Source organism: Ruegeria hyattellae (assembly GCF_041537925.1).
Taxonomy (GTDB): domain Bacteria; phylum Pseudomonadota; class Alphaproteobacteria; order Rhodobacterales; family Rhodobacteraceae; genus Ruegeria_C.
This window is the reverse complement of the sequence record NZ_JBGOSH010000003.1, coordinates 553588-611258: the sequence shown is the minus strand read 5'-3', so window position 1 is coordinate 611258 and position 57671 is coordinate 553588. Positions and strand designations below refer to the sequence as shown.

The 57671-nt window shown below is 61.0% G+C and carries 54 protein-coding genes and 1 pseudogene (2 of these 55 only partly in view); 43 read left to right on the top strand and 12 right to left on the bottom strand.

Going from position 1 to position 57671, the window contains the following annotated elements; all coding sequences use genetic code 11:
• The 17 genes and pseudogenes from AB1E33_RS10485 to AB1E33_RS10405 all read left to right on the top strand — a co-directional run.
• On the top strand, positions 1–1398 hold the 3' portion of the coding sequence (locus AB1E33_RS10485; protein WP_372577204.1) for a sugar ABC transporter ATP-binding protein. The gene continues 129 nt to the left of window position 1, outside the view; the window shows 1398 of its 1527 coding nt (coding positions 130–1527); the start codon falls outside the window, past its left edge; it ends in the stop codon at positions 1396–1398.
• A complete protein-coding gene (locus tag AB1E33_RS10480; RefSeq protein WP_372577203.1) occupies positions 1385–2407 on the top strand; it encodes an ABC transporter permease in 1023 nt (340 codons plus the stop codon). The genes AB1E33_RS10485 and AB1E33_RS10480 overlap by 14 nt, the downstream gene beginning before the upstream one ends.
• 26 nt (positions 2408–2433) lie before the next feature.
• The gene (locus tag AB1E33_RS10475; RefSeq protein WP_372577202.1) at positions 2434–3483 is read left to right on the top strand and encodes a substrate-binding domain-containing protein; all 1050 of its coding nucleotides are present in this window, start codon (positions 2434–2436) and stop codon (positions 3481–3483) included.
• A 144-nt stretch (positions 3484–3627) separates the two neighbouring features.
• Entirely contained in the window at positions 3628–4386 is a 759-nt protein-coding gene (locus tag AB1E33_RS10470; protein ID WP_372577201.1) for an ATP-binding cassette domain-containing protein, read from the top strand.
• Positions 4386–5504, top strand: a complete 1119-nt coding sequence (locus tag AB1E33_RS10465; RefSeq protein ID WP_372577200.1) for an ABC transporter permease — start codon at positions 4386–4388, stop codon at positions 5502–5504. Before AB1E33_RS10470 ends, AB1E33_RS10465 begins: the two co-directional genes overlap by 1 nt.
• A gap of 85 nt (positions 5505–5589) precedes the next feature.
• Positions 5590–6729, top strand: a complete 1140-nt coding sequence (locus tag AB1E33_RS10460) for a substrate-binding domain-containing protein (protein ID WP_372577199.1) — start codon at positions 5590–5592, stop codon at positions 6727–6729.
• 94 nt (positions 6730–6823) lie between these two features.
• Positions 6824–7864: a LacI family DNA-binding transcriptional regulator gene (locus AB1E33_RS10455; RefSeq protein ID WP_372577198.1), complete on the top strand. Its 1041-nt coding sequence runs from the start codon at positions 6824–6826 to the stop codon at positions 7862–7864.
• 101 nt (positions 7865–7965) lie between these two features.
• Positions 7966–9054: an ABC transporter ATP-binding protein gene (locus AB1E33_RS10450; protein WP_372577197.1), complete on the top strand. Its 1089-nt coding sequence runs from the start codon at positions 7966–7968 to the stop codon at positions 9052–9054.
• Positions 9055–9084: 30 nt separating this feature from the next.
• Positions 9085–10413: an extracellular solute-binding protein gene (locus AB1E33_RS10445; protein WP_372577196.1), complete on the top strand. Its 1329-nt coding sequence runs from the start codon at positions 9085–9087 to the stop codon at positions 10411–10413.
• 72 nt (positions 10414–10485) lie between these two features.
• Entirely contained in the window at positions 10486–11397 is a 912-nt protein-coding gene (locus AB1E33_RS10440; RefSeq protein WP_372577195.1) for a carbohydrate ABC transporter permease, read from the top strand.
• Entirely contained in the window at positions 11397–12332 is a 936-nt protein-coding gene (locus tag AB1E33_RS10435) for a carbohydrate ABC transporter permease (protein WP_372577194.1), read from the top strand. Before AB1E33_RS10440 ends, AB1E33_RS10435 begins: the two co-directional genes overlap by 1 nt.
• A complete protein-coding gene (locus tag AB1E33_RS10430) occupies positions 12332–13066 on the top strand; it encodes a cytochrome b561 domain-containing protein (protein WP_372577193.1) in 735 nt (244 codons plus the stop codon). Before AB1E33_RS10435 ends, AB1E33_RS10430 begins: the two co-directional genes overlap by 1 nt.
• Positions 13054–13980, top strand: coding sequence for an SMP-30/gluconolactonase/LRE family protein (locus AB1E33_RS10425; protein WP_372577192.1), 927 nt, complete (start codon positions 13054–13056; stop codon positions 13978–13980). Before AB1E33_RS10430 ends, AB1E33_RS10425 begins: the two co-directional genes overlap by 13 nt.
• A gap of 59 nt (positions 13981–14039) precedes the next feature.
• On the top strand, positions 14040–14450 hold the full coding sequence (locus tag AB1E33_RS10420; protein ID WP_372577191.1) for a GlcG/HbpS family heme-binding protein: 411 nt from the start codon (positions 14040–14042) through the stop codon (positions 14448–14450).
• Between the two features lie 104 nt (positions 14451–14554).
• A pseudogene (locus AB1E33_RS10415) lies at positions 14555–16108 on the top strand (trimethylamine methyltransferase family protein).
• Between the two features lie 28 nt (positions 16109–16136).
• The gene (locus AB1E33_RS10410) at positions 16137–16868 is read left to right on the top strand and encodes an SDR family NAD(P)-dependent oxidoreductase (RefSeq protein WP_372577190.1); all 732 of its coding nucleotides are present in this window, start codon (positions 16137–16139) and stop codon (positions 16866–16868) included.
• The gene (locus AB1E33_RS10405) at positions 16865–17599 is read left to right on the top strand and encodes an SDR family NAD(P)-dependent oxidoreductase (protein ID WP_372577189.1); all 735 of its coding nucleotides are present in this window, start codon (positions 16865–16867) and stop codon (positions 17597–17599) included. The genes AB1E33_RS10410 and AB1E33_RS10405 overlap by 4 nt, the downstream gene beginning before the upstream one ends.
• 7 nt (positions 17600–17606) lie before the next feature.
• Here AB1E33_RS10405 and AB1E33_RS10400 read toward each other — a convergent pair whose 3' ends face one another.
• From AB1E33_RS10400 to AB1E33_RS10385, 4 genes are read right to left on the bottom strand one after another with little or no spacing between them, the layout of a single operon-like run.
• On the bottom strand, positions 17607–18947 hold the full coding sequence (locus AB1E33_RS10400) for an NAD(P)/FAD-dependent oxidoreductase (protein ID WP_372577188.1): 1341 nt from the start codon (positions 18945–18947) through the stop codon (positions 17607–17609).
• Entirely contained in the window at positions 18944–20440 is a 1497-nt protein-coding gene (locus AB1E33_RS10395; RefSeq protein ID WP_372577187.1) for an aldehyde dehydrogenase, read from the bottom strand. The genes AB1E33_RS10400 and AB1E33_RS10395 overlap by 4 nt, the downstream gene beginning before the upstream one ends.
• A 3-nt stretch (positions 20441–20443) precedes the next feature.
• On the bottom strand, positions 20444–21361 hold the full coding sequence (locus tag AB1E33_RS10390; RefSeq protein ID WP_372577186.1) for a dihydrodipicolinate synthase family protein: 918 nt from the start codon (positions 21359–21361) through the stop codon (positions 20444–20446).
• A gap of 7 nt (positions 21362–21368) precedes the next feature.
• A complete protein-coding gene (locus AB1E33_RS10385; RefSeq protein ID WP_372577185.1) occupies positions 21369–22079 on the bottom strand; it encodes a GntR family transcriptional regulator in 711 nt (236 codons plus the stop codon).
• A gap of 92 nt (positions 22080–22171) precedes the next feature.
• On the opposite strand from AB1E33_RS10385, the gene AB1E33_RS10380 reads away from it, so the two are divergent.
• From AB1E33_RS10380 to rpmD, 13 genes are all read left to right on the top strand, one after another.
• On the top strand, positions 22172–23122 hold the full coding sequence (locus AB1E33_RS10380; RefSeq protein ID WP_372577184.1) for a GlxA family transcriptional regulator: 951 nt from the start codon (positions 22172–22174) through the stop codon (positions 23120–23122).
• 103 nt (positions 23123–23225) lie between these two features.
• A complete protein-coding gene (locus AB1E33_RS10375; RefSeq protein WP_372577183.1) occupies positions 23226–24002 on the top strand; it encodes an SDR family NAD(P)-dependent oxidoreductase in 777 nt (258 codons plus the stop codon).
• A gap of 553 nt (positions 24003–24555) precedes the next feature.
• A complete protein-coding gene (gene rpmC / locus AB1E33_RS10370) occupies positions 24556–24762 on the top strand; it encodes a 50S ribosomal protein L29 (RefSeq protein ID WP_372577182.1) in 207 nt (68 codons plus the stop codon).
• Between the two features lie 4 nt (positions 24763–24766).
• On the top strand, positions 24767–24997 hold the full coding sequence (gene rpsQ / locus AB1E33_RS10365) for a 30S ribosomal protein S17 (RefSeq protein ID WP_249706690.1): 231 nt from the start codon (positions 24767–24769) through the stop codon (positions 24995–24997).
• 77 nt (positions 24998–25074) lie between these two features.
• Positions 25075–25443 (top strand): 50S ribosomal protein L14, encoded by a 369-nt coding sequence (gene rplN / locus AB1E33_RS10360; protein WP_372577181.1) that lies wholly within the window; start codon positions 25075–25077, stop codon positions 25441–25443.
• Positions 25443–25754, top strand: coding sequence for a 50S ribosomal protein L24 (gene rplX, locus AB1E33_RS10355; protein ID WP_249706691.1), 312 nt, complete (start codon positions 25443–25445; stop codon positions 25752–25754). The genes rplN and rplX overlap by 1 nt, the downstream gene beginning before the upstream one ends.
• A complete protein-coding gene (gene rplE / locus AB1E33_RS10350; RefSeq protein WP_372577180.1) occupies positions 25747–26310 on the top strand; it encodes a 50S ribosomal protein L5 in 564 nt (187 codons plus the stop codon). The genes rplX and rplE overlap by 8 nt, the downstream gene beginning before the upstream one ends.
• A gap of 19 nt (positions 26311–26329) precedes the next feature.
• Positions 26330–26635: a 30S ribosomal protein S14 gene (gene rpsN / locus AB1E33_RS10345; RefSeq protein WP_306200998.1), complete on the top strand. Its 306-nt coding sequence runs from the start codon at positions 26330–26332 to the stop codon at positions 26633–26635.
• A 13-nt stretch (positions 26636–26648) separates the two neighbouring features.
• The gene (gene rpsH / locus AB1E33_RS10340) at positions 26649–27041 is read left to right on the top strand and encodes a 30S ribosomal protein S8 (protein WP_372577179.1); all 393 of its coding nucleotides are present in this window, start codon (positions 26649–26651) and stop codon (positions 27039–27041) included.
• 12 nt (positions 27042–27053) lie between these two features.
• Positions 27054–27587 carry a 50S ribosomal protein L6 gene (gene rplF, locus AB1E33_RS10335; protein ID WP_372577178.1) on the top strand — a complete coding sequence of 178 codons (534 nt, stop codon included), beginning with the start codon at positions 27054–27056 and terminating at the stop codon, positions 27585–27587.
• Between the two features lie 11 nt (positions 27588–27598).
• Positions 27599–27958 (top strand): 50S ribosomal protein L18, encoded by a 360-nt coding sequence (gene rplR / locus AB1E33_RS10330; RefSeq protein WP_372577177.1) that lies wholly within the window; start codon positions 27599–27601, stop codon positions 27956–27958.
• Positions 27959–28072: 114 nt separating this feature from the next.
• Positions 28073–28648: a 30S ribosomal protein S5 gene (rpsE, locus tag AB1E33_RS10325; protein ID WP_372577176.1), complete on the top strand. Its 576-nt coding sequence runs from the start codon at positions 28073–28075 to the stop codon at positions 28646–28648.
• A gap of 12 nt (positions 28649–28660) precedes the next feature.
• Positions 28661–28849 (top strand): 50S ribosomal protein L30, encoded by a 189-nt coding sequence (gene rpmD, locus AB1E33_RS10320; RefSeq protein ID WP_372577175.1) that lies wholly within the window; start codon positions 28661–28663, stop codon positions 28847–28849.
• A 63-nt stretch (positions 28850–28912) separates the two neighbouring features.
• Here the strand turns inward: rpmD and AB1E33_RS10315 are convergent, their stop codons facing one another.
• Entirely contained in the window at positions 28913–30058 is a 1146-nt protein-coding gene (locus AB1E33_RS10315) for an adenylate/guanylate cyclase domain-containing protein (RefSeq protein ID WP_372577174.1), read from the bottom strand.
• 172 nt (positions 30059–30230) lie between these two features.
• Here AB1E33_RS10315 and AB1E33_RS10310 point away from each other — a divergent pair, with 172 nt between their 5' ends.
• Positions 30231–30446: a DUF1127 domain-containing protein gene (locus AB1E33_RS10310; protein WP_372577173.1), complete on the top strand. Its 216-nt coding sequence runs from the start codon at positions 30231–30233 to the stop codon at positions 30444–30446.
• A 77-nt stretch (positions 30447–30523) separates the two neighbouring features.
• Here the strand turns inward: AB1E33_RS10310 and AB1E33_RS10305 are convergent, their stop codons facing one another.
• On the bottom strand, positions 30524–31309 hold the full coding sequence (locus tag AB1E33_RS10305; protein ID WP_372577172.1) for a FadR/GntR family transcriptional regulator: 786 nt from the start codon (positions 31307–31309) through the stop codon (positions 30524–30526).
• A 320-nt stretch (positions 31310–31629) separates the two neighbouring features.
• On the opposite strand from AB1E33_RS10305, the gene AB1E33_RS10300 reads away from it, so the two are divergent.
• The 3 genes from AB1E33_RS10300 to dld all read left to right on the top strand — a co-directional run bounded on the left by AB1E33_RS10300 (position 31630) and on the right by dld (position 36574).
• Positions 31630–32679 carry a TRAP transporter substrate-binding protein gene (locus AB1E33_RS10300; RefSeq protein WP_372577171.1) on the top strand — a complete coding sequence of 350 codons (1050 nt, stop codon included), beginning with the start codon at positions 31630–31632 and terminating at the stop codon, positions 32677–32679.
• Between the two features lie 123 nt (positions 32680–32802).
• Positions 32803–34869, top strand: a complete 2067-nt coding sequence (locus AB1E33_RS10295; RefSeq protein ID WP_372577170.1) for a TRAP transporter large permease subunit — start codon at positions 32803–32805, stop codon at positions 34867–34869.
• Between the two features lie 13 nt (positions 34870–34882).
• Positions 34883–36574 carry a D-lactate dehydrogenase gene (gene dld, locus AB1E33_RS10290; RefSeq protein WP_372577169.1) on the top strand — a complete coding sequence of 564 codons (1692 nt, stop codon included), beginning with the start codon at positions 34883–34885 and terminating at the stop codon, positions 36572–36574.
• A gap of 18 nt (positions 36575–36592) precedes the next feature.
• Here the strand turns inward: dld and AB1E33_RS10285 are convergent, their stop codons facing one another.
• From AB1E33_RS10285 to AB1E33_RS10270, 4 genes are read right to left on the bottom strand one after another with little or no spacing between them, the layout of a single operon-like run.
• Complete coding sequence (locus AB1E33_RS10285; protein ID WP_372577168.1) at positions 36593–37747, bottom strand: ABC transporter permease; 1155 nt, start codon at positions 37745–37747, stop codon at positions 36593–36595.
• Positions 37744–38772, bottom strand: a complete 1029-nt coding sequence (locus tag AB1E33_RS10280) for an ABC transporter permease (protein ID WP_372577167.1) — start codon at positions 38770–38772, stop codon at positions 37744–37746. Before AB1E33_RS10280 ends, AB1E33_RS10285 begins: the two co-directional genes overlap by 4 nt.
• Positions 38773–38785: 13 nt before the next feature.
• A complete protein-coding gene (locus AB1E33_RS10275; RefSeq protein WP_372577166.1) occupies positions 38786–40702 on the bottom strand; it encodes an ABC transporter substrate-binding protein in 1917 nt (638 codons plus the stop codon).
• Positions 40695–42467 carry an ABC transporter ATP-binding protein gene (locus AB1E33_RS10270; protein WP_372577165.1) on the bottom strand — a complete coding sequence of 591 codons (1773 nt, stop codon included), beginning with the start codon at positions 42465–42467 and terminating at the stop codon, positions 40695–40697. The genes AB1E33_RS10275 and AB1E33_RS10270 overlap by 8 nt, the downstream gene beginning before the upstream one ends.
• A gap of 231 nt (positions 42468–42698) precedes the next feature.
• Here AB1E33_RS10270 and AB1E33_RS10265 point away from each other — a divergent pair, with 231 nt between their 5' ends.
• The 7 genes from AB1E33_RS10265 (at position 42699) to AB1E33_RS10235 (ending at position 50721) form a co-directional block, all read left to right on the top strand.
• On the top strand, positions 42699–43199 hold the full coding sequence (locus AB1E33_RS10265) for a class I SAM-dependent methyltransferase (RefSeq protein ID WP_372577164.1): 501 nt from the start codon (positions 42699–42701) through the stop codon (positions 43197–43199).
• 24 nt (positions 43200–43223) lie between these two features.
• The gene (locus AB1E33_RS10260; protein WP_372577163.1) at positions 43224–43853 is read left to right on the top strand and encodes a glutathione S-transferase family protein; all 630 of its coding nucleotides are present in this window, start codon (positions 43224–43226) and stop codon (positions 43851–43853) included.
• Between the two features lie 111 nt (positions 43854–43964).
• Positions 43965–46367 (top strand): GcvT family protein, encoded by a 2403-nt coding sequence (locus tag AB1E33_RS10255; RefSeq protein ID WP_372577162.1) that lies wholly within the window; start codon positions 43965–43967, stop codon positions 46365–46367.
• Positions 46364–47878: a trimethylamine methyltransferase family protein gene (locus tag AB1E33_RS10250; RefSeq protein ID WP_372577161.1), complete on the top strand. Its 1515-nt coding sequence runs from the start codon at positions 46364–46366 to the stop codon at positions 47876–47878. The genes AB1E33_RS10255 and AB1E33_RS10250 overlap by 4 nt, the downstream gene beginning before the upstream one ends.
• Positions 47879–48553: a TetR/AcrR family transcriptional regulator gene (locus tag AB1E33_RS10245; protein ID WP_372577160.1), complete on the top strand. Its 675-nt coding sequence runs from the start codon at positions 47879–47881 to the stop codon at positions 48551–48553.
• Positions 48550–49854 carry an NAD(P)/FAD-dependent oxidoreductase gene (locus tag AB1E33_RS10240; RefSeq protein ID WP_372577159.1) on the top strand — a complete coding sequence of 435 codons (1305 nt, stop codon included), beginning with the start codon at positions 48550–48552 and terminating at the stop codon, positions 49852–49854. The genes AB1E33_RS10245 and AB1E33_RS10240 overlap by 4 nt, the downstream gene beginning before the upstream one ends.
• A 105-nt stretch (positions 49855–49959) precedes the next feature.
• Entirely contained in the window at positions 49960–50721 is a 762-nt protein-coding gene (locus tag AB1E33_RS10235; protein WP_372577158.1) for a hypothetical protein, read from the top strand.
• Here the strand turns inward: AB1E33_RS10235 and AB1E33_RS10230 are convergent.
• Positions 50658–54092, bottom strand: a complete 3435-nt coding sequence (locus tag AB1E33_RS10230; RefSeq protein WP_372577157.1) for an indolepyruvate ferredoxin oxidoreductase family protein — start codon at positions 54090–54092, stop codon at positions 50658–50660. The genes AB1E33_RS10235 and AB1E33_RS10230 overlap by 64 nt on opposite strands.
• Positions 54093–54238: 146 nt before the next feature.
• Here AB1E33_RS10230 and AB1E33_RS10225 point away from each other — a divergent pair, with 146 nt between their 5' ends.
• Entirely contained in the window at positions 54239–54694 is a 456-nt protein-coding gene (locus tag AB1E33_RS10225; protein WP_372577156.1) for an Lrp/AsnC family transcriptional regulator, read from the top strand.
• Positions 54695–54697: 3 nt separating this feature from the next.
• On the opposite strand, the gene AB1E33_RS10220 is transcribed toward AB1E33_RS10225, so the two are convergent.
• The gene (locus AB1E33_RS10220) at positions 54698–55087 is read right to left on the bottom strand and encodes a DUF3307 domain-containing protein (protein WP_372577155.1); all 390 of its coding nucleotides are present in this window, start codon (positions 55085–55087) and stop codon (positions 54698–54700) included.
• A gap of 226 nt (positions 55088–55313) precedes the next feature.
• On the opposite strand from AB1E33_RS10220, the gene AB1E33_RS10215 reads away from it, so the two are divergent.
• Positions 55314–57671, top strand: the 5' portion of a protein-coding gene (locus tag AB1E33_RS10215) for an ABC transporter transmembrane domain-containing protein (RefSeq protein ID WP_372577275.1). 627 nt of this gene lie beyond the right edge of the window; 2358 of the gene's 2985 nt are visible here — the first part of the coding sequence; its start codon is at positions 55314–55316; its stop codon lies beyond the right edge, outside the window.

Sequence of the window (57671 nt, the reverse complement as noted above, 5' to 3'; positions counted from 1 at the left end):
GCCGGTAAATCGACGCTGATCAAGGTGCTTGGCGGCATTCATCAGCCCGATGCAGGGCGCGTGTTGATCGACGGCGCGCCGTATGCGCACCGGCCTGCCGGTTTCGGTGAGCGGCAGAAAGTGGCTTTCATCCACCAGGATCTGGGCTTGATCGAGTGGATGACGGTGGCCGAGAATATCGCGCTCGCGCTGGGATTTTCTCGCAAGCATGGCCTGATCCGCTGGGGCGATGTCGAAACTTTTGCCGCCGATGCGCTGCGCAAGGTCGATTGCGACTTCGATCCGACCGCGCGGGTCGAGGACCTGAGCCGCACCGAGAAATCGCTGGTCGCGATTGCCCGTGCGCTGGCAGTGGACAGTGAGTTTCTGGTGCTGGACGAACCGACCGCTTCGCTGCCCGCAGACGAAGTGGAACGCCTGTTCGAGGCGTTGCGGCCCCTGCGCGAGGCTGGTGTGGGGATGATCTACGTCAGCCACCGGCTGGACGAGATATTCCAGATCGCCGATCGCGTGGCGGTTCTGCGCGACGGCGCCATGGTTGGGGTGCGCAGCATCGACCACACCACGCCCGAGGAACTGGTACAGAAGATCGTTGGCCGCAAGACCCGCGAGACTGTCAAGAGCAGCGATGCGCCCGGAGACCCGGTGCTGACGCTCGACCGGTTCCGCGTGGCGGGCGTCGGGCCGCTGAATTTCGAACTCCGCAAGAATGAAATCGTCGGGCTGGTCGGGCTGCGCGGGGCGGGCCATGAGGCGATCTCGCGCGCACTGTTTGGTCTTGAACCCTACGACGGGCAGGTTACGCTGACGGGTCGCGCACCGGATCTGTCGACCCCGCAGCGTGCGCTTGCGGCAGGTGTCGGGCTGGTTGCCAAAGACCGGACCGAGGAATCGGTCGCAATGAGCCTCACGATCCGGGAAAACACCTTCCTGAATCCCGAGGGTATCGGTCGCAAGCTGCTTAATCTTCTGTCACCCAAGGTCGAGGCCGGACAGGCCGCGATCATCGGCGCCGAGCTTGGCCTGTCCCCGAATGACCCGAGCCTGGCGATCGAGGCGCTTTCGGGTGGCAACCAGCAGAAGGTCGTGATCGGGCGCTGGCTGGCCACCAAGCGCAGCCTGCTGATTTGCGAGGACCCGACGGCGGGTGTGGATGTGGGGGCAAAATCCGAGATTTACGCGCTGCTCAACCGGGCTTTGGCGGACGGGCTGGGCATCCTCGTCGTGTCCACCGATTTCGAAGAGATTTCGACGATCTGCCATCGCGCCATTGTCTTCAGTCAGGGCGCCCTTGTGGATGAGTTGCAAGGAACCCGCCTGACCACCGAAAACCTGATCCAGTCAGCCTCGGCCGGCAATATCGAGAAACGAGAGGGCAACCAGAATGCAATCGCTTGAATCGGGCGCATTGGAACCGACAAAGGCCGAGTTGAAGGGCCTGAACTTTGGCCAGCGTCTGGTCCGGCTTCTGCCGGTTTATGGCTTGGTGATCCTGACAGTGTTCCTGATCGGGCTGTTCTCCGTCCTGCTGCCGAACACTTTTCCGACGATGCTGAACCTGCGCGCGATCGTCTCGGACAAGGCAATCATCGCGCTTCTGTCGCTGGGGGCGATGATCCCGATGGCGGCGGGGCGGATTGACCTGACCGTGGGCTATGGGATCGTGTTGTGGCACATTCTTGCGATCAGCTTTCAAACCCTACTGGGTATGCCCTGGCCGGTGGCTGTGGCGCTGGTGTTGATGCTGGGTGCAGTCACCGGGTTCCTGAACGGCCTGCTTGTCGAGGTTGCCAAGATCGATAGTTTCATCGCGACGCTGGGGACCGGAACGGTGCTCTACGCGCTGGCGCTGTGGCATACTGGCGGGCGGCAGATGGTCGGCGTGCTGCCAGACGGGTTCTATGCGCTCAACAGCACCTTTGTCTTCGGGCTGCCGATCACCGGATACTACCTGCTCGCGATCACGGTGGTTATGTGGATCGTGCTCGAGTACACGCCCGTGGGTCGCTACCTGTATGCCATCGGTGCCAACCAGCGCGCGGCGCAGTTGAATGGCATTCCCACCCGCAAATACGTGATCGGGGCATTTGTTGCCTCGGGCACCATGACGGCGCTGGCCGGCGTGCTGTTGGCCTCGAAACTGAGGATCGGTCAGGCCTCGGTCGGGCTGGAGTTTCTACTGCCTGCGCTTGTGGGGGCCTTTCTGGGATCAACCACCATCAAACCCGGCCGGGTCAATGTCTGGGGCACTGTTGTCGGTGTCGCCATTCTGGCGGTCGGCATTTCGGGCATTCAACAATTTGGCGGCTCTTTCTGGGTTGAGCCGCTGTTCAACGGGGTGACCCTGCTGATTGCCATTGGCATCGCGGGATATGCGCAGCGCAGAAAAGGCGCGGAAAAGCGCTGAGCAAACAAGTGCAAAGGGAGGAAGTTATGAAGAAGAGAACATTTCTGAACGCCATGCTGGCAACCACGATGCTTGCCGGGTTTGGCACAGCCACAGTCGCGGAAACCGCTTGGGACGGCCCGACAACGGGGCCAACAGCGGCCGAAGGCAAATCCATCGTCGTCGTCGCCGGTGACCTCAAGAATGGTGGCATCCTCGGGGTGACCACCGGGGTCGAAGAAGCGGCAGGAAAGATCGGTTGGGATGTGCGTGTTCTGGACGGCGCAGGCTCGATCCAGGGGCGGACTGCGGCGATTGGTCAGGCCATGGCGCTCAAGCCCGATGGCGTGATCATCAACGGCTTTGATGCGGTTGAACAGCAGGCGGCGCTTGAGGGCGTTGTCGGCGCGAATATCCCGATGGTGGCCTGGCATTCCGGCCCCAAGATCGGCTGCGACGCGCCCGGCGGCATCTTTGCCAACGTCTCGACCGATGCGATGACCGTGTCCGAGGTCGCCGCCCAATGGGCGATGGGGGATGGTGGTGACGCCGTGGGTGCAGTGATCTTTACCGATTCCACCTATCAGATCGCCATCGACAAGGCGGATCGGATCAAGGAAACGATTGAGGCCGCAGGCGGCAAGGTTCTGGAATATGTCGACACGCCGATTGCCGACACCTCCAGCCGAATGGGGCCGTTGACCACATCTTTGCTGCAGAAACACGGCGATAGCTGGACCCATGCGCTGGCGATCAACGACCTCTACTTCGACTTCATGGGACCGGCGCTAGCGGCAGCGGGCATTCCCGGAGATGGATCTCCGAAAGCGGGGTCGGCGGGCGATGGGTCCGAGGCGGCGTTCCAGCGCATCCGCGGTGGTCAGTACCAGACGATCACTGTGGCCGAACCGCTGAACCTGCAGGGCTGGCAACTGGTGGATGAGCTGAACCGCGCCATTCAGGGAGAGGCCTGTTCCGGCTATGTGACGTCACCCGCGCTGGTGAACCAGGACGGGTTGGCCAAACTGGGAGACAGCAACCAGTTCGATCCAGATTCACCCTATCGCGAGGCCTATTCAAGTATTTGGGGCAAATAGCCACTCTCCCCCCAGGTCCTCGGGCCGGAAACGGTTCGGGGACCCAAAAAGGCCAAGTGCCGCCCTCGCAACAGTTTGCGACCCGGATCGGCGGTTCATGTGACCGGCAAGCCGGAACGCTGCATCCAAATGACGGAGTACCCCATGCCCGACGCCCCACTTGTCAAAATGCGCGGCATCACCAAACGCTTTGGCGGCGTCACGGCCTTGTCTAATGTCGATCTTGACGCCTATGCCGGAGAGGTGCTGGCCATCGTCGGCGACAACGGCGCCGGAAAGTCGACGCTGATCAAGGTTCTGACCGGTGTCTACCAGCCGACCAGGGGCGAGATCTTTCTGGCGGGCGAACAGGTCGATTTCGCAAGTCATGCCGACGCTATCGAATTGGGCATCGACGCCGTCTATCAGACGCTGGCACTGGCCGATCACCTCGATCCGGCGGCGAACATGTTTCTGGGCAATGAACTCACGCGCAAGGTGTTCGGCATCACCATTCTGGACAACAAGCGGATGCGATCCGAGACCGAGCGTGTATTGATGGAGCGTCTGGGCGTACGGCTCAGATCGCTCGACGCGCCGACCGAGAGCCTGTCGGGCGGCCAGCGGCAGGCAGTCGCCATCGCGCGCGCTGTCTATCACGAGGGCCTGCGGGTTCTGGTGATGGACGAACCGACGGCAGCACTTGGCCCGCAAGAAACCGCGCGCACGCTGAAGCTGATCCAGACGCTGAAGGCGCAAGGGTTGGCGGTGATCCTGATCAGCCACTCGCTGGATGATGTCTTTGAGGTGTCCGACCGCATCCATGTGCAAAGGCGTGGCCAGTGTGTGGGCGTGGTGCAGACATCGGAAAGCAACACGCAAGACGTCCTCGGCCTGATCGTTGGCGCAGAGGAGGCCGCGTGATGACGACCGAGATTGCAAACAAGACACTCTCCGAACGGATTGAACCTTATGTTGCCATTGTCGGCCCGATGGTGATGATCCTGGCGATCCTGCTGTTCATGGCCGTGGCGGAACCCGCGCGCTATTTTCGGGCAACAAACCTGAACCTGATCCTACTGGATGCCGCCCTGTATATGCCGATGGCGATGGCGATGACCTTTGTCATCACGCAGCGGGGCATCGACCTGTCTATCGGCTCCATCGCGGCGCTCAGCGGCATCATGATGGCCTTTCTGATCAAGCAATATGGCTTCTCCGTCTATGTCGCGGTGCCGATTGCGATCCTGCTTGGTGCGGTGATGGGGCTGATCAACGGTTTGATCATCACGCGGTTCAACGTTCCGGATCTGATCGGAACGTTGGCGATGGACCTCGTCTATCGCGGCTTTGCCCTGGTGCTGGCCAAGGGGCTGGTGCTGGCGCGCTTCCCGGAATTTCTGACCGAGATCGGGCGCGGTCAGATCCCCGGTTTCATCCCGATCCCGGTCATTATCGGCATGGCCACGATGATCGCAGGTTATGTGCTGCTGACACGCAGCTATTTCGGTCGCTACACCATCGCTATCGGGTCGAACCCAGAAGCGGCCGAACTGACCGGCATTTCGGTCAATCGCCACAAGGTCTATGCCTACGTGCTGATGGGGGCTTGTGCCGCATTGGGTGGGGTCATGCTGACCGGCAAGCTGAATGCGATTCAAGCCACGTCTGCACCTTATTTTAACCTGCATGTGATCGCCGCTGTTGTGGTGGGGGGCACCTCTCTATTCGGAGGCCGTGCCTCGATGCTGGGGTCGTTTGCGGGCGTGCTGCTGCTGAGCATGATGATCAATGCGCTGGTGACGTTGCGGATCGAGTTCTTTTGGCAATCGGTCGCCTCGGGCGTCGTCATTGTCAGCTCGGTCGCGCTTTACACATGGATGCAAAAGAAAGACCGGGACGGGGCAGGCGGCGTGTTCGCGGGCCTCATGACCCCGGATGGACAGAAAATGCTGCGCTTCAGCGCGGCCCTGATTGGTGTGCTGATCGCGCTGCTTGCGATTGGTGGACTATTTGCCGGGGATCCCAACCCAAGCGGGTGACCGGCCAACACGCGGGGTGGCCGGGCCGGGGATGCAGCCCCGACCCGACCGATGGCTCCGCACTCATGCAAAGGGAGGAACCGAAATGAGGTTATTAACAACAACAGCTCTGGTGGCAAGCGTGGCACTAGGTGGGGGCGCATTCGCCGAGGGCTCTCTACCGCTCAAGGAATTGCCCGATATCGGCGAGCGCGATTACTGGGTGCCGGACGAGGTCAATGCCGACGGCAAGCTCGAAGCGCTGCAGGCGGTGGTCGGATCAGAGGCGGTGCCATTTTCCGGCTCGCTCGACAACCCGGTCCAGATCGCGCTGATCTATCCGTCGGCGGACACGTCCGATTTCTGGGCGCGCAACTATCTGGCCATGACCAAGCGGCTGGAAGAGTTGGGCATCAACTTTGAGACCACCGAGTTTGCCAGCCGCCAGATCGAACATTCGCTGCAATCAACCTATGCCAATCAGGTCGAGCAGGATGCCGATCTTTACGACTATGTGATCTTCGGCCCGTCGGAACTCGCCATTCAGGCCGACAATATCGACAAGCTGGCTGGGAATGACGGGTTTTCCACCTATGTCTGGGCGTTCCACACGCCGCTGAAAGACCTCAAGACCCAGCCTGACGCCTGGTTCGACTTTTCCTCGGCAGCGGGTGCGCTGGTAATGTGCGACTACATGCTCGGGCGTCTGGGCAATGATGTGACCATGGCAATGAACCGGGGCATTCCGGGTATCACCGACAACCAGCGGTCCGGTGACTTCAAGGCCTGCGTGGAGGAGAAAGGCAACTGGACCACCGCCTATGAACACTACGGCGAATACCAGCGCGAGGGCGGCTTTGAGGGCACCAGCCTGATCCTGCAGGCCTATCCGGAGGCGACGATCATCCACAACGCCAATACCGCAATGGCCATGGGCTCTGTCGAGGCACAGGTGTCACAAGGCAAGGAGAAAGAGGTCTTCTCGACGGGCTGGGGCGGCACCGGGCTTGAGCTGGACGCCATCCGCCGCGGTGAGCTGGATGCCACACCGATGCGCATGGGCGATGACGTGGGTGCGGCAACCGCCGAAGCGATCAGGGCCGATCTGGAAGGGCGCGCGGATGAGTTGCCGCTGGTGTTCCTGGGCCGGATCACCGTCGCCCATGACGAGCTGAGCGCCGAAGAGATCGACGCGCTGGAACAGGAAGCCTTCCGCTTCTCGGGTGTTGGCGCGCTGGAGCGCTGAAACTTTCAAGAGGCGCCGCGTGTTTTGCGGCGCCTCTTGATCCGCGGCAGGTGCTGCCGCATTCTGTGACCGATAACAAACGAGCGGTCCGCCGGTGTCACAGTCTCAGAAAACGCACTCTCCGGTCACCATGCGCGACGTGGCGCGTGCCGCTGGCGTGTCGCGCATGACGGTGTCGCGGGCGCTCAAGGAAAACAGCCCGATCTCGAAGGCAACGCGCGAGCGGATCCTACAAGTGGTGCGCGATATGAACTATGTGCCCGACCAGATGGCAGGCAGCCTGACCACCAAGCGCTCTGGCTTTGTGGCGGTTCTGGTGCCGTCGCTGAACAACTTGCATTTTGCCGAAACCGTGCAGGCCCTGACTGAAGAGCTCGAGGGTATCGGCCAACAGATCCTGCTGGGCTACACCGATTATTCCGCCGAGCGCGAAGAAAACCTGGTCGAGACCATGCTGCGGCGCAGGCCAGAGGCCATCGTGCTGTCTTATGACGGCCATTCAGACCGCACCGTTCAACTGCTGAGCGACGCCAATGTCCCGGTGATCGAATTGTGGGAACGCCCCGAAGACCCGATCGGACATACGATCGGCTTTTCCAACCGCGCTGCGGCTGCCGAGATGACCCGCGCCCTGATCCAGCGCGGCTATCGCAACATCGCCTTTCTGGGGGAGGCAGATGATGCATGGACCCGCGGCGCGGCGCGTCGCAAAGGGTATATTGAGGCGATGACGGGGGCGGGCCTGTCGGCGCATCGCATCCTCAAATTCGGCAAGCCGCCGCTTTCTATCGAGGACGGGGCCGCCGCGATGCCTGAATTGCTGGCGCGTTTTCCGGACACCGACTGCATTTTCTGCGTCTCCGATGCCCCGGCCTTTGGCGCGCTGTCCGTGCTGTCCTCGATGGGCAGGCCGGTACCTGACGAGATCGGCATCGCCGGGTTCGGCAATTTTGAAGTGTCGCGTTTTGCCTCGCCCGCCATCACCACGGTGATGGTCGATCCAAAGGGCATCGGGCGGGCCAGCGGTCGGTTGATCGCTGAGCTGTTCGACGCGCAGGCCGAGGGGCTAGTGATTCCCCAGCATATCAAGATCGAGGCCCGGCCGATCTTTCGCAGCTCTACTCGGGATTTGTGACCCCCTAGTTTTCAACGGCTTATAGGAAAATGCGATTTTCCTTTGTGTTACCGGTCACAATTGCTAATGTGACCGGTAACACACGGAGATTCAGCCCAGCCATGCCAACCATCCACCTTGAGAACCTGATCAAGCGCTATGGCGATGTTGAGGTCCTGCACGGGATCGAGCTTGAGATGGCCGATAACGAATTCACGGTGTTGGTCGGCCCATCGGGCTGCGGGAAATCCACCACATTGCGGATGATTGCGGGACTTGAGGATGTGACCGAAGGCGAGATCTATATCGGCGGCAAGCCGGTAAGTCGGTTGGAGCCCAAGGATCGCGATCTTGCCATGGTGTTTCAGGATTACGCGCTTTACCCGCATATGAACGTGGCACGGAACATGTCCTTTGCCCTGCGCCTGCAAAAACGCCCTCAGGCTGAGATCGACCAGAAGGTCAAAGCGGTCGCTGCGACGCTGGGCCTGACCGACTATCTGGCACGCAAGCCGGGCGAATTGTCGGGCGGGCAACGCCAACGGGTTGCGATGGGACGGGCGCTCACCCGTGATGCCGGCACCTTCCTGTTCGACGAGCCGCTGTCCAATCTGGACGCCAAGCTGCGTGGGCAGATGCGCGCCGAACTGGCGCTGATGAGTCAGCGGGTCCAGAAGAACATGATTTACGTCACCCATGACCAGATCGAGGCGATGACACTGGCGGACCGGATTGTCGTCATGCATGGCGGCTATATCCAACAGCAGGGCACACCCGAAGAGCTGTTCAAGCGCCCCGTGAACAAGTTTGTCGCGGGCTTCCTTGGCATGCCGCCGATGAACTTCCTGGAAGGTGAGATCGTCGAGCGCGACACGGGTGTCTTTGTCAGCGGCGATGGCTTTGACCTGCGGCTGGGGGCCGAAAAGGCCGCGGTCGCAAAAGCGCATCAGGCCAAAGAGGTGATCCTGGGTGTCCGGCCCTCTGATCTGGTTTTTGATGCAGACGCGTCGGAACAGGAGGCTTTGACGCTGGATGTCATGGTCTCGGAATATGTCGGTGCCCAATCGGTCCTGCTGTGCAGATGCGGACCGGCGAAGGTGATGGTCGAGGTGAACTCGGAATCACCCGTCGCTTTGGGGCAAACCCTGACATTTGCGGTCAATCCGAACGGGATGCACCTGTTCGACCGCCACAGCGAGGTTGCGATCTAGCGGCCCGATTCCATGCAAAGGGAGGAACGCATGTCCAAATCACTTAAATCCACGGTCGCCGGCCTGACGGTTGCGGCCTGCATGGCAGGGTCGGTCTTTGCCAACCCTTACGCCGATTATGAAGGCACGACGTTGATCGTGAATTTCCCTGCGCATCCGCACTATGACGCGGTGATGAAGATCCTGCCGGAATTCACTGCGGATACCGGTATCGAGGTTGAAGTGGATCAACTGCCCTACCTCAAGATGCGCGAACGCCAGACGCTGGAGCTGGGTCAAGACGAAGGGGAATATGACCTGATCGCCTATGTCGTGTTTTCCAAGGCCGATTATGTCTTTGCCGATCAACTGGAGAACCTGGCCAAATACTTCATGAACCCCAAGTTGTCCGATCCCGGTTATGACGCGGGCGACCTGATCGACGGTTATGTCTATAACATCGGCTTTGCCGGTGGCGACAAAGGTTATCTGCAGGGCGCGACGGGGTCGCTGTTTGGCATCCCCTATGGCTCGGAAACTTCGGTTCTGGGCTATCGCAAGGATGTTTTCGACAAGCACGGTCTGAAGGTGCCAGAAACCTATGACGAGTTGCTCGAGATTGCCTGCAAAATACCCGAACTTGAGCCGGGCATGGGCGGGCTGTCGTCACGCGCGGCGTCAGGGCATCACGCGGCGCATGCCTTCCTGCTACATCTCAACCCGATGGGCGGGGCGATCTTTGACGATCAATGGAACCCGGTTGTGAACAACGAGGCAGGCGTCAAGGCTGCCGAGGCGCTCAAGACCATCGTTGATTGCGGCCCCGAGGGCGCCACCAACTTTGGCTTTGGCGAGGCGCTGGGGTCTTTCCTGAACGGCGATACGGCGATGTTCCTCGATACCACCGTTGTGGCCGGGCAGATTGACGATCCGTCAAAAAGCCAGGTGGTCGGCAAGGTCGGCTGGGCGCTGCATCCGATGGGTGTTGAGCGGGCCAGCCAGACCGGTGGGTTCGGCATCGGTATTCCGGCCAATGCCGAGAACAAAGAGGCCGCGTTCCTGCTGATGCAGTGGCTGACCTCCAAGAAGGGCGACAAGCTGGTTGCGATGGCGGGTGGCAACCCATCACGGTTCTCGACCCATGCCGATGAAGAGGTGAATGCCAAATACCCCCATATGGCCACCTTTGGCGAGGCACTGAAACATGCCGATCCCGACTGGCGTCCGATCATCCCGGTCTGGGGCAAGATCAACGCTGATCTGGGCACGACCCTGTCCAAGGTACTGACCGAAGATCTGGATATCCAGAAGGCGCTGGATGGCGTGGCCGAGCGCACAAAGGACGTGATGACCGAGGCCGGATACTACACCTGGAACTAACCGACCCGAGCAGGTCAGGATCGGGGCGTACGCGCCCCGGTCCGATACAAGCACTTCCAAAGGACACCCCCGATGCAACGCGCCACGGCCAATCGTCTGACGCCTTACATGTTCATGGCCCCTGCGGTCGTCATCATGGTGATCGCCTTGCTTTATCCGCTGGGTTACATGGTCTGGGGCAGCTTTCGTGACTGGGACCCCAGCCAGACCATTGGCGAGGCTGAATTTGTAGGGCTCAAGAACTACATCACCCTGTGGCACGACCCCAATTTCCGCGAAAGCCTTGGCGTCACGCTCAGCTTTGCGTTCTTCGTTGTCACGTTCGAGATGGTGATAGGGGTTGGGCTGGCTTTGCTGCTGGACCGCAACATTCGCGGCATGTCGGTACTTCGGACGCTGTTCATCCTTCCGATGATGATCGCGCCGGTCTTGGTCGGCCTGATGTGGCGATACATGTACCACCCCACGGTGGGCACATTTAACCGGTTCTTCGAGGCGATCGGGCTGCCCAAAGTGGATTGGCTGGGGGCAAACGCGCTGATGTCGGTGATCATTGCCGACATCTGGCAATGGACCCCGTTTATCTTCATCCTGTCGCTGGCCGCGCTCCAATCGCTGCCGCGCTCGGCGCTGGAGGCCGCACGCATAGATGGCGCAACCGGGTGGCAGCAGATCATTCATATCAAGCTGCCCCTGATGATGCCGGTCCTGATTGTCACTGGCCTTCTGCGCCTGATCGATGCCTTCAAGGTGCTTGAGGTGATCCTGGTCATGACTGAGGGTGGGCCGGGGCTGAGCACCGAGATCCTCGCCCTGCGCATCTCGCGCACTGCGACCGAGTTTCGGGAACTGGGCGTCGCGGCGGCCATGTCGAATTACCTGCTGATCCTGTTGCTGTTCTTTACCGTTTCGATGTTCGCCTTCACGCGCTGGCAGGAAATGCGCGCCAACCGCCTGCGCGCCGCCGTGGAGGAGGATGAATAATGTCCACCAGATACGAAAAACAGCCCCCCGCCTTTTATGCGCTGATCGCGGCTCTGGTCGTGATGTCGGTGGGACCTGTGCTGCTGATGTTCGTCAATTCGTTCAAGCTTGATGTCGACATCATATCGGGCACGTCCGGCTTGATCTTCCTGCCGACGATCCAGAACTATGAAACCGCTTTATGTGACGTGCTCTGGTACAAGCCCGAGCATGTGGATCACTGTTCGCTGAAATTTGGCAATGCCTTCATCAACTCGCTGATAATTGCTTTGGTTTCGACAGTGCTGACGCTGGTGATCGGCTGCATGGCCGCTTATGCGCTGGTGCGGTTCCGGTTCATGGGGAGGGATTCGGTCTCGCTGACCACGCTGATGGTGCGCATGGTTCCGCCCGCCGTGTTGCTGGTTCCGGTCTTCGGCCTTTGGAACAACGAGTTTTGCATCGGCAAGACGACATATGTCGGTGCGATGATCCGCGACATTTTCGGGGGCAGGGGGGACGTCTGCCTTGCTGGCACCCATTCAGGCATCATTCTGGTCTACGTCGCCATGAACCTGCCCTTTGTCATCTGGATCTTGCAGAGCTTCATCGTGCAGGTGCCGCGCTCGCTGGAAGAGGCCGCGCGGGTCGATGGCGCCGGGCCGTTTCAGGTGTTCTTCAAGGTGGTGCTGCCGCTGATCAAGCCGGGTCTGGCGGCGGCGGCGATCTTTACCTTCCGCATTGCCTGGAACGAATACCTGCTGGCCTCGGCACTATCGGATCGCAACACCAAGACCGTGCCGATCCTGATCGTGAACAACATGTCCGAATTCAACGTCGAATGGGGGGTGATCATGGCGACGGGCATGTTGCTGGCGATCCCGCCGATCATCTTCACGCTCTTCGCCTCGCGGCAGATCATCACCGGCATGACCGCGGGGGCCGTGAAAGGCTGATGTGGGACTGGCTGACCTCTCCTATTGATCCGGACCGCGCGCATGAGGTGGGTTTTGCGATCTCCTGGCATGCGCGCATCATGGTTCTAGGCTGGGGTGTGCTGGCACCGCTGGCGGTCATCGCGGCGCGGTTCTTCAAGGTTCTGCCGGGTCAGGACTGGCCAAGGGAGTTGGACAATCAGCGCTGGTGGCGCGCGCATTGGATGGGGCAGGCCCTGGTTGTTGGTCTGTCCATCTTTGGCCTGGCCCTCGTCCTGCCAAGTCGCTGGGACGCGATGAGCCTGCACAACTGGCTGGGGTATCTGGTCCTGGTCACGATGGTGGTGCAGGTCCTGCTGGGTGTCTTTCGCGGCACTAAGGGCGGCCCCACAGCCCCGGCAGCAGACGGCAGTCCGCGCGGCGATCACTATGACATGACCACGCGGCGACAGGCGTTTGAGATCCTGCACAAGCTGATCGGATACGCCTTGCTGCTGCTGGCGATCTTGACCATCGCGCTGGGGCTATGGAAGGCCAACGCCCCGATCTGGATGTGGTTGACGCTTTTGGTCTGGTGGGCCGGGCTGATCGCTGTCTTCACCTTGCTGCAAAAACGCGGGATGGCCGTTGACACCTATCAGGCGATCTGGGGGAATGACCCTGCCCATCCGGGCAACAGGCGACCGCCACCTGGATGGGGGATGCGCAGGTTCAGCAAGACGACAGGCGAGGGAGACACGAGATGTTCGGAGTGATCGAGGGAACCGGGTTCGAGGTCATTGATCCCCGGTTCGAAGAGTGTTTTATCGGGCATGTAAAGGTCGAACGCCTGTGGTCCGGCGGGCGCTGGACCGAAGGACCGGTCTGGTTTGCCGCCGGGCGTTACCTGCTGTGGTCGGACATTCCCAACAACCGGATCATGCGCTTTGACGAAACCGATGGCTCGGTCTCGGTCTTTCGTGAACCAAGCAACAACAGCAATGGCCACACCGTCGACCGACAGGGGCGGCTGGTGAGTTGCGAGCATCTGACCCGCCGCGTCACCCGCACCGATCTGGATGGCAGCGTCACCGTCATTGCCGACCGGTATCAGGGCAAGCGCCTGAATTCGCCCAATGATGTGGTGGTCAAATCCGATGGCTCGATCTGGTTTACCGACCCCAGCTACGGCATCCTGATGGATTATGAAGGCGCGCGGGCCGAGAGTGAAATCGGCGCTTGCCATGTCTATCGCGTCGATCCCGGAACCGGCGAGGTGCGGATCGTTGCTGATGACTATGACAAACCAAATGGGCTGGCCTTTTCACCTGATGAAAGCCTTCTTTACATCGCTGATACCGGCATCACCCACACGCCCGGTGGTCCCGCGCATATCCGCAGACATCAGGTTGCGGCAGATGGCACGCTGAGCGGTGGCGAGGTCATCGCCGATTGCTCCAACGGCGTTTTCGACGGCTTTCGCCCGGACCGCGCCGGACGCATCTGGAGTTCGGCTGCCGACGGCGTTCATTGCATGGCGCCGGACGGCGAATTGATCGGGAAAGTGCTGATCCCCGAGATGGTGTCGAATGTCTGTTTCGGCGGGCCAAAGCTGAACCGCCTTTTCATTACCGGCACCACATCGCTCTATTCCGTGTTTCTTAACGTGAACGGCGTCTCGCCGATCTGATCATCAATTCGAAGGGCCGCAATGCCTGTCCGGTGTCTGCATAGAAAGGGGCATATCTCATGTTTGTCGAACAAAGCCTGCGTCTGAGTGATGCGGCTATCCTTGCAATGCTGACCAGAGCGGTGGCCAAAGCGGCCGAGATCGGCCAGCCGCAGTGTATTGTGATTGTTGACGCAAGCGGGGTAACGCTTGGCCAGATCCGCATGAATGGCGCGAAGTATCTGAGCCTGAAAAGCGCGCGGGCCAAGGCCCGGACTGCCGCATCGATCGGGGCCGAGACCACCGCCATTCCCGAACAGGTCGGATTGCCCATCGCCGCTGCCACCGAAGGCGACATAACGCGGCTGGGGGGCGGATTGCCCATACTGATGGATGGGCAACTTATCGGAGGCATTGGTGTGGGTTCCGGCAGCCCCGAACAGGATGTGGCCGTCGCACGTGCCGCGCTGGACGCGATCAGCGCGCAATGACCTCTGTGACTGGTGCAATGTCGGTTTTTGCAACCGGATTTCGCAAAATCATGTGAACGCGGATCTGGTTTGGCCGACACTTCCTGCATTACAGGAGGCCAAAGATGACCGCGCAAACCGCAATTCGCTCCCGCTCCGGTGGCCGTTCGGCCCGCCGCGCCCTGCGCGCTGCACCCGACTTTCGCATGCTGCCGGGGCTGACCAACGCGCTGCCCCTTTGTGAGGTGATGGAGGGCAACCAGGTCGAGCGCATCGACGCAGCCTCGATGGACATTCTGGAAAATGTTGGCGTGCAGTTTCGTGACCCGATTGCCTTGCAGGACTGGCAACGGGCAGGCGCAAAAGTAGACGGAGAGATGGTCTATCTCGACCGCGGTCTGGTCCGCGAGCTGATTGCGACCATCCCGCCGGAATTCACCTATCACGCGCGCGACCCGCAGAAAAACGTCGGGCTGGGTGGGCGCAACGCGGTGTTTGTTCCGATGACCGGTGCGCCGTTCCTGCGCGATCTGGACGACGTGCGCCGCAACCCGACGCTGGATGATCTGGCGATGTTCCACAAGCTCAGCCACATGATGCCCGCGCTGCATTCCTCGGCGCATCACATCGTGGAACCTTATGACCATCCGATCAGCCAGCGGCACCTGCGCATCACATATTCTTCGATGAAACACTCGGACAAGATGTTCATGGGCATGACCACCTCGCCGAAAAACGCCGAGGATGTGCTGGATATGTGCGCGATCCTGTTCGGCGAAGACTTTCTTGAAGACCATCCCGTCACCACCGGCAATTGCAACGGCAATTCTCCGCTGGTCTGGGACGAGACCATGCTGGGCGCGATGCGCGCCTTCTGTCGCCGCAATCAGCCGGTGCTCTGCTCGCCCTTCGTGCTGGGCGGGGCCAACACACCCGCCAGCGTGCCTGCAACCGTGGCGCAGTTGAACGCCGAGGCGCTGAGTGCGCTGGCCTACACGCAGGTGATCCGCAAGGGTGCGCCGGCGATCTACGGGCACTACCTGTCGACCGTCAGCATGAAGTCCGGCGCACCAATGGCGGGCACGCCCGAGATTAGCCTGATGAATTTCATGATCGGCCAGATGGCAAGGCATTACGGCGTGCCATGGCGCACCTCGAACACGCTGGGCGGGGCCAAGACATTCGATGCGCAGGCGGGTTATGAAAGCGCCACGACGCTGTCTTCTGTCATGCATGCGGGGGCCAATTACATCTGGCATTCGGCGGGCTGGAACGAGGCGGGGATGCATTGCTCTGTCGCCAAGTTCATCGTCGATGCGGAACAATGCGCGATGGCTTATCGGATGGCCTAAGGCCCGAAATGGGGTGATTTCGATCAGGCTGTAGCGGCTGTGCCCGATGTCGGGCCGGGCGGGCATTATCTGGGCCACCCGCACACGCAGGAAAACTTCCAGAGCGCGTTCTTCTTGCCCGAGCTGTTCGACAACAACTCGATCGAACAATGGGCCGCCGAAGGCGAGGTCGAGATCACCGAACGCGCCCTAAAGCGCGCCCGCAAGCTGTTGGGTGAGTATCAGGAGCCGAAGCTGGACGAAGCCAAGGACGAGGCCCTGCGCGACTACATCGCGCGGCGCGAGCGGGAAATCCCTGCTGCGGACGAGTTGAACCAGAGCTACTGAAACCTGTTTCTGATTGGATGAGGCGCATATGGATTTGAGCGGCAAAACAGCTTTGGTAACGGGTGCTGCGGGTGGGATCGGCACTGCGATCGTCCAGCGCCTTCGGAACGCGCGCGCGCGCGTTGCTGTTGCTGACCGTTCGGTGCGCGGGATAGAGGCCGAGGCACACTTACCGGGTGATCTACTGGACCCGGCCTATACCGACGGTCTGCCGGATGCAGCGGCCGCCGAACTGGGCGGGCTGGACATCGTCATCAACAATGCCGGCGCCATCACACGCGGTCCGGTCACGGAGACGACCGACGCCGACTGGTCGCTATCGCTTGGTGTGAATGTCGAGGCGCCGTTCCGCATTTGCCGCGCCGCGATCCCGCTTATGGCGGGCAGCGGCGGCGGGGTCATCGTAAACACGGCCTCGTGCTGGGGACTGCGGCCCGGTTCGAACCACGCGCTCTATTGCATGACCAAAGCGGCGCTTGCCTCGCTCACGCAATGTATGGGCATGGACCACGCCCATCAGGGCATCCGCATCAACGCGGTCTGCCCGAATGAGGTCAACACTCCGATGCTGCGCTCCGGTTTTGAAAAGCGCGGGTTCGAACCGGACAAGGCGCTTGCAGAGCTTGCGGAATCCGTCCCTTTGGGGCGCATCGCCGAACCCGACGATATCGCTGATGTAATCCTATTTCTGGCCTCGGATGCCGCGCGCTATGTCTGTGGCGCTTTGGTAGAAGTCAATGGCGGGAAGCCGGTGTCATGAGCCGTCTCGAAGGTCAGGTGGCCTTGATCACCGGTGGACGCAGCGGCATCGGACGGGCCATCGCAGAGCAATTGCACAAGGATGGCGCCCGGGTGTTCACCGCGCAGCGTGGGAAGGATGACTTGTTCGAGGGTATCGAGGCGGATTTGAGCGACCCCGCTTGCTCGGAAGAGATCGTCTCAGAGGTTGCCGCACGGGCCGGGCGGCTGGACATCCTGATCAACAACGCGGGTGTCATGCAGGAAGCCTCGGTTGAGGACATGAGCCTTGAAGATTGGCACCGCACCCTGTCTGTCAATCTGACCGCCCCGTTCCTGGTGATCAAAGCGGCGTTGCCCTACCTGCGGCAGAGCAAGGGAAACATCGTCAATATCGGATCCATCGAAGGACTGGGCAGCAATCCGGGCCATACCGCCTATTGCGCGTCAAAGGCGGGTCTGCACGGATTGACGCGCGCTGTGGCGGTGGATCACGGCGGTGATGGCATCAGATGCAACGCGGTCGCGCCGGGTTGGATCGATACGGCATTGAATACGGATTTCATCTCCTCGATGCCGGACCCCGAGGCGTTTGTGGGCCAAATCAAACATATTCACCCCCTTGCCCGCACGGGCGAGCCTGCGGATGTTGCTGCGCTGGTCGCGTTCTTGGCCTCTGCCGACGCGAGCTTCATTACCGGTCAGATTTATACCGTCGACGGCGGGCGTATGGCAAAACTCAGCCTACCCTGATCGGTCACTATTCGTCCCGGGCGCGCCATTCCTTCCAGCGCAGGACCAGATTGGCTCCGATCTCGCGCAGGGGCTGCGGCGGCAGGCGTTTCGGCGCGGGTTCGGCCCCGAAATGGCGCGTGATGTCAGAGCTTTGACCGCAGGCAAGTTCAGCCGCGCAGATTCCAGTAACCGTGCCGCGCGCCGTACCCAAACCGTTCTGCACGCAGCCGGAATAGACCCCATCCTCAATCTCCCGTGCGACCGCAACGCCATTGAGGCTGAGGCACAGATGCCCGGCCCAGGCATATTCCATGGCCATCCCAGAAAGCTTCGGGAAGCGTTGATCGAACTTGCATTGCATGACTGATGCAGCCCGTTTCAGGTCGGCCTGCTTCGACACCATGCCAGGACGCAAACTGGCGCAGGTGCGGGTGATGATCCGGTTGCCGCCCTGGCCGGTATCAATGCGGCGCATGGTTGTGCCCATCGGGTCGGATGGCGTGATGCCCCAGCGCGACTGCCCCCCCAACGCACGCAGGGCGTCGGCGGACAATTCGGGCGTCATCACGGCAAACAGGAAGAGCTGCATCAGTCGGTTACGTTCGATGCCAAAGCTTTCCAGATGCCCATTCACGGTCACGATCACCCGATCGGTGGACACCGTGCCGTTCTTGGCCCGCACCAGCCAGCCGCCGCTTTGCTTCTCGAACCCGATAACGGCGCTTTGCTCGTAGATGTCCACACCTTTACCAGCCAGCCCTGCCGCCAACCCTCGGATATATCCCGCCGGCTGCAACATCACCGTGCCCGGTGTGTAGAGGCCCGCAGTGTAATGTGCGCTGCCCGTTAGCTCCTGCATTTGCCGCGCGTCGAGTATCTCGACTCGCTCGCCCAGCGACTCCAGGTGCCTGGCATAACTCTGGTTGTGGGTTAGGGCTGCATCCCCGACCGCGCCGTTCACCTTGCCCCCTTCGTCAAAGAAATTCCGGTTGATGCCATACTGGCCGACCGCCTCACGGGCAAAGCTGATGGCCTGCCGGTTCAGAGCGATGATCTGTCGGTCATCTCCGGCACCTGCATAGTCCTCGGAGGTCAATTCATGCGGCAGGTCGATCATGAAGCCGGAATTCCGCCCCGCGGCCCCTTCGGCCAGACGCCCGGCCTCCAGCACCACGATCCGCGCGCCGGGCTGCAACTGGGTCAGCCTGCGCGCAGCGGACAGCCCGGCAAAGCCACCGCCGATGATCACGAAATCCGCGCTCTGGTCGCCGGTCAGTTCCCGCGGGTCAAGTTGAGGCCCAAGAATCGCATTCCAGGCCGCCTTTCCACGATGAACAGGCAGCCGCGCAGCGCGGTACCCCGTCAATCGACCGCCTCATCTGCGTCATCGGCAAGGTCGATCCAGATCGTCTTGATCTGAGTGTATTGATCATGCGCATGGATCGCGTTGTCGCGCCCGCCAAAGCCCGATTGCTTGTAGCCCCCGAACGGGGTCGAGATATCGCCCTCGCCAAAGCAGTTCACCGTCACTGTCCCGGCCTGCAAGGCCCGCGCGCCGCGGATTGCGCGCTTGGCATTGGCTGTGAAGATCGACGCGCAGAGCCCGTAATCGGTGTCATTGGCGATGGCGATGGCCTCGTCAAATCCCGAAACTTCGATCACCGAAAGAACCGGGCCAAAGATCTCTTCGCGGGCCAGAGCCACGTCGTTTCCAGCGACCTCGATCACCGTGGCCTCGACGAAACCGCCTTCGGCCTTGCCGCCCAGCAATATGCTCTCAGCCTGATTCAGATAGCCACTCACCTTGTCGAAATGCGCGCGCGAGACCAAGGCACCCATGCGCGTGTTGGGGGCCAACGGGTCGCCCACATTCCATTGCCTTGCATGATGCGTGATGCGTTCCAGCAAGTCAGTTTTCACATTCTTGTGCACAATCAGACGCGAAGAGGCTGAGCAGTTTTCGCCCATGTTCCAGAACGCACCATTGACCACATGCTGTGCAACCCGGTCGAGGTTTTCGGCGTCCTCCATCACGATGGCCGGGTTCTTGCCGCCCATCTCCAGCACCACTTCTTTGGCATTGCTGTCCGCCGAATAACGCAGGAAGCGCTTGCCGGTCACGGTCGAGCCGGTGAAGGACACCATGTCGATATCCATGTGTCGACCTATCGGCTCACCTACCTCGGCACCACCACCGGGAACCACGTTCAGCACGCCGCGCGGCAGTCCCGCCTCGGCGGCCAGTTCCGCCACCCGCAAGGCTGTCAGCGAGGTTTCCTCGGCCGGTTTCACCACAACCGAGCAACCCGCCGCCAGTGCTGGGGCAATTTTCCAGGCGAGCATCAGCAGCGGGAAGTTCCACGGTAGGACCAGACCCACCACGCCAATCGGCTCGCGCACCACCATGGCGATATGATCATCCGAGGCCGGGGCCACTTGATCATAAATTTTGTCGATCGCCTCGGCATGCCATTTCAGGCAATGGATGGTCTCGGGCAGGTCGACCGTCTCGCAATCATAGATCGTCTTGCCGCTGTCGAGGCTTTCCATCACCGCCAGTTCGCGCGCGCTCCGGGTCATCAGCTTTGCCAGGCGGATCAGTACATCCTTTCGTTCGGACGGGTGCAGCCGCGACCAGCGCCCGTCGTCAGACGCCTCGCGCGCCTTCAGCACCGCAAAATCCACGTCGTCAGACCCACAGGCGGCGATATCGGCAAGCTTGTCGCCGGTGGCCGGGTTGACGCTTTCGAATGTCCGACCTGAGATCGCGGGACGATAGCCACCATCAATGAACGCGCCATCAGGCAGGTCCAGACCGGCAGCGAGTGCTTTGTATTCTTCCTGTGTCAGCAATTCCATGGCTCAGCCCTCTGCTCGAATGGTGGCGATCGTGGTCTTCAGCACTCGCGTCACCTGTTCCAGCGCGCGTTTGTCGTCCTTGTTCAGACCTTTCAACGGGGCCCGCATCGCCCCCGCCGGGATGCCGTTCATGGTGACACCATGTTTGATGGTCTGAATGAACTTGCCACCCTGCTCCAGTACCCGCATCAGCGGCATCAAGGCCGACATGATCCGACGGCCCTTGTTGAAATTGCCCTCGACCACGCAGGCCTCATACAGCGCCACATGCTCTTCGGGCAGGAAGTTCGAGCCGCCGCAGACCCAAAATGGCGCGCCCCAGGCAAAGAATTCCAGCGCCTGGTCGTCCATACCACAGCCTAGCTGAATATGCGGATAGTCGCGGGCCAGCAGATGCACCCGGTTGATGTCGCCAGAGCTTTCCTTGATCCCGCAGAAATTGCGAGACCGACCGACGCGGTCCAGAAACTCTTCGCCCATCATCGTGCCGGTGCGGTGCGGGTAGTTATAGAGCATGACCGGCAGGTCCGCCGCCTTGTCGATGGCCAGCGCGTTAAGCGCGTTTTCTCGATCGGTCGGCACGGCATAAGGCGGTGAGGCCAGCAAGATGGCGTCGGCCCCCATGTCGCGTGCGGAAGAAGCGAGAGAGATCGAGTCCTCCGTCAGCATAGTCCCGGTGCCAATAACCAGCGGCAGACGGCCCGCGATCCTGTCTTTGGTGAACCGCGCAAGCTCCAGCCGCTCGGGGACTGTCTGGGCATAGTTTTCGCCCGTGGAACCACCCGAGATCATCCCGTGTACGCCCTTGTCGATCAGAAACTCGATGACGTCGGCAAGCGCCTCCCAATTGACACTCCCATCGTCGTGATAGGGGGTGACAACTGGCGTGTAGATGCCTTGGAAGTGAAAAAGTGGGGTCATGTGATCCTCATGCAGGGGTCTTGCGCGACAGCTTGCCCATGGGCATGTCCAGCGCGGCGGGCATCACAAACAGTTCGATCTGGTTGCGCGATAGGTTCCAGTGACTTTCGGCCAGTTGCGCGGCCGCACCCTCGTCCTGTGCCTCGATCGCGGCGATGATGGCGTCGTGCTGCTGGCACGCTTCGGTCAAGTTTTGCGCCATCTGTTGTGTCTGAGGCCGGTAGAAAGTCATCGAAATCCGGGCGTGGTCGATCAGAAGCCGGTTCAGCGATGGCAGCAGATAGATATTTCCTGCCATCTCGCCAGTGATCTGGTGGAAGTGATTGTTGGCCAAAGCACGATTCTCGATCGAGCCGGCCCGAAGGGCTTCGCGAAATTCGACCTGCGCCAGTTTCAGCGCCTCGATCTGCTGCGCCGTGGCATTCAGCGCGGCCAGCCGCATCACCGCGCCATAGATCATCGGCGCGGCAAGGAAAAAGTCCCTCAGCGTGGTATGTGAAAGATCAGACACCCTTGCACCACGATTGAGGTGCAAGGTCAGGTAACCTTCGCCTGCCAGCTCCCGAAACACTTCGCGCAGCGGCGTGCGGGAGACATCGAACGCGTTACATAGCTGCGCCTCGTCCAGATCCGCGCCCGGTTCCAGCGCAAGTGTCAGCACCGAGCGTTTCAAGTGCGCCGCGAGTCCGGCCTTACGATCGCCAACACTGTCATTCACCGATGATTCTCCCATTGCCAAAGGCATCGTATCTTGCAAGAATACATATTGTATACAAAATTACGACCCGAATGGCCGCAGGACCGACACCAATGGCGACGCCGCTTCATTTCAGCTTCATTCTGGTCGAGGAGTTCTCGCATCTGGCGTTCTCCTGTGCGGTCGAACCGCTGCGCATCGCCAATCTGCTCAGCGGTCAGGATCTGTACCAATGGTCGCTGATTTCCGAGGATGGCGCGGTGGCGACTTGCTCGAACGGGACGGTCACGCAGGTTCACCACGGATTGACCGAGATCCCGAAATGCAACCGTCTGTTCGTGCTGTCCGGCATCAATATGCGCGACCATGTCAGCAAGCCGCTGCTTGCGGCATTACGGCGGGAACGGTCGGTTGGAACTCAGGTCGGGGCGCTGTGTTCGGGGGCGTGGATATTGGCCGAGGCCGGGTTCCTTAAGGGGCGGCGGGCGGCGATCCATTGGGAATATCATGACAGCTTCATGGAGCATTTCCCCGAGGCCAATCTCGTGCGCAGCGTGTTTGTCGCTGATGGCAAGCACATTACTGCTTCGGGCGGAACAGCGACTGCAGATCTGATGCTGCATCTGATCGAGCAGGACCATGGCCGCGATCTGTCGGTCGAGGTTGCCGATCAGATGGTCTATAACGCGGTGCGGGATGCCAGTGCCGCGCAACGCGTATCGCTGCAATCGCGCAACGGCATGCGCAATGCGCATCTGTCAAAGGCAATCAAGATCATGCGGGCGCGCACCGACCGGGCCATCTCCCCCACTGCCATCGCGGATGAAATTGGCATCTCGACCCGGCAGTTGGAGCGGCTGTTCGGTCGATACCTGAACACCTCACCCAAGAAATACCACATGGAGCTTCGGCTGGAGCGGGCGCGAAACCTGCTGATCCAGTCCGAGGCGTCGATCATCGACATCGCCGTGTCTTGCGGGTTCGAATCCGCCGGACACTTCGCGCGCGTTTATCGTGCAGCCTATGGTCTGCCCCCGACCCAGCAACGTGACCGCATTACCTGAAACGCCAACAAAGCTGAAATATGGCGATAACCACACGTCAGGGTAACAGGCGGGCCTTTCTGCCCTATGTAGGACATGCACCCGCAGTCAACCGGAGGTCTCCATGTCCAAAATCGCACTCATCACCGGAGCATCCTCCGGCATCGGTCGGGCGCTGGCGCGCTATCACGCGTCTCTTGGCGGAGACGTCATCATCACCGCCCGGCGCGGCGAGGCGCTCGACGCGCTCAAGTCCGAACTTGAGGCGGCCCATAAAGTCACCGTCACGGTCATCCCGCTTGATCTGGGCGCTGCGGGCGGGGCGGCAAAGCTCTATGAGGCGGTCAAGGCCACAGGGATAAGGGTCGACTACCTGATCAACAATGCAGGCTTTGGCGGGCATGGTGCGTTTCTGGACCGTGACCTGACCGACGACCTGAACATGATCCGCCTGAATGTCGAGGCGCTGGTCTCGCTCTGTCACCTGTTCGGCAAGGATATGGTCGCAGCGGGTGGCGGCAAGATCCTAAATGTCAGCTCGACCGCGGCCCATATGCCCGGCCCGCTGCAAGCCACCTATTTTGCGACCAAGGCCTATGTGTCGAGCTTCAGCCAGGCGCTGGCGGAGGAGCTTAAGGGCCAAGGCGTGACGGTCACCGCCCTCGAACCCGGCTACGTGGTCACCGAGTTTGCGGCGGTTGCCGATCTGGAAGGCACAAAACTGATCGCCCAGAAGGGTGCAACCGCCGAGGCGGCGGCGAAAGTGGGCTATGACGCGATGATCGCCGGGAAGCTGACGGTCATAAACGATAAGCCTCTGGCCTTCATGTTGGGGTGGATCATGCCCTTCATGCCACACCGGATGCGCCTTAACATGGTGCGGAAGATGCAGGAAAAATGAGAGCTACCAGTGTACCTGCGGTGCTTCTTTTGTGATGGGGTTGTCTTTGTCAAAAATTGGCTTTGAACGATCCAAACACCAAGCAGATCCATGTTGGCTTTGAATTCAAGTGCGAACGATAGCTGCCTCGCTGAGGCTGTTTATTCAACGTCTCCGGTGTTCTGGGGAGGCATACTATTGCTTTTCGTTTTGATACTCTACAGAAAGGGTTGGAACTTCCGGGAGAGCATCTTGGAAATCGTTGGGCTCCGCGTTATTCAGAACATCAATGCATTGGAAATAATCGTTTTGGCCGCGACGTTTGGTGCGACATTCTATGTATTGTTTCAAGCATTGGCAGTCTGCAAGCCATAGAAGTCTCAGGTTGGTAGTTTGGCCTTTCCCATAAACGGTCAAACTTTCCCTTGCCACCCCACACCGAACCCCCTATAGAGCGGCATCTTGCGTGTCCCCCGGCCTTGTCGGGGGATTCGTTTTTATCATTCATCCACCAGGCCCAAGGTTACCCGGGCAATTCGGGGCCTTCTGGTGTTTTGAGAAAAGGAAGAGGGCGATGAACGCCAACGAACTGCGTGACAAGACGCCGGACCAGCTCCGTGAGGAACTGGCCAATCTGAAAAAAGAAAGCTTCAACCTGCGCTTCCAGCAGGCCACTGGCTCGATGGAAAGCACCGCTGGCATCAAGGCAGCCCGCCGCAATGCTGCGCGCGTGAAGACCATTCTGAATGAAAAGGCCGCTGCCGCGGCATCCGAGGAGTAATCAGATGCCCAAGCGTATCCTTACAGGCACCGTGACCAGCGACGCCAATGCACAGACCGTAACCGTTTCCGTCGAGCGCCGCTTCACGCATCCGGTTCTGAAAAAGACCATTCGTAAGTCCAAGAAATACCGGGCGCACGATGAGAAGAACACCTTCAAGGTAGGTGACTCGGTCCGCATCATCGAATGCGCGCCGAAATCGAAAACCAAACGTTGGGAAGTTCTGGAGGCGTAAGCCACCGGGACTTTTCCCATTTGTCGAAACCCTGGGGGATTTAACAAGACCAGCCCCCACAGGTCGGGAGAAACCACATGATCCAGATGCAGACCAATCTGGATGTCGCTGACAACTCCGGCGCCCGCCGAGTTCAGTGCATCAAGGTCCTGGGTGGTTCCAAGCGTAAATACGCCTCCGTCGGCGACATCATTGTCGTCTCGGTGAAGGAAGCCATCCCACGCGGCCGCGTGAAGAAAGGGGACGTCCGCAAGGCCGTCGTCGTACGCACCGCCAAAGAAGTCCGTCGCGAAGACGGCACCGCGATCCGTTTCGATCGCAACGCCGCCGTCATCCTGGGCAACAACAACGAGCCGGTCGGTACCCGTATTTTTGGCCCCGTTGTTCGCGAGCTGCGCGGCAAGAGCTTCATGAAGATCATCTCGCTGGCTCCGGAGGTGCTCTGATGGCTGCGAAACTGAAAAAAGGCGACAAGGTCGTCGTGCTCTCCGGCAAGGACAAGGGCAAAGAAGGCACCATTGCCTCTGTTGACCCTAAAGCCGGCAAAGCCGTTGTCGATGGCCTAAACATCGCCATCCGCCACACCCGTCAGTCCCAGAGCGAACAAGGTGGCCGCCTTCCCAAGGCCCTGCCGATCGAGCTGTCGAACCTGGCCTATCTCGATGCAAACGGCAAACCGACTCGCGTTGGCTTCCGCATGGAAGGTGACAAGAAGGTTCGTTTCGCCAAGACCACGGGGGACGTGATCGATGCTTGATACCGCAACCTATACCCCGCGCCTCAAGGCCGCTTACAAGGACAGCATCCGTGCCGCTCTGAAAGAAGAGTTCGGTTACAAGAACGAGATGATGATCCCCAAGCTGGACAAGATCGTTCTGAACATTGGCTGCGGTGCCGAAGCCGTCAAGGACAGCAAGAAAGCCAAGTCGGCGCAAGCAGACCTGACCGCAATTGCTGGCCAACAGGCCGTGATCACCAAAGCGAAAAAGTCGATCGCTGGCTTCCGCGTTCGTGAGGAAATGCCGCTGGGTTCCAAAGTGACCCTGCGCGGCGACCGCATGTATGATTTTCTGGATCGCCTGATCACCATCGCGATGCCGCGCATCCGTGACTTCCGCGGCGTGTCCGGCACCTCTTTTGACGGTCGTGGCAACTATGCCATGGGCATCAAAGAGCACATCGTGTTCCCCGAGATCGATTTCGACAAGGTCGACGAAGCCTGGGGCATGGACATCGTAATTGGCACCACAGCGAAAACCGACGCTGAAGCAAAGGCATTGTTGAAAGCATTCAACATGCCCTTCAACAGCTGAAGCGCGGGAAGGAAAAGACATGGCTAAGAAAAGCATGATCGAACGCGAGAAGAAGCGCGAGCGCCTGGTGGCCAAATACGCCGCAAAGCGCGCCGAGCTCAAAGAGATCGCGAATGACGAAAGCAAGCCAATGGAAGAGCGTTTCAAGGCGCGTCTGAAATTGGCGAAACTGCCGCGCAACAGCTCGGCAACCCGTCTTCACAACCGCTGCCAGCTCACCGGCCGTCCCCACGCTTACTACCGTAAGCTGAAGGTCAGCCGTATTGCGCTGCGCGAGCTGGGCTCTGCTGGTCAGATCCCCGGCATGGTGAAATCGAGCTGGTAAGGGAGAGACAGATATGAACGATCCTATCGGCGATATGCTCACCCGTATCCGCAACGCGCAAATGCGCGGCAAGTCCACTGTTTCCACCCCGGCTTCCAAGCTGCGCGGTTGGGTTTTGGACGTGCTGGCGGACGAGGGCTACATCCGTGGCTATGAAAAGACGACCGGCACAGGCGGTCATCCGGCCATCGAAATCAGCCTGAAATACTACGAAGGCACTCCTGTCATTCGCGAACTGAAGCGGGTCTCCAAGCCCGGTCGTCGCGTGTACATGGGCGTCAATGACATCCCACAGGTCCGTCAGGGTCTGGGCGTGTCGATTGTCAGCACTCCGAAAGGTGTGATGTCGGACCAGAACGCTCGCTCCAACAATGTTGGCGGCGAAGTGCTCTGCACCGTCTTCTAAGGAGGTCTGTCAATGTCTCGTATTGGTAAAAGGCCAGTCGATCTGCCCAGCGGTGTTTCCGCCGCAGTGTCGGGTCAGACCATCGAAGTGAAGGGCCCCAAGGGCACCCGCAGCTTCACCGCAACCGACGACGTGACCCTCAACGTTGAGGACAATGTCGTCACCATCGTGCCGCGCGGCAAATCCAAGCGCGCGCGTCAGCAATGGGGCATGTCCCGCACCGTGGTGGCCAATCTCGTGACCGGCGTGACCGCCGGTTTCAAGAAAGAGCTTGAGATCCAGGGTGTGGGTTACCGGGCGCAGATGCAGGGCAACACCCTGAAGCTGAACCTCGGGCTTAGCCACGACGTTGACTACGTGGCGCCCGAAGGCGTTACCGTAACAGCGCCGAAGCAGACCCAGATTGTCGTCGAAGGTATCGACGAGCAGCAGGTCGGTCAGGTCGCAGCGGAAATCCGCGCTTGGCGCAAGCCCGAGCCCTACAAAGGCAAAGGCATTCGCTACAAGGGCGAATTCATCTTCCGCAAGGAAGGCAAGAAGAAGTAAGGACGCAAACAATGGCAAACAGCAAAAGAACCCTGTTTCTGAAGCGCCGCCTGCGCGTTCGGAACAAACTTCGCAAGGTCAACGCGGGTCGCCCCCGTCTGTCCGTGCACCGGTCGAACAAGAACATTTCCGTTCAGTTGATCGACGATGTGCGTGGCGTGACCCTGGCCTCTGCCTCGACCTTGGAAAAAGACCTGGGTCTGGCGGGCAAGAACAACGTCGAAGCGGCCACCAAAGTGGGCGCGGCCATCGCCGAGCGTGCCAAGAAGGCAGGCGTCGAAGAGGCCTATTTCGACCGTGGCGGCTTCCTGTTCCACGGCAAGGTGAAGGCTCTGGCCGACGCTGCGCGTGAAGGTGGTCTGAAGATCTAAGACTTGCGGGCGGTTTTCGGACCGCCCCGATGATCCGGGGGCCTCGGCAGTGTCGCGGCCCACTTGGATTGAACAATCGGCGCAGCGAGCGCCACCAATGAAAGGGATGCCACAATGGCAGAACGTGATAACCGCCGGGGCAGAGGTCGCGACCGCGACGAAACTCCGGAATTCGCAGATCGCCTGGTCGCGATCAACCGTGTGTCGAAAACCGTAAAAGGTGGTAAGCGCTTTGGCTTCGCCGCTCTGGTGGTTGTCGGCGATCAGAAAGGCCGCGTCGGCTTTGGCAAGGGTAAGGCGAAAGAAGTACCCGAGGCCATCCGCAAGGCGACTGAACAAGCCAAGCGCCAGATGATCCGCGTGCAACTGCGCGAGGGTCGCACCCTGCACCACGATATCGAAGGCCGTCACGGCGCTGGTAAAGTGATCATGCGGACCGCACCCGAAGGTACCGGGATCATCGCCGGTGGCCCGATGCGTGCCGTGTTCGAGATGCTGGGCGTCAAGGACGTCGTGTCCAAGTCGGTCGGATCGCAGAACCCCTACAACATGATCCGCGCCACCATGAACGGCCTCACCAAAGAGCAGAGCCCTCGTTCGGTGGCGCAGCGTCGTGGCAAGAAGGTTGCTGACATCCTGCCCAAGCGGGACGAAGCACCGGCTTCTGCTTCTGAAGCCGCTGAAGCGTAAGGAGACGGAAACATGGCAAAAACCATCGTCGTCAAGCAGATCGGCTCGCCGATCCGCCGCCCCGCAAACCAGCGCGCAACGCTGGTTGGTCTGGGCCTGAACAAGATGCACAAGACCCGTGAACTGGAAGATACTCCTTCGGTTCGCGGCATGGTCAACAAGATCCCGCATCTGGTAGAGATCATCGAAGAACGCGATTGATCGATGGGGTGAAACCCCGTTGCAAGACACATGAAAACGCTCTCGGGACACCGGGGGCGTTTTTCAATTTGCGGGCGCGTAAATCTCTTGTGGTGTGGCGACACCTTTCAGAAGGACCGAGTCCAGCCTGCTGGCTTGCGTCCTGACCCGCTCCGCGATCTCGCGGGACATCAGGACCGGTTGCCGCAGACCGGCACACAGGCTTTCGATCCGGGCCGCGATGTTTACCGCCTGACCCAACACGGTGAAATCCAGCCGCTCCTCGGCGCCGATATTGCCATAAAGCACCTGCCCGAAATGCAGCCCTGTCCCGAACGAGAGCGGCAGAGGCGGGTCGAGACGGGCGGCCGCATCAATTGCCGCAAGGGCCGCATCCAGCGCCGATTGGCAGGCCTGTTCGGCTTCCCCGGTATCGGGAAACACCGCCAACACCCCATCGCCCAGAAATTTCAGGATTTCGCCGCCATGATCAGATATCGCCCGGTCGAGCAGTTCGAAATATCGGTTGGCCATGGCCATTAGCTCCGGCGGGTCAAGCCGCGCGCTCCAGCCGGTCCAGTCGCGAATGTCGCTGACCAGTATCGCGGCGTCGATGGTTTCGATGTCGCCACGGGTGATCTGGCCGGACAGCACCCGCTGCCCGGTGCGCGGTCCCAGATAGGCCTCGGCAATGGCTGTGGACAGGTTCTGTAGTCGGAACACTTCGGCGATCGGGGTCAGCGCGATGGCGACCGAACTCAGGCGCGCAAGATCGTCATCAGTGAACCCCTCAACCGCGTCGGTAACGAAAATCGCAATGCCGCTGCTACCCGATGAGAAGGGCAGGCGCAGGCCGAAATAATCCGTCGCCCCCCTTTGTCTCAACTCATGAAAGACCACATGATCCGAGGCGGTGAGCGTATCCAGCCTGCGCCGCAAGGGTTGGTCGGATTTGTTGAGCTGTTCCATTGGGCTGCCAATATACCCGCTGCGTTGCTCCAGCCCGTGCGTGGCTTGCAGCGGAGTGGTGGCCGTGCCGCCGCGTTCCCAAACCGCGCTGACGGCGGTGACCAGCGGATGCACCGTCCGCATCGAATAGCGCACCCGCCAGAGTGGCGCACCCTGCGTCAGCAGGCGCGGGCCCAGCGCGTCCACGACGGCGGTCAGCGTCGGCAGTCGCCGCCCCTCTTCCAACAACCACCGAATGACCGGCGCTTCGTTCCAACTCATCCAACTCACCTCCGGGATTCAGGGTCCCCTGCAAGGCCATGCAACAGATGCATAACGGCCAGTCCCAAACATCGCTTGCTGGTCCCCCCGAGGTTACCTAAATGACCGCCATCGGTAACAGACCAGAATCTTTGTCAGGAAATTCGTCCTGACGCACTGAAAGGAACACAACATGGCACATACACTTACACATGCCTCCGCCCCTATCGGAATTTTCGCGCGCCTGCGCTCGCTTTTTGAAGAAGCGAAAGAGGCCCGCGCCCGCCGCTCGCTTTATGTCCGGACCGTCAAGGAACTGGAACGGCTGACTGACCGCGAGCTTGCCGATATCGGCCTGGCCCGCAGCAGCATCACCGAAACCGTGGATCGTCACATTTTCGGTCACTGAATTCGACTGCACCGTCACTCACGCGAAAGCGCCCACGGTCCTCCGGGGGCGTTTTTTGTTGCGCTGGTCCGGTTTGCTCAGCCGGATAGAAGGCGGCGCTTTTCGGCCATCGCCTCGCGTTGTGAGCGTTTGATGCCGGTACGGAACGAATCCTCGACAAAGTCGAGATGCGCCAGCGCGGCTTTTTCGGCCTGTTCCGCATCGCCGTCGATCACGGCCTGACCAAGTTCAAGATGCTGTTCCAGCAACCGCTTGCCGGTTCCGTCGATGGATTTGAGGTATTCGCGGTTATAAAACACGCCCTGCCGGGTCAGATGGTAGATCGAGGCCATGATGTGAATTAGCGTGGCATTCTGGCTGGCATCGACAATCGCGGAATGCAGTTGATAATCCGCCTCACGCGAGCTGTCGGGGTCATTCTCTTCCCAGGCGCGCTGCAGCCGGTCGAGGATTTCCGCGATCCGCTCCTTGTCGGCCTTGGTCGCGCGTTGTGCGGCTAGCCGGGCGGCAAAACCTTCCTGCTCGCGGCGATATTCAAGGTAATCGAAAAACGCCGGCTCATGGCGGCCATAAAGATCCAGCAGCGCCGGCATCATCGCCTGACCCGTCAAGGGCGCGATGAAGCTGCCCTCGCCATGGCGCGTGGTGACCAGCCCGCGCTCCTCCAACACCTGCAGCGCGTCGCGCAGCTTGGGGCGCGAGACATTGAGCGTTTCTGCCAGGTCCCGTTCCGACGGCAGTTTGCGTCCCTGTTTCAGAATCCCAGCGACGATCAGGGCTTCGATCTGAGAGATCACGGCTTCAGAAACCGATTCGTGGTCAATCGGCTCAAAGAGGGATGTTGGGGTCAGTTTGCTGGGCATGGGTTGCCTCCGGTGTCGCTGCGCTTGGTAAAGTATATTAACCTCAGGTGTCTCGATTTCAATCAAAACATCGTATCGCGTGCAGCGGCATAACTCTCTGAAAATTAGCTGAAAGCTATCACATCGAGTGAGAACTTCAAGACTTCCCTTCAACGGCAACCGCGCGAATTCCGGCCAATTCAAAGGTTAGAGAGGTGTCAAGTGGTAAATAAAATTGTTGACTTAACATAGTGGTAAAAATTATGAACCACTATAAGGCGCAGGAAATCCCGGCGCTCTGACCAGGGACGGAACCGTCCAAAACTGTTGGAGGAGACATCATGAAAAACGTTCTGACCGGATTGGCCGTGGCGGCCAGCCTGATGGCAGGCCCCGCTATTGCTGCCGACAAGATGCTGCTGAAAACCCCGATCGCGTTCTCGACCGCATTGCCGGGTCTGGGGTCACCCATTCCGCGTGTGGCCGAGCAGCTGGACCTGATGTCGGGCGGCACGCTGAGGATGAAAGTGTATGAGCCGGGCAAACTGGTGCCGCCGTTTGAGATTCTAGATGCCGTGTCGTCGGGCAAGATAAACTCGGGCTACACCACCGCAGGCTATTGGGCGGGCAAGATCCCGGCCGCACCTCTGTTTTCTGCCGTTCCCTTCGGCCCGGAAGCGGGCGAATACATGGCATGGCTTTATTACGGCAACGGCATGAGCTTGTATCAGGAGATGTATGATCAGGCGGGTTTCAACGTCAAAGTCATCCCCTGCGCGATCATCGCCCCAGAAACCTCGGGCTGGTTCGCCACCGAGATCAATTCGCCCGACGATCTGAGCGGTCTCAAGATGCGCTTCTTCGGTCTGGGCGGCAAGGTGATGCAGAAGCTTGGCGTCGCGACCTCGCTCCTGCCCGGTGGTGAGATCTTCCCGGCGCTGGAAAAAGGCGCGATCGACGCCACTGAGTTTTCGATGCCTGCCATCGACGCCCGTCTTGGATTCCACAAACTGGTCAAGTTCAACTACTTCCCCGGCTGGCACCAGCAGGCGACCGTGTTTGAACTGCTGGTCAACAAGGATGTCTGGAACGAAGCCTCGGAACAGCATCAGGCCATCATCGAAAACGCCTGCAAGGCCTCGATGGCTGACAGTTTCGCCGAAGGCGAGGCGATCCAGCATGCGGCGCTGATCGACAATGTTGAAAACAACGGCGTCGAGATCAAACAGTGGAACGAAGACATGCTGAACACCTTCCGCAGCACCTGGGAAGAGGTTGCTGCCGAAGAAGCCGCCAATGACGCCTTCTTTGCCAAGGTGCTGGGCGACATGAGTGAATTCCGCGACGGCTATGCGGTCTGGAAGGAAAACGCGTTCCTCCCACGCAAGTAATCCAACAGACCCATATCGGGAGCGGCCGTCTCAATCCGGGCCGCTCCCACCCTGATTTTCAGAATTTTCCAGATCTTTCTGCCGCATTCCCGGCCCGACCCGTCATGTCCTGAGGAGGAGACAATGTCACAGAAGCTACGCACACCGGATGATCCGATTGAAGTCTATGAGACCCTGCTGGAACACCCAGATGTCGACAACCAGGCCCTGGCCACCGGCATCGACAAGACCATCAAGGGCATCGGCAATGTGGTCATGTGGGCCAACCTCCTGCTGGTGGCGGCCATCGTGTCTCAGGTGGCGATGCGTTATCTGCTGAACCAGAACTACCCGAAACTGGATGAGATCCAGTGGCATTTCTACGGGTTGGTCACGATGATCGGCATTTCATATGCGCTGGTCACCGACAGCCACGTGCGCGTCGACGTGCTGCATATGCAGCTCAGCCGCCGCGCGCAGCGGATCATCGAGGTTGTGGGCATCCTGACCCTGCTGGCGCCGTTCATCTATCTGATGATCGACCAGGGCTATGACTATTTCTACGAAAGCTGGCGCGTGAACGAACGCTCGGACAGCCCCACCGGCCTGCCGGCCCGCTGGGCGCTCAAGGCGGTGATCCCGGTCAGCTTTGTCCTGTTGGCTTTTGCCGCCATCGCCCGGCTGCTGCATGATGTCCATGCGCTGCTGTTCGGCCCCGAGGCCGAGCGCACCGGGTCCGGCCTACGGCTGATCTTCTGGGCACTTTTCGGGTTCGCGGTGGCCGCAACGGCACTGACTTTCCTGGTGGAAACGACCGAGGAAAAACTGGTCATCGTAATGTTCCTGACTTTCATCGCGCTTCTCTTCACCGGGTTCCCGGTGGCCTGGGCGCTGGCGGGCGTTGGTGTGGCTTTCTGTGGGCTCGCGTATCTCTTCGACAACGGCATGATGAACTGGACCGGGATGGAAGAGACCCTGACCGGGCTTGATTACCTGACCCTTGGCGCGGTGGTTAACCGGGTCTATGCGACCATGTCGAACGCGGTTCTGGTGGCGCTGCCGATGTTCATCTTCATGGGGTTGATGCTGGATGAATCCGGTGTTGCCGAACGTTTGATGACCTCGATGCAGCGGCTCTTTGGCACGGTGCGCGGCGGTCTGGCGATCACCGTGACCATGATCGGCATCATCCTGGCCGCCTCCACCGGAATCATCGGTGCCTCGGTGGTGCTGCTGGGCGTGCTGTCGCTGCCATCGATGATGGAACAGAAATACGCGCCTACGCTCGCGGCGGGTGTGGTGTCGGCCTCGGGCACGTTAGGCATCCTGATCCCGCCTTCGATCATGCTGGTAATCATGGCCGATCAGATGGCGCTGTCAGTGGGGGATCTGTTCATGGCGGCGGTGTTTCCCGGCGTCATCATAGGCGGCCTCTACCTGACCTACATCTTCATCATTGCGCTGATCAAGCGCGACGTGGCCCCGGTGCCCGAAGGCGCGAAGCGCCCCGACTGGGACGCCGTCAAGGACGTAATGATCGCGGTTCTGCCGACACTGGCGCTGATCCTTGCGGTTCTTGGCTCGATCTTTGCCGGCCTGACCACACCGACCGAAGCCTCGGGCGTCGGTGCGTTGGGCGCGACCCTGCTGGCCCTCGGTTATCGCAAGCTGACACTGGCGAAGCTGGTCAACGTGCTCAAGGCGACATTCAACACCACCGCCTATATCTTTGCGATCTTCCTGGGTGCGACAGTGTTTTCCTACGTGCTGCGCGAGCTGGGCGGCGACGAATTGATCGAGGACATGATCACCGGCACCGGTTTTGGCCCCAATGGCACTGTCTTCATGATCCTGTTCATCGTGTTCCTGCTGGGCTTCGTGCTGGACTGGATCGAGATCACGCTGATCGTTCTGCCGCTGATGCGTCCGATCGTGAACGGGCTGGGCATGGATATTCCGGGCTTTGACGCGATTGACGAGCCTTCGCTGGTCTGGTTCGTGATCCTTGTGGCGGTCACATTGCAGACCTCGTTCCTGACCCCGCCGGTTGGATTTGCGCTGTTCTACCTGAAAGGCGTCTGCCCACCCGAGATCAAGCTGTCGCATATCTACAAGGGCATCATCCCCTTCGTGCTGCTGCAGTTGACCGGTCTGGCACTTGTCTTCCTGTGGCCCGCGCTGGCGACCTGGCTGCCTTCGGTGGCCTACTGAGAAGGAAGCTGACATGGACGACGCAACGCTTATCTCTGCCTTCCGCGACGTTGTCGGGCGGCGCCATGTTCTGACCGGCGCGCGCGCGACAGAACGCTTCCGCAAGGGGTTCCGGTCGGGCGAGGGCGAGGCGCTTTGCGTCGTTCAGCCCGGCACGCTGCTGGAGCAGTGGAAGGTCCTGCAGGCCTGTGTTTCGGCGGACAAGGTCGTGATCATGCAGGCTGCCAATACCGGGTTGACCGAGGGGTCCACCCCCTCGGGCCGCTATGATCGCGACGTCGTGCTGATCAACACCCGCCGCATGGACCGGATCGAAAAGCTGGGGCAGGGCGAGCAGGTTGTAGCCTTTCCCGGTTCGACGCTTTTTGGGCTGGAAAAGCTGCTGGACCCGCTCGGGCGCGAGCCGCATTCGGTGATAGGCTCGTCCTGCATCGGGGCGTCGATCGTCGGTGGGGTGTGCAACAATTCCGGCGGTTCGCTGGTCGAGCGTGGCCCGTCATATACGGAAATGTCGCTCTTTGCGCAGATAGACGCAGAAGGCAGGCTGAGCCTCGTGAACCATTTGGGCATTGATCTTGGTGACACGCCGGAAGAAATCCTGACCCGGCTGGAAACAGGTGATTTCGACCACGATCCTGCCGCGAGTAACCGTAAGGCCTCGGCCTCGGATTATGCCGATCAGGTGCGCAAGGTGGATGCCGACACGCCTGCACGCTTCAACGCCGACAAGCGCCGCCTCTACGAGGCGTCGGGCTGCGCGGGCAAGCTGGGCGTCTTTGCCGTGCGGCTGGATACCTATGCCAAACCCGAGCGGCTAAAGACCTTCTATATCGGCACCAATGATGTCGCTGACCTGACCGGGTTGCGCCGCCATATGCTGGCCGATTTCGACGCATTGCCGGTCTCTGCCGAATACATGGAACGCGAGGCCTTCGACATCACCGCGCGCTACGGCAAGGACACGGTGATGATGATCGACTGGCTGGGCACCGACCTTCTGCCCCGCTTCTTTGCGCTCAAAGGGGCGGTCGATGCGCGGTTGCGCAAGGTACCCGGCCTGTCGAACTTCACCGACAGGTTCATGCAACTCCTTTCCCGGCTGACGCCACAGGTGTTGCCGAAACGCATCCGGGATTATCGCGATCGCTACTGCCATCACCTGATCCTAAAAATGCGCGATGACGGCATCGATGAAGCCGCAGGGTTCCTGACCTCATTCTTTGAAGCTCGCGATGGTGGGTTCTTTGAATGCAGCAACCGCGAAGCCAAGATAGCGGCGCTGCAACGCTTTGCCGCTGCCGGGGCCGCCGTTCGCTACATGGCGATCCACAAGAGTGAGGTTGCCGATATCATCCCACTCGATATCGCGCTGCGCCGCAATGACCGTGACTGGTACGAGCAACTGCCCCCCGAGATCGAAGCGCAATTGGTGGCCAAACTCTATTACGGCCATTTCATGTGCCACGTGCTGCATCAGGACTATGTCGTGCGTAAAGGGGCCGACGCCAAGGCGCTCAAGGCGCGGATGCTGGAAATCCTCGATCAGCGCGGCGCGGAATACCCGGCCGAGCACAATGTCGGCCATCTCTATCCTGCCAAGCCCGGCCTCGCTGAGTTCTACAAGTGTTGCGACCCGACCAATTCCTTCAATCCCGGCATCGGCAAGATGTCAAAGGCGCGCAATTACGCCGGAGACACGATCTGACGCGCGAGCGGGCCGTACCTATTGTTGATAGGGATCCAGGCTGTCCCGTAATCCGTCGCCGAGGAAGTTGAAGGCCAGCACCACGACGATGATCGGCAACATCGGGATGGCGGTCCAGGGATAGATCTCGATCGAGGCGAGGTTTTGCGCGTCGTTCAGCATCACGCCCCAACTGACCGCAGGTGCCCGTAGGCCCAGACCAAGGAAACTCAGCGCGGTTTCCCCAAGGATCATGGCCGGGATCGATAGCGTGGCCGAGGCGATCAGGTGGGACATGAAGTTGGGCAGCAGATGCTTGCGGATCACCCGTCCCGATCCCGCGCCCATCATCTCGGCGGCACGGACATATTCCTCTTCCCGCAGAGACAGGAACTTGGCCCGTACGGCGCGCGCCAGACCGGGCCAGTCAAGAATGCCCAGAATGATCGAAATGACAAAGAACACCGCCACCGGCGACCAGTTAGACGGCACCGCCGCCGACAGCGCCAGCCACAGCGGCAGTTCTGGCAGGCTGCGCAGAATCTCGATCACCCGGTTGATGATCCAGTCGGTCTTGCCCCCGAAATACCCCGCAATTGACCCAAAAAGGATGCCCAGAGTGAAAGATACCGTAATGCCGATCAGCCCCACGGTCAGCGACAGCTGCGCGCCATAAAGGATGCGGCTGAACACGTCCCGCCCCAACCGGTCCGAACCCCAGAGGAACACGGTCGCACCTTCGGGCGCGCAGAACAGATGGGTCTCGGACGGGATGAATCCCGCCAGCTTGTATTCACCGCCCTTGCAGAAGAACTTGAGGTTCTGCGGATCGCTCTTGTCGGGGATGAATTTCCATTGGAAGGTCTCCAGATCCGGCTCGGCGGTGATCGGGTAGATGAACGGCCCCTTGAACGCGCCCTCATGGAAGAAATGAACCGCCTGTGGCGGGGCATAGAGGTGGTCGCCATTGCGTTCGTTGGGCGTATAGGGCGCGATGAAGCCCGCGACGGGCAGCATCAGATAGCTCAGCAGCAGGAAGAGACCCGAAAACAGGCCCAGCTTGTGGGTTTTGAACTTGCGCCAGATAAGCACCCAGTTCGGCGCGTCCAGATCGCGCCGCTCCAGCTGTTGCAGCGAGGCATCGGGATCATAAGGCGCGTCGTCGACATAGCGACCGTCGGGCAATTGGGTCATGTCTCGCGCCCCTCATAGCGGATACGGGGATCAAGCAGCACCAGCAGCACGTCCGAAATCATCGTGCCGACCAGCGTCAACAGTGCCACGAACATCAGGATGAAGCCCGACAGGAACAAGTCCTGCGTTTTCAGCGCGGTCAGCAGGCTAGGGCCAATAGTCTGCAGGCCCAGCACGACCGACACGAGAACCGAACCTGATACCATCGACGGCAACAGGTTTCCGATATCTGCCACAAACGGGTTGAACGCCACGCGCAGCGGATACTTGTACAGCATCCGCGTGGGCGACATGCCCTTGGCGATGGCGGTCTCGACATAGGGCTTGCCCAGCTCGTCCAGCATGTTGGCGCGCAACCGCTGCATCATCGCCGAGGCGCCCGAGGTGCCGATCACGAATGTGGGCACGATCAAGTGGATCAGGATGGATTTTGCCTTCTCCCAACTCATCGGCAGTCCTTCAAAGCCGGGGTCCATAAGCCCGCCGATGGGCAGGTCAAAAAGTTTGTGACCATAGTAGAACATGATCAGCGCCAGCAGAAAGTTCGGCGTGGCAAGGCCCAGATAGCCGATGAAGGCGGAACTGTAATCGACCCAGGTACGCGACCGCGCCGCGGCCAGAACACCCAGTGGCAGGGCCACCAGATAGACGAACAGGACTGCGGCCAGATTGACCAGAACGGTTAGCCACAGGCTTTCGCCGACAATTTCGGAGACGGGGCGGTCGAACTCGAAGGACCAGCCGAAATTGCCCTGAATGAGCCCAGAAAACCCATGTGGGCCGGGCAAAAAGCCCATCCAGATCATGTATTGCTGCCACAAAGGCCGGTCGAGCGCGTATTCGGTGCGCAGGAACTCTGCCTTCGCCACGCCCGCCGATTGGCCCGAGGCCTGCAGTTCCGCGATCTGATTGCTCAGATAGTCGCCGGGCGGCAGGTTGATGATGGCGAACACCAGCACCGACACCACAAGCAGCGTAAGCAGCATCGTGATGAAGCGATAGATCGCATAGCGCAGGATGACCATTCACTTGTCCCCGTCACTCGGCAAAAAAGAACTCGTCCATCCGGTGCACGCCGAAATGCGCGCCTGGGTCCCAGGCCCACATTCCCTTTTCGGGAACGTTGCGCAGTTTGTTCGAAACTACGACTGGCTGCGGCGCGCCTGCCAGAATACCGATGCCATAAAGCTGGTCGGCATGGATGGCCAGCATTTCCCGCCAGGCAGCTTCGCGCGCCTCGGGTGTTGAGGCCTCGTTCCAGTCATTCAGCAACTCCATCAAGCGCTGTGCTTCGGGCAGGTCAGGGGCTTCGCCAACTTCGCCGCTGGTCTGGTAATACTGGCCCCATTTCGGCCAGGCCAGGAACACCTGATCGGTAGGGGCTAGGTAATCGGGCGAGGTATACTCGCGCGGCAACCCGTTGTCCCAGCCATACCAGACGGAAGCCATGGTGCTACCCGCAAAGACCCGGTTGCGCAGGATGTCGCGGTCCAGCGGGCGCATCACCAGCTTGACCCCGATATCGCGCCACGTATCAGTCACGATCTGCAGCGCGTTCTCGACCTCCTGCCGCTCGCCTGCGGTCTCGATGACAAACTCCATCGGGCGCCCGTCGGGCAGCAGGCGTGTTCCGTCCGGCGCGCGCTGGTCCAGCCCAGCCTCGTCCAGCAGGCGGTTGGCCGTTTCGGGGTCGAACTGCGCCCAGGCATCGCGGTTGCCTTCTTCGAAGAACGGGCTTTCCGGCAGCACAGTCATCGAGCCGGGCTTGGCGAGCTTGAAGTAAAGCGCCTGATTGATCGTGTGCCGGTCGATGCCCAGCGATAACGCACGGCGCACCCTGGCATCGCGCAGCACTTCGCGCCAGACTTCGTCTTCGTAGTTCAGGTTGGGATAGATCGCGATCTGTGAGGCGACGCCGGTGCTCCAGAGCTGTGTATTGTAGTCACCCTCGGCCTCGCCTTTTTTGAGGATCGAGGCATCGCGGAAATCCAGACCGCGCGCCTGAAGATCGGATTCGCCCGCGTTCGATTTGGCCGCGACCAGACCGGGGGCCACGATTTCCATCTCGACCACGTCGATATAGGGCAGTTGCACCCCGTTGCTGTCGATCCGGTGGTAGTATGGGTTGCGCACGAAATTGTGTCGGATCTTCTTGCCCGAGCTTGCGTTCACCCAGGGCTGCAGCGTGGGCAGCTTGTGATTGTCGAACTTGTAAAGATTGTCGAGCTTGTTGTGCAGCGAGGCCCAACTTTTGACCCGCTGGTCCTCGACCTTTGCCGCCAGTTTTTCGGGATCGGCATAGTCGCTGTGATACTCCTTCAGAAACTCTGACGGGCGATAGATGAAGGGCGGGCGGGCCTGCGCGAGTGACTGCAGAAAATCGGGATTGGGGGAGGTCCACTCATAGATGATGGTTTGTTCGTCGGGGAAGCTCACCTTGGGCAATTCACCCTCGACCTGCAGGAAATCAGGCGGGCCCGAGGGGCTGAGCAGCTCGTTATTGGCCACATCTTCCCACCAGTAGCGAAAATCTTCCGAGGTGAAGGGCGACCCGTTGGACCATTTATGGCCCGGGCGCAGGTGCAACGTGTATTTGCGGTTGCCTTCGTTCTCGTAAGAGGCAAGCAGATCGGGCTGGATTTCGTAGTTCTCGTCATAGCCCACCAGGCGTGCATAGCCATAGACGACCATCTGCCGGATGTCCTTGGACCGGGTGATCATCGTGTTCAGCGTGCCGCCCTCGGTACCGAACTCGCGCCCCTTCGCCTCAAGGTCGACAACGATCGGATCGGTGGGCAGACGCTCTGCGATCGGGGGTAGGTGGCCGGCATCGACCTCGGATTTCCAAAAGCCGCCTTCCTGCAACTCGGGCAGGGTGGTCGCTCCCGCTGGTAACAGCCCGGACAGGGCTAGGGCGGAAGACAATAGAAAACGACGGCAACGGGTGTCAAACATGGCAACGTACCTTATGGCCAGGCTCCAGTTCCACAAGCGACGGTACCACCTGTTCGGTGAAACGAAAGGCATCGTCCCACTTTTCCGGTGAGCCTGCGCCCTGAGCCACGAGTTTCAGGTTGATGGGCCGGTCGATATCCGGCTCCGGCTGCGCCGCGATCAGCGCTTTGGTATAGGGGTGCCGGGGATTGTAGAACAATGTGTCGGGCGGCGCCTGTTCGACCACCAGCCCCTGACGCATCACCGCCACCTCGTCGGCAATCCGCGCCACTACGGCCAGATCATGCGAAATGAAAAGATAGCTGAGGCCCAACCGCTCCTGCAATTCCTCCAGCAGGGTCAGAATCTGCTCCTGCACCGACACATCCAGTGCCGAGGTCGGCTCGTCGCACACGATCAGCGACGGGTCCAGCATCATCGCGCGTGCGACAGACAGGCGCTGGCGCTGGCCGCCGGAAAAGGCATGCGGGTAGCGTTTGAGCATATCCGGGTTCAGCCCGACCCGGCACAGCATTTCCTCGGCCTTGTCGCGCTGTTCGGAGCGCGTGCCGATGCGGTGGATCTCAAGCGGTTCGGTCATTGCGTCCTGCACCCGCATGCGCGGGCTGAGCGAGCTGTAGGGGTCCTGGAATACCATCTGCGCCTGACGCTGGAACCTTGTGCGCTCGGCGCGGGTCATGTTGTGCACGGCGACCGGATCATCACCTGGCCGGGCGCGGAACAGAATCTCACTGCCTGGGTCGGGCAGCTCCGCCCCCAGTGCGATCCGTGCCGCGGTCGTCTTGCCCGAGCCGCTTTCTCCCACGATGGCCAATGTCTTGCCGCGCGCCAGCTTTAGGTCGACGCCGCGGCAGGCATGCACTTTGATCGCCGGTTTCCAGCCCGATCCGGCGCGCATCGTATAGGTTTTTGAGACCTTGTTCATCTCGAGGATCAGGTCGTCCTGCGGCATCGGCAGGCCCACGGTGTCGCGATCCGGAATCTCGGGCGCGGCGTTGAACAGTTGCTGCGTATAGGGATGTGCAGGCGCTTTCAGAATCGCGGCGGCGCTGCCAGCCTCCATCACTCGGCCCTTGTGCATCACCACGACCTGCTCGGCCATGTTGGCCACGACACCAAGGTCATGGGTGACCAGAACCAGCGCCATGCCGGTCTCACGCTGCAATTCCTTGATCAGGCCCAGCACCTGCGCTTGTGTGGTTACGTCCAGCGCAGTTGTCGGCTCGTCCGCGATCAGCAGATCGGGCTTAGCAACCATCGCCATCGCGATCATCGCCCGCTGCCGCATTCCGCCAGACAGCTCAAACGGATAGGACCTGTATGCGCGCTCGGGGTCGGGGAAACCGACACGCTCGAACTGCTGCAGGACCTGCCGACGCGCTTCGCGCTCGCTGGCACCGCGATGTAGCCACAAAACCTCGCTCACCTGATTGCCAATCCGGTGCAGCGGCGACAGCGATCGCATCGGCTCCTGAAAGATCATCGACACCCGATCACCGCGAATGTCGCGCAGCTTGCGCTCGTTGAGTTCCGACAGAACCAGAGGCGTGCCTTTGCCACCCAAGGTGACCCGCCCCGAGGTGATGCTGGCCGTGCGCGGCAGGATGCGCAGCACGGCGCGACAGGAAATGGTCTTGCCCGACCCGGATTCCCCGACCAGCGCAAGGGTTTCGCCCGGCGCGACGCTGAAACTGACATTCTTGACCACCGGTTCGGCCCCGCCGAAACCGATGCTCAGATCGTCAACTGAAAGCAGAGGGGTCATTCAGCCGGTCCTGGAACCATGGCCTCGCCGAAACATACTGATTTTTTTATCCCCGTGGTCATTTTGCGCCACTTTCGCTTGCCGGTGCCCATGTAGTCAAACCCGAATTTGTGACGGGACCTCACGAAAAGCGGAGGTCAGGCCAATCCACCCTACACAATTGGTTGGCGATTTGGCATCACCGGCGTGACGCCGCGCATCTGACGGCGCGTTTGCAACGGAGTGTCCCGCGTGACCCAGACCCAGACCCGCCTTGATCTGTTCATCGACCGGATGGTCTCGCAACGGGCCTGTCTCGATCACGCGATATCCCTGACCACCGGCATGACAGGCCCGGTGTTCGAGCTTGGCCTCGGCAACGGCCGGACCTATCATCACATGGCGCAGCGGGTCAGCGGGCGTGATATATATGTCTTTGAACGCAGCCCCGCCGCGCATCCCGATTCCACGCCGCCTGAACGGCAGTTGATTCTGGGTGACGTACGCGAGACGCTGCCGGCGACGCTGCAGCGTTTTGGCGCGGTTGCCAGTTTGATTCACGCCGATCTGGGCGGGCACAATCGCGAGAAGAACGATGCCTTTGCCCGCTTCGTTTCGCCGTTAATCGAACCGCTTCTGGCACCGGGCGGACTGATGGTGTCGAGCGACCGGATGTATTTCGAGGGACTGAGCGAAGAACCGCTGCCGCAAGACGCCGTGCCAGGGCGGTGTTTCATCTACCGCGCGCCCTGAGCGGCAACAGACAGGAGAGACTGCATGATCTTCTACGATTGCAAGACCGCCCCCAGCCCGCGCCGGGCGCGGCTTTTCATCGCTGAAAAGGGGATCGAGGTCGAAACCCGCGAAGTTGCACTGGGCGAAGGCGCACATCTCGCGCCTGAGTTCCGGAACATCAACCCAAACGCCACTGTGCCGGTGCTGGTCACCGATGAGGGCGCTGTGCTGACTGAAAACCTTGGCATCGCGGCCTATCTCGAGGCCAAGTTTCCTGAGCGGCCCCTGATGGGCGATACGGCCGACGAAAAGGGCCTTGTCCTGATGTGGAACGCTATCATGGAACAGCAGGGGGGGGCGCCGATCGCCGATGCGCTGCGCAACTCCAGCCCGCGCATGGAAGGCCGTGCCATCGTGGGTCCGGTGAATTTTCAGCAGATCCCGGAACTGGCCGAACGGGGCAGGGTCCGGGTTGGGCTGTTCTTTGACCTGCTCGAAAACCGCCTGTCCGAAGCGCCTTACCTGGCGGGAGAACGCTTTACGCTGCCCGACATCAGCGCGCTGGTCTTCGTCGAGTTTGCGCGCGCGATCCGCATGGCGGTGCCCGAGGAACACAGCGCGACACTCGACTGGTATGCCCGTGTGAAGGAACGCCCCAGCGCCTCTCTCTAAAGCCGATGCAATACGGGTGCGAAACCATGCGCCCCGAACTGTACAGAAATGTCTAGACAGAAGTGAACAGTCTGGCTAGCGTCTGATCCGACAGGTCCATGGGAGGGTCGGATGAAGTCGCATTACCGCGTTGTCGTGATCGGTGGGGGCGTTGTCGGCGCCTCGGTTCTTTATCATCTGGCCAAGCTGGGCTGGTCTGATGTCTGCCTGATCGAACGCTCGGTCCTGACTGCCGGGTCAAGCTGGCATGCGGCGGGTGGTATCCACGCGCTAAACGCCGATCCCAATATCGCTGCGCTGCAGGCCTATACGATTGACCTGCTGCCCGAGATCGAAAAGGAAAGCGGCCAGAATATCGGCCTGCACATGACCGGCGGTCTGACTATGGCCGGAACCCCGGATCGCTGGGAATGGCTGCAATCGGCCTATCGCGTGTTCCAGTCCATCGGCATCGAGGATTGCCGTCTGGTCACCCCGGAAGAAGCGGGTGAGCTGAACCCGATCATGTCGACCGAAGACCTGCTGGGCGGCATGTGGGCCGACCGCGAAGGGTATGTCGATACCACCGGCACCGTTCACGCCTATGCCACAGCCGCCAAGAAACGCGGTGCCGAGGTGATCGAAAATAACCGGGTTCTGGAATTGATCCAGACTGCCGAGGGCTGGCAGGTGGTGACCGAGAAAGGCACTGTGACCTGCGAACATGTGGTCAATGCCGGTGGCCTCTGGGCCAAGCAACTGGGCCGGATGGCAGGGATCGAACTGCCGGTCTCGCCGCTCAAGCATCACTACCTGATCTCCGACACCATTCCGACGCTCGAAAAGCTGGATTTCGAGGTGCCGATGACCGTCGACCTCGAAGGGTTCACCTATATGCGGCAGGACCAGAAAGGCCTGCTGCTGGGCATTTACGAGATCGATCATGAACATTGGGCCATGGATGGTGCGCCCTGGGAGTACGGGATGGAGCTGTTCAACGAACAGACTGACCGGATCGAGAACGAACTGATCCTTGGCTTCGAACGCTACCCCGACCTGCAGGAGGTTGGCGTCAAGACATGGGTTAACGGCGCCTTCACCTTCTCGCCCGATGGCAACCCGCTGGTGGGCCCGGTGCCGGGCAAGCGCGGCTACTGGTGCGCGTGCGCGGTGATGGCCGGGTTCCTGCAGGGCGGTGGTGTTGGCAAGTCGCTGGCCGAATGGATGATCCATGGCGAGCCCGAGGCCGATGTCTATGGCATGGACGTGGCACGCTATGGCGATTTCGCCCAGAACAAGCGCTATATCCGCGAGACGACGGGACAGTTCTATTCCCGCCGCTTCGTGATGACCTATCCAAACGAGCAATTGCCTGCCGGACGGCCTTTAAAAACCGCGCCTGCCCATGATGCGATGACGCAAGCGGGCTGCAAATGGGGCGTCAGCTGGGATCTGGAAGTGCCGCTTTATTTCGCGCCGCAGGGGTTCGAAGAGACACCGACCTTGAAGCGCTCCAACGCTTTCGACATCGTGGGTGAAGAATGCCGGGTGATCCGCGAGGGCGTGGGCCTGCTCGACATCACAGGGTTTTCCCGGTTCGAGGTGACCGGCCCAAGGGCCGAGGCGTGGCTCGATACGCTGATGGCCTCGAAACTGCCAGCGCCGGGCCGTGCAAAACTCGCCCCGATGCTCAGCGAGACCGGTAAGCTCAAGGGTGACCTGACCGTGCTGAACTGGGGCGATGGCAGCTGGTGGATCATGGGCAGCTATTACCTGCGCGCTTGGCATATGCGCTGGTACAACGATCACATGGAGGACGGAGTCTCGGTCCGCGATCTGGGTGAAGAGATTTGCGGGTTCGCCCTGGTCGGTCCGAAATCGCAGACGGTGATCGAGAGGGTGGCTGAGCAGGACATCTCCGATCTTAATTTCATGAGTTGCGGTAGCTATGACATCGGGATGCTTCGCACACGCGTGGCGCGCATGTCGGTGACCGGCGAGAAAGGCTACGAGATCAATTGCCGCTACGGTGATCATACCACCCTGCGCCACATGCTGCTGGAGGCTGGGGCCGAGGACGGCATCCGCGAGTGTGGCTTCAACGCGATGCTTTCGACACGGATTGAGAAGAGCTTTGGCATCTGGTCGGCGGAATTCACCCAAGGCTACACGCCCGGCATGACCGGCATGGATCGGTGGATCGACTGGTCGAAAGAGTTCGTCGGCAAGCTGGCCGCTGAGGGTGAGCGCGACGGCAATGGCCCGGCGCAGCTTCTGGTGACGCTTGAGGTTGAGGCGGATGACGCCGATGCCAGCGGCTATGAACCGGTCTGGGCCGGTGAGGAAAAAGTCGGGTTCGTCACGTCGGGCGGCTATGGCCACACGACCGGAAAATCGCTGGCCATGGCGCTGGTGAACCGGGAGCAGGCGGCGGTTGGCACCGATCTGTCGGTACATGTGGTGGGCGTGCAACGCGCGGCCAAGGTCATCGCACCGTCGCCCTACGACCCCGATGGCAAGGCGATGCGATTATGACCCGGCGCGGGCGACGGGCGCGGGCGGCAGAGGCCCCGACGCGCAAGGTGGATTACCACAATCTGCGCAATCCCTTTCCACCGATGAATGCCTTCACCGAGGACCGGATCGAGGCGCTGCATCAGGCCTCACTGACGGTGCTGGAAGATATCGGCATCAAGGTCCTGCTGCCCGAGGCGCGCAAGCTCTTTGCCCAAGGCGGCGCGCGGATCGAGGACGAGATGGTCTTCATCGGGCGCGACATGGTCGAGGCGGCCATCGCCTCGGCCCCCAAATCGATCCTGATGAAAGGCGCCGTGCCCGAGCGCGACATCACGCTGGAACTGGGGCGGCTGGTGTTCCAGCCCGGCGCGGGTGCGCCACATGCCACCGATCTGGTGCGGGGCCGTCGCCCGGGCACGATCCGCGATTTCCGCGAGATGGTGCAGGTCACCCAGGCTTTCGACGTGCTGCACATGGTGCCACCGCTGGTCGAAGCACAGGACGTGCCGGTCGAACTGCGCCACTATGCGATGACCGAGGCCGAGCTGACGCTGAGCGACAAAGTGCCGTTTCTCTATTCGCGCGGAACGCCGCAGGTGATGGACGGATTCCAGATGATCCGCGAGTTTCGCGGGCTCTCGGACGCCGAATTCCAGGCGCAGCCCTGGTGCTACACGATCATCAACACCAACTCGCCCCGCGTGATCGACATGCCGATGGCGCAGGGGTTGATCGACTTCGCCCGTTCCGGGCAGATGTCCATCGTCACACCCTTTACCCTGATGGGGGCGATGGCGCCGGTCACCGTGGCGGGCGCGATGACCCTCAGCCATGCCGAGGCGATGGCGGCGATCACGCTGACACAACTGGCCAAGCCGGGCGCGCCGGTCTGTTACGGCACTTTCACCAGCAATGTGGACATGAAATCCGGCGCGCCCGCCTTCGGCACGCCAGAGCATTTCACCGCCTCGCTGGTCGCGGGCCAACTGGCGCGCAAGCTGCGTCTGCCTTGGCGGTGTGCGGGCGGCAGTGCGGCCAATATCAATGACGCGCAGGCCGCCAATGAAACGCAGTTCGCGCTTTGGGGCTGCCTGATGGCGGGCGCGACGGTGGTGATCCATTCGGCCGGCTGGCTGGAGGGCGGGCTGACGGTGTCGTTCGAAAAGATCATTACCGATCTGGAAGTGCTGCAGATGGTGGCCGAGCTGTGCGCCGGAACCCCCGCCAGTGACGCCGATATCGCGTTGGACGCGCTGCGCGAGGTACAGCCCTCGGGCCATTTCTTTGGCGCTACGCACACGATGGAGCGCTACCAGACCCAATTCTATGAGCCGCTGGTCGGCGACTGGTCGAATTTTGGTACCTGGACCGAGCGTGGCGAGGTAGATGCCAACCACCGCGCCACCGGCATCTGGCAGGAAATTGTCGAAAACGGCACCGCACCCGCCCATGACCCCGACCGTATTGCGGGCCTGACCGAATTCATCGCGCGCCGCACCCAAGAGGGCGGCGCGGCCCCGGAGAGCTGAATGAACACTAAACCGATCCTGCACCGCGACGACCCCGAGGCCGAGCCTCTGGTCGGCAACATCAAGGTCACCCGCGATGACTGGGTGAACGTGGCCATGGATGTGCTGATCTCGGACGGGGTCGAGCAGGTCAAGGTCATGAATCTGGCCGAGCGGATGGCGGTCTCGCGCTCGTCCTTCTACTGGTACTTCAAGTCTAGGCAGGACCTGCTGGATGCGCTGCTAGCGAAATGGCAGGCCACCAACACCGCCGCACTGATCGCGCAGGCCGAGGCCCCTGCCAGGACCATCACCGCCGCCGTTTGCAACGTGCATCGCTGCGTGGTCAACACCGACCTCTTCGACACCGCGCTGGATTTCGCCGTGCGCGACTGGGCGCGGCGCGAGGGCAAGGTCCGGCGCATGCTAGACCAGTCCGACGCCAAGCGTCTATCCGCGCTGCGAGCCATGTTCGCACGATTCGGATATGAGGAGCTGGAAGCCGAGACCCGCGCGCGTGTCCTCTATTACATGCAGATCGGCTATGATCTGGCCCAGCTCAACGAACCGCAGGACATCCGGCTGTCGCTGGTGCCGCAATACCTTTTCGTCTTCACCGGCGTCGAACCCCTGCCCGAGGAAATCGAGGAATTCGCCGCCTATGCCCGCAGCTTCTGGGAGGAAGACCAGACATGACCAACCCTGACGCAATCCTCATCGGAACCGGAGTGATCGGATCGGCCATTGCCTTCGAGATGGCGAAAGCGGGCTTGAAAACCCTGTCGCTGGACCGCAACGCGCAGGTGGGCCACGGCTCGACCGCCGGGTCCTGTGCGATCATCCGGATGCATTATTCCACCTTCGACGGCACCGCTTTCGCGTGGGAGGGCTATCACTACTGGCGCGACTGGGCGGAGTATCTGGGCCTGCCTGAAACCGCTGATCTGGCGCAGTTCCGCGAGACCGGCTGTCTGGTGATGAAGACCGAGGCCAACGGGTTTCTCGCCAAGCACATGAAGAACTCCTCCGCGCTGGGCTGCCCGTTCGAGGAACTGACACCGGATCAGATCACCGAGAGGTTGCCGGTCTACGCGCTGGACAGCTATGTGCCCGCCAAGCGCATGGACGATCCCGGTTTCGGGCACCCCAATGGCGGGCATCTCAGTGGCGGCGTGCTCTGGCCCAATGGCGGTTATGTCACCGACCCGGCGCTTTCGGCGCAAAACCTGATGCAGGCGGCGCGCCAACACGGGGCCGAAGTCAGGACCGGGGCTGAGGTGGTCGAGATCCTGCAATCCGGTGGTCGTGTGCAGGGCGTGAAACTCGCCTCGGGAGAAGAGATTCATGCTCCTGTCGTGGTGAATGTCGCGGGGCCGGGCTCGGCGCTTATCAACGGCATGGCCGGGGTGCTGGACGACATGACCATCGCAACGCGTCCGCTGCGGCAGGAGGTGGTGCATGTGCCCAGCCCCGAAGGTTTCGATTTTGAACAGGACGGCCTGATCGTCTCGGACAGTGACATTGCGTGTTACTGCCGCCCCGAACACGGCAATCACATTCTTGTCGGCTCGGAAGATCCGGAATGCGACCCGCATCAATGGTGCGCGGATGACACGCATTACGACACCAACTTCACCGACCAATGGACCACGCAGGCGATGCGCTACGCACAGCGCGTGCCCAGTCTTGGCATCCCCTCACGGATGCGGGGCGTGGTCGACCTCTATGATGCGTCGACCGACTGGATCCCGATCTATGACAGGTCCAGTCTGCCTGGGTTCTACATGGCCTGCGGCACCAGCGGGAACCAGTACAAGAACGCCCCCATCGCGGGCAAGATGATGGCCGCACTGATTGCTTATTGCGAGGGTGGCGGGGATCACGATGCCAATCCGCTGCGCTTCGAATTGCCCTATCTGGAAAAAGAGATCGATGTCGGGTTCTATTCGCGCAAGCGCCCGATCAACGAAGAAAGCAGTTTTTCCGTATTGGGATAATCCGGGCCTATCAAATCGTTGCGCCCAGAATTGAGCATCCCGCCTCTGGACCTGCGATCGCATGCGCCTATCTTCTGTGGGCAGCGCATGATCCGGAGGTGCCCCGTGCCAGACTCGCAAACCCGCGTGCTGATCCTGGGCAGTGCGCCGGCGGCCGAGGCCGCTTGTGACTGGCCGAAGGCGCCCTTCACCCACATCGTCGCGATCAACAACGCGTGGCGGCTGCGCCCCGACTGGGACATCCTGATCCACCCCGAGGATTTTCCCGAAGCGAACCGGCCCAAGAGCCTCGCACCCGGCCAGCGGATCGTGACCCACGCCGATTACGTGCCAGCGCAAAACGGTTATGGTGGGTTTGTCTTTGCCGGCGGTACCATGGCCTTCACGGCGGGCTATTGGGTGCTGGCCGCCCTGACCCCGTCGGTGATCGCCTTTTGCGGCTGTGATATGGTCTACCCGGCCTCCGGCAAGACCCATTTCTACGGCACGGGCGCGGCGGACCCGCTGCGCGCGGATGTGACCCTGCGCTCGCTCGAGGCGAAATCGGCGCGGCTTGCGCTATTTGCCGTGCGGCAGTCCTGCCGGATGGTGCGCCTGTCTCAGGGGGAGAGCCGTCTGGTCGTCCCGCCCGTCATGCGGTCCGACCTCGACCGCGTCGCCCTGCCGGATGGCGCGGTGATGGAACGAGCGCTGGACGCCGAGCGCGCGCTGGGTTATTTTGTGCCCTCGGGCCGCTATTGGGAGTGTCAGGACAGGTTCGACCCCGCTGCCATCGACGCGGTCGACCAATTGTGGCTCGAGGCTTATGCGCAGGCCACCGATCCACCATGCGCCGAGAGGTCCGCCGCCACCGACGCCCGAACCTGATCTGCGGACTCGGCGCGCACAGGACCATAGCCTCGAATGCCATCGGGGGCAGCGAGGATGCGGCCCCAGTGATCAGCATGGTCCGGGGCGGGGTCCGCCATGGCCTGCGCGATCAACCCCTCATACCATTCCAGCAACGCGCGATGCAGCCGTGCCTCGTGATGGTAGCGGAACGGGTTCAGGATCGACCCGCGCAGCCCGCGCAGGGCCGCCAGCCCGCGCAGCACCGGGTGTAGCCACGGACCGAAGGTCTGCTTCACCGCCCGCCCGCGCCCATCCTTGCGAAACCCCAGCAGCGGCGGGGCCATGTGGTAGGTGACGCGGTAGTCGCCCTCGAACTGCCCGGCCAGCTCTGTGGAAAAGCGCGCCTCGCTCATCAACCGCGCCACCTCGAACTCGTCCTTGTAGGCCATCAGCTTGAACAGGTTGCGGATCACGGCGCGCTGCATCGCCTCGGGCGCGTCCGGTTGTGCGTCACGAAACGCTGCGACCCAGTTGGTATAGCGCCGCGCATAAGCCGCATCCTGGTAATCGGTAAGGAACCCCGCCCGGCGCGCGATCATCTCGTCGGTGCTTTCCTCCTCAGGCTGCTTGTCGCGGTACCCTTGCAGCCGGGAGGGATCAACAGCCATGCAGCGCCCTATGGCAAAGGCCAGACGGTTGCGCGCGACCGCCACCCCGTTCAACTCGATCGCCTGCGCAATAGCGATGTCCGAGACCGGCACCAGCCCGCGCTGCCAGGCAAAGCCCAGCAGGATCACATTGGCAAACACGGTATCCCCCAGCAGCGCCTCTGCCGCCGCGTTCGCGTCGAACCCGGCGACATGTTCCGTGCCAACCACAGCGCGGATTGCTTTTTCGCGCTTGTCCACGTCCAGCCGCGCGTCGCGGCGCAGCACGATATCGCCCGTGGGCATCTCGGCGCGGTTCAGCACCACATGCGTGCCCGCGCTGTAATGCGCCGAGGCCTTGGGTGCCGAGCTTACCACGATGTCGCATCCGATCACCGCATCCGCTGTGCCCTGATCGATACGCACCTGGTTGAGGTCACTCTGCCGGTCGGCCAGCCGCACATAGCTGAGCACCGTTCCGAATTTCTGCGCGAACCCGGTGAAGTCGAGGACCGAGGCCCCCTTGCCCTCCAGATGCGCGGCCATGGTGATCAGCGCGCCGATGGTCACCACACCGGTGCCGCCGACGCCGGTGACCAGCAGGTTGAATGCCGTGTCGAGCCCGGGCAGTTCGGGCACGGGCAGGCCCCGTTCCAGCGAGCCGGAATCCAGTGTCACCGCGCGTTTGCGCCGCGCCGCGCCCTCGACCGTGACAAAGCTGGGGCAGAACCCGTTCAGGCAGGAATAATCCTTGTTACAGGAACTCAGGTTGATCCGGCGCTTGCGCCCGAACGGCGTCTCTTTCGGCTCAACGCTCAGACAGTTGGATTCGACCGAACAATCGCCGCAACCCTCACAGACCAGATCGTTGATCCAGACAAAGCGTTTGGGGTCCTCCATCTGGCCCCGTTTGCGGCGGCGGCGTTTCTCGGAGGCGCAAGTCTGTTCATAGATCAGAACCGTGACACCGGGGATCTCGCGAAGCTCGCGCTGTAGGCTGTCCAACGCAATGCGGTCGTGAAACGAGGTGCCCGCCGGAAAATCGGCGCGGCGGTAACTGGAGATATCGTCCGAGGCGACCGCGATCCGCGCCACTCCCTCGGCGCGGCAGGTCTGGGCGATGCCCGCAACGCTGATCGGACCATCCACCGGCTGCCCGCCGGTCATCGCCACCGCATCGTTGTAGAGGATCTTATAAGTGATGTTGGTGCCCGCAGCGACCGCCTGCCGGATCGCCAGCGAGCCGGAATGATACCATGTCCCCTCTCCGAGGTTTTGAAAGATATGCCCGCCGCCGGTGAATTTCGAGGCCGCCACATGCGGCACGCCCTCGCCACCCATCTGCGCATAACCTGCCGTCTGCCGGTCCATCCAGCTTGCCATCACGTGACAGCCGATGCCGCTGCCCGCCGTCGATCCTTCGGGGATTTTGGTCGAGATGTTATGCGGGCAACCCGAGCAGAAATAGGGCGTGCGGGTCGCGCCGTCGACCTGGATCAGGGATGGCGGCGGGGCGGTCAGGGTGCGGGCCTTGGCGGGCAGGCGCTCCTCAGGAAAAAACCGGTCCAGCCGCGCGGCCACGATGGGCACCAGCATCAGCGGGCTCAGTTCGCCGGTCCAGGGGATCAGCGGCTCGCCATGGCTGTCATATTTGCCGACCATCTTTTGCGGCTTGTCGCCCGGCCAGTCGTAGAAATACTCCTTGAACTGCGACTCGATGATACCGCGCTTTTCCTCGACCACCAGCACCTCGGCCTTGCCCCGCACAAAGCGCAGCGCGCTGCGGCGGGCCAGCGGCCAGACCATGCCGACCTTGTAGATGTCGATGCCAAGGCGACGGCAGGCGGCTTCGTCCAGCCCCAACAGCCGAAGCGCCTCCATCAGGTCCAGATGGCCCTTGCCGGTGGTGACAAAGCCGAACCGCGCGCTCTCGATGTCATAGATGCGCCGGTCGATCGGATTGGCCTCGGCAAAGGCGCGCACGGCGCGCAGCTTGGCTTGTATGCGGGTCTCGATCTCGGGCGAGGGCAGGTCGGCGCGGCGCACATGCAGCCCCCCGGCGGGCAAGTCGATCTGCGGCAGCGTGAAGCGTCGGTCGGGGCGCAGTGTGACCGCGCGCGCGCTTTCCACCGTTTCCGAGACCGCCTTGAAGCCGACCCAGGTGCCAGAAAACCGCGACAGGGCCAGGCCGTACTCGCCGAATTCCAGATATTCCGCGACCGAGGCCGGGTTCAGCACCGGCATGAACCAGCTCAGAAAGGCGGCATCCGATTGGTGCGGCATCGACGAACTGACGCAGCCATGATCGTCGCCCGCCACCACGAGAACTCCGCCCTTGGCGGCAGACCCATAGGCATTGCCATGTTTCAGCGCATCTCCCGACCTGTCCAGGCCCGGCCCCTTGCCGTACCACATGGAAAACACGCCCTCGACCGCGCAGTCCGGGTCCAGAATGGCCTGCTGGGCGCCTAGCACTGCCGTGGCACCCAAGTCCTCGTTTACGGCGGGCATGAAGGTGATGCGGTCAGCCTCCAGCCGGTCCTGCGCGCGCCAGAATTCCAGATCCAAAGCGCCTAGCGGCGAGCCGCGATAGCCCGAGACAAATCCGGCTGTGTTCAGCCCTGCGGCGCGATCGCGCCGGGCCTGATCCATCATGATCCGCACCAGCGCCTGCGTTCCCGTCAGAAACACGTGCCCTTCGATCAGGTCATAGCGGTCCTGTAGGCGGTAGGACCGCAACTGCGTCTCGTGACGGGTCATCGGAAATCCCTGCCGTTTGGTGCTGATTGATGAAAGGATAATCCGGCAAGAGAGGAAAGAGATTTCTGGTTGTGTTGATTTTTGTGAAGAATTGGATAAATTATCCAAATAAGGTGGCGCTTTCGAAGTACTCAACCAGAAATGAAATGACCGACGACCGCGACCGACAAATACTGACCTTCTTGCAGCGGGATTGCCGCATCTCGAACGCCGAGCTTGCCGAAGCGGTGGGCATGTCGGCCTCGGCGCTCTGGCGGCGGGTGCGGGCGCTGGAGGACACAGGCGTGATCGCGCGCTATGGCGCGATTGTGAACCCCGAGGCAATCGGGCTGGACTTCGAGGCGATCGTGCATGTGCACCTGACGCGACACGACCCCGAAAAGATCATCGAGTTCATCCGCGCGGTCGAGACCAGTACAGTGGTACAGGAATGTTATGCTACGACCGGGCAGGCCGACTATCACCTGCGTGTGCTGACAAGCGATCTAGCCGCCTATAACCACTTCTTGGAAGAGTTCCTGTTCCGGCTGCCGGCGGTGTCCAGCGCGCAGACCAATGTGGTTCTGAGAACAATCAAACGGGACCGACCTGTCACGGCCTGAGCGTCAGGCCACGAAAGTCAGCCAGGCCCAGATCATTGCCACATAGGTCATCTGGTGCAGGAACTGGTCGAACCCCACCGCATGCCAATAGCGCGCCTGATTTGGCTGCAGTTCCATCTTGTCGGAATAATGCGCCTTGCCGAAATCGATGTTGAAATGGATGAACCACTCCAGCGCGATCAGTAGCAGGAGAAAGCCAAGCGGCGTGCCCATTATCAGCAATACGACGGCCGAACCTGCGGCATGGACACCGGCATGCAGGGCCCGCCCTACGTGCCAATACTCTCCTCGTCCCGAGAGCATCATGGGTGTTTGCAGGAAGTAGTCGGCGAACATGTGTTTGATCTGAAACAGAAAAAACAGCAATATCACCGTGCCGACGGTGACGGACAAGTTTGCCTCCCAGACTTTCGCTTATCGCAGATTATGGATAAAAAACCGCGGCTGTAAGTGAACTTCTTCACATTAATAGCAGAAAATTTCATGCTATTCCATTTGCCTGTGACAATCTGCGCGGGCTACGCTGTTGCGGTGGTAACATGGTAAGGGGCGCAATATTTCAGCGGCATAGCTCTTAGAATCCGGGGCGGGGAACATCGAACGCACGCTTTTTCAGTTCATCTGGAAACACTCGAAGCGCGACCAGCTTATTCTGCTGGCGGTGACGGCGACGCTGTTTCCGGTGCTCTATCTGACGCTGGAACTGCCGAAACGGATCATCAACGACGCCATTGGAGCCGCCACCCCGGTGATCCAGGTCTGGGGCATGAGTTTCCCGCAGGTGACTTATCTGGGAATTCTCTGCGTTGCCTTTCTCTTGGCCGTCTTGGGGCATGGGCTGCTCAAGATGCGCATCAACACGATGAAGGGCGTGCTGAGCGAGCGGATGCTGCGCCGGTTCCGCTATCAGTTGATCGCACGCGTGCTGCGCTTTCCACAGCCCTATTTCGAGCGGGTCAGCCAGGGCGAGCTGGTCTCGATGGTCACTGCCGAAAGCGAGCCGATGGGCGGGTTGATGGGCGACGCGATCAGCCAGCCGGTGCTGCAGGCGGGGCAGATGCTGACCATCCTGTCCTTCCTGTTCCTGCAAAGCGTCTGGTTCGGGCTGGCGGCCGTGGCGCTGATCCCGCTACAGGCCTGGCTGATCCCCAAACTACAGCGGCAGGTCAACCTGCTGAACAAGAGCCGCATACAGGAAGTGCGCGTGCTGGCCGCCCAGATCGGCGAAAGTGCCGCGGGCGCCTCGACCCTGCGCGCCAATGGCGGCTGGCGGCACCGGATGGCGCTGGTCACCCTGCAGCTTGGCCGCCTGTTCGATATCCGCTTCCAGATCTACCAGAAAAAATTCTTCATGAAGTTCCTCAACAACTTCATCTCGCAGTTGACTCCGTTCTTGTTCTATTCGGTCGGCGGTTATCTCGTGCTGCAGGGGACGGTCTCGCTCGGGGCGCTGGTTGCGGCACTGGCGGCCTATAAGGACCTGTCGAGCCCGTGGAAGGAACTGCTGGCCTATTATAACCAGACGCAGGACATGGCGCTGCGCTGGGACGTGATCCTGGAACGTTTCGCACCGCCCGGAATGGTTGACGAGGACCTGTTCCAAGGTGATCCCGAGGACCGCCCGCGCCTTAATGGTGATATTGTTCTGGACCATGTCTCGGTCCGCGATGGCGATGGCAATCTGGTGCTGGATGATCTGGACGTCACGCTGCAGGCTGGCGCTGTGATCGGCATCGCCGCACCCAGCGAAGAGGACCGTCGCGCGCTCTCGTCGTTGCTGACTCGCGAGTTGCTGCCCGCCAGCGGCTCGGTGATGGTTGCGGGCCATGATCTGTCCAAGCTGCATCAAGCGGTGCTGGCGGCGCGTATCGGCCATGCCACATCGCGCCCGGTGATGTTCCAGGGCACCTTTGGCGACAACGTGATGATGCCGATGCGCTTCCGCCCAAATGGCACCCCTGAAGACAGCGCTGACCTCAGCGAGGCGATCCGCGCCGGCAACAGCGCCGATCCCTATACTGCCGACTGGCTTGATCCCGGGCTGGCCGGGCTTGAAGACGCAAAGGCGCTGCGGGCCTGGTGGCTGCGCCTGATCGAGGGGCTGGGTTCGGGCGCGGCGCTATTCCGGCGCGGCACCGAACAGCAGTTCGATTCGCTGCTGCATCCGGAGCTGGCGACACGGCTGGTCGAACTGCGCCCCAGGGTGCAGCAGGCAGTACAGGCGGCAGGGCTTGCGGATCAGGCCTACCTGATCGACCCCGATCTCTATAACCCGGCGCTGCCCGTAGCCGAGAACCTGCTATTCGCCACCGCGCGCGTGCCGGTCACGCAGGAACTGCTGGCGGGTCAGGCCGAGTTTCTGGGCCAGTTACGGCAGTTGGGGCTCGACCAGACACTGGTGAGCCTGACCCAGGACGTGATCGACATGCTGCGGCAGATCTTTGGTCTGGACACCACCGATCACCCACTCTTCCGCAAGCTGGGCCTGGACACCAAGACCTACGAGTCTGCCATCGAGCTGATCGAAAAGACCCGCGAAAACGGCCATGTACTGAGCGATGCCGAACTGGCCAACCTGCTGGCGGTGCCCTTTGCGATCTCGGCCGACCGGATCGGGCCTGCCTTTTCCGAAGAGCTCAAGGCGCGCATTCTGGAGCTGCGCCATTCCCATTCCAAAGAGCTGATGCGTTGCATCGGCGGTGTCTTCACCCCGCTTGATCCGGCGACATTTGCACCGGGCCTGACGGTCCTGGAAAATGCGCTCTACGGTAAGGTCAGCCAGATGGGTGGCAGCAAGGCCGATGAGCTGCGCAAGCTGGTGGCAGGCGTGCTGATTGGCAACGGGGTCCAGCCGCTGGTGGTGGAACTGATCTATGACATGCCGGTCACGCTGGGAGGGCAAAACCTGTCGGCCACCTATGCCGAACCGCTGGCCTTCACCCGCGCCACCATCAAGAAGCCAGATATCCTGATCCTC

Bases quoted from the DNA above. Each gene is read 5' to 3' on its own strand.
- AB1E33_RS10475 (WP_372577202.1), top strand. From the start codon at position 2,434: ATGAAGAAGAGAACATTTCTGAACGCCATGCTGGCAACCACGATGCTT.
- AB1E33_RS10225 (WP_372577156.1), top strand. From the start codon at position 54,239: ATGACCGACGACCGCGACCGACAAATACTGACCTTCTTGCAGCGGGAT.
- AB1E33_RS10435 (WP_372577194.1), top strand. From the start codon at position 11,397: ATGTCCACCAGATACGAAAAACAGCCCCCCGCCTTTTATGCGCTGATC.
- rpsN (WP_306200998.1), top strand. From the start codon at position 26,330: ATGGCTAAGAAAAGCATGATCGAACGCGAGAAGAAGCGCGAGCGCCTG.
- rplE (WP_372577180.1), top strand. From the start codon at position 25,747: ATGCTTGATACCGCAACCTATACCCCGCGCCTCAAGGCCGCTTACAAG.
- dld (WP_372577169.1), top strand. From the start codon at position 34,883: ATGGACGACGCAACGCTTATCTCTGCCTTCCGCGACGTTGTCGGGCGG.
- AB1E33_RS10445 (WP_372577196.1), top strand. From the start codon at position 9,085: ATGTCCAAATCACTTAAATCCACGGTCGCCGGCCTGACGGTTGCGGCC.
- rplN (WP_372577181.1), top strand. From the start codon at position 25,075: ATGATCCAGATGCAGACCAATCTGGATGTCGCTGACAACTCCGGCGCC.
- AB1E33_RS10310 (WP_372577173.1), top strand. From the start codon at position 30,231: ATGGCACATACACTTACACATGCCTCCGCCCCTATCGGAATTTTCGCG.
- AB1E33_RS10425 (WP_372577192.1), top strand. From the start codon at position 13,054: ATGTTCGGAGTGATCGAGGGAACCGGGTTCGAGGTCATTGATCCCCGG.
- AB1E33_RS10260 (WP_372577163.1), top strand. From the start codon at position 43,224: ATGATCTTCTACGATTGCAAGACCGCCCCCAGCCCGCGCCGGGCGCGG.
- AB1E33_RS10300 (WP_372577171.1), top strand. From the start codon at position 31,630: ATGAAAAACGTTCTGACCGGATTGGCCGTGGCGGCCAGCCTGATGGCA.
- AB1E33_RS10480 (WP_372577203.1), top strand. From the start codon at position 1,385: ATGCAATCGCTTGAATCGGGCGCATTGGAACCGACAAAGGCCGAGTTG.
- AB1E33_RS10460 (WP_372577199.1), top strand. From the start codon at position 5,590: ATGAGGTTATTAACAACAACAGCTCTGGTGGCAAGCGTGGCACTAGGT.
- AB1E33_RS10430 (WP_372577193.1), top strand. From the start codon at position 12,332: ATGTGGGACTGGCTGACCTCTCCTATTGATCCGGACCGCGCGCATGAG.
- AB1E33_RS10465 (WP_372577200.1), top strand. From the start codon at position 4,386: ATGACGACCGAGATTGCAAACAAGACACTCTCCGAACGGATTGAACCT.
- AB1E33_RS10295 (WP_372577170.1), top strand. From the start codon at position 32,803: ATGTCACAGAAGCTACGCACACCGGATGATCCGATTGAAGTCTATGAG.
- AB1E33_RS10410 (WP_372577190.1), top strand. From the start codon at position 16,137: ATGGATTTGAGCGGCAAAACAGCTTTGGTAACGGGTGCTGCGGGTGGG.
- AB1E33_RS10315 (WP_372577174.1), bottom strand. From the start codon at position 30,058: ATGAGTTGGAACGAAGCGCCGGTCATTCGGTGGTTGTTGGAAGAGGGG.
- AB1E33_RS10270 (WP_372577165.1), bottom strand. From the start codon at position 42,467: ATGACCCCTCTGCTTTCAGTTGACGATCTGAGCATCGGTTTCGGCGGG.
- AB1E33_RS10230 (WP_372577157.1), bottom strand. From the start codon at position 54,092: ATGACCCGTCACGAGACGCAGTTGCGGTCCTACCGCCTACAGGACCGC.
- AB1E33_RS10380 (WP_372577184.1), top strand. From the start codon at position 22,172: ATGGCGACGCCGCTTCATTTCAGCTTCATTCTGGTCGAGGAGTTCTCG.
- AB1E33_RS10440 (WP_372577195.1), top strand. From the start codon at position 10,486: ATGCAACGCGCCACGGCCAATCGTCTGACGCCTTACATGTTCATGGCC.
- rplX (WP_249706691.1), top strand. From the start codon at position 25,443: ATGGCTGCGAAACTGAAAAAAGGCGACAAGGTCGTCGTGCTCTCCGGC.
- AB1E33_RS10285 (WP_372577168.1), bottom strand. From the start codon at position 37,747: ATGACCCAATTGCCCGACGGTCGCTATGTCGACGACGCGCCTTATGAT.
- rpsH (WP_372577179.1), top strand. From the start codon at position 26,649: ATGAACGATCCTATCGGCGATATGCTCACCCGTATCCGCAACGCGCAA.
- rpsE (WP_372577176.1), top strand. From the start codon at position 28,073: ATGGCAGAACGTGATAACCGCCGGGGCAGAGGTCGCGACCGCGACGAA.
- AB1E33_RS10305 (WP_372577172.1), bottom strand. From the start codon at position 31,309: ATGCCCAGCAAACTGACCCCAACATCCCTCTTTGAGCCGATTGACCAC.
- AB1E33_RS10450 (WP_372577197.1), top strand. From the start codon at position 7,966: ATGCCAACCATCCACCTTGAGAACCTGATCAAGCGCTATGGCGATGTT.
- rpmD (WP_372577175.1), top strand. From the start codon at position 28,661: ATGGCAAAAACCATCGTCGTCAAGCAGATCGGCTCGCCGATCCGCCGC.
- AB1E33_RS10245 (WP_372577160.1), top strand. From the start codon at position 47,879: ATGAACACTAAACCGATCCTGCACCGCGACGACCCCGAGGCCGAGCCT.
- AB1E33_RS10375 (WP_372577183.1), top strand. From the start codon at position 23,226: ATGTCCAAAATCGCACTCATCACCGGAGCATCCTCCGGCATCGGTCGG.
- rpsQ (WP_249706690.1), top strand. From the start codon at position 24,767: ATGCCCAAGCGTATCCTTACAGGCACCGTGACCAGCGACGCCAATGCA.
- AB1E33_RS10255 (WP_372577162.1), top strand. From the start codon at position 43,965: ATGAAGTCGCATTACCGCGTTGTCGTGATCGGTGGGGGCGTTGTCGGC.
- AB1E33_RS10405 (WP_372577189.1), top strand. From the start codon at position 16,865: ATGAGCCGTCTCGAAGGTCAGGTGGCCTTGATCACCGGTGGACGCAGC.
- AB1E33_RS10470 (WP_372577201.1), top strand. From the start codon at position 3,628: ATGCCCGACGCCCCACTTGTCAAAATGCGCGGCATCACCAAACGCTTT.
- AB1E33_RS10240 (WP_372577159.1), top strand. From the start codon at position 48,550: ATGACCAACCCTGACGCAATCCTCATCGGAACCGGAGTGATCGGATCG.
- rplF (WP_372577178.1), top strand. From the start codon at position 27,054: ATGTCTCGTATTGGTAAAAGGCCAGTCGATCTGCCCAGCGGTGTTTCC.
- rplR (WP_372577177.1), top strand. From the start codon at position 27,599: ATGGCAAACAGCAAAAGAACCCTGTTTCTGAAGCGCCGCCTGCGCGTT.
- AB1E33_RS10250 (WP_372577161.1), top strand. From the start codon at position 46,364: ATGACCCGGCGCGGGCGACGGGCGCGGGCGGCAGAGGCCCCGACGCGC.
- rpmC (WP_372577182.1), top strand. From the start codon at position 24,556: ATGAACGCCAACGAACTGCGTGACAAGACGCCGGACCAGCTCCGTGAG.
- AB1E33_RS10390 (WP_372577186.1), bottom strand. From the start codon at position 21,361: ATGACCCCACTTTTTCACTTCCAAGGCATCTACACGCCAGTTGTCACC.
- AB1E33_RS10395 (WP_372577187.1), bottom strand. From the start codon at position 20,440: ATGGAATTGCTGACACAGGAAGAATACAAAGCACTCGCTGCCGGTCTG.
- AB1E33_RS10280 (WP_372577167.1), bottom strand. From the start codon at position 38,772: ATGGTCATCCTGCGCTATGCGATCTATCGCTTCATCACGATGCTGCTT.
- AB1E33_RS10420 (WP_372577191.1), top strand. From the start codon at position 14,040: ATGTTTGTCGAACAAAGCCTGCGTCTGAGTGATGCGGCTATCCTTGCA.
- AB1E33_RS10275 (WP_372577166.1), bottom strand. From the start codon at position 40,702: ATGTTTGACACCCGTTGCCGTCGTTTTCTATTGTCTTCCGCCCTAGCC.